Annotated in this window: 55 protein-coding genes and 1 pseudogene (1 of these 56 only partly in view); 34 read left to right on the forward strand and 22 right to left on the reverse strand. The window is 64.0% G+C overall.

Features of this window, described 5'->3' with window-relative positions; genetic code table 11:
• Positions 1–43: 43 nt before the first annotated feature.
• A complete protein-coding gene (locus ACQ4OD_RS14940; RefSeq protein WP_198755869.1) occupies positions 44–1,264 on the reverse strand; it encodes a CaiB/BaiF CoA transferase family protein in 1,221 nt (406 codons plus the stop codon).
• Positions 1,265–1,279: 15 nt separating this feature from the next.
• Positions 1,280–2,461 (reverse strand): acyl-CoA dehydrogenase, encoded by a 1,182-nt coding sequence (locus ACQ4OD_RS14945; RefSeq protein WP_023630017.1) that lies wholly within the window; start codon positions 2,459–2,461, stop codon positions 1,280–1,282.
• 163 nt (positions 2,462–2,624) lie between these two features.
• On the opposite strand from ACQ4OD_RS14945, the gene ACQ4OD_RS14950 reads away from it, so the two are divergent.
• The 5 genes from ACQ4OD_RS14950 (at position 2,625) to ACQ4OD_RS14970 (ending at position 8,534) form a co-directional block, all read left to right on the forward strand.
• Complete coding sequence (locus tag ACQ4OD_RS14950; RefSeq protein WP_430944515.1) at positions 2,625–3,524, forward strand: LysR family transcriptional regulator; 900 nt, start codon at positions 2,625–2,627, stop codon at positions 3,522–3,524.
• A 438-nt stretch (positions 3,525–3,962) separates the two neighbouring features.
• Positions 3,963–5,084, forward strand: a complete 1,122-nt coding sequence (locus tag ACQ4OD_RS14955) for a Re/Si-specific NAD(P)(+) transhydrogenase subunit alpha (protein ID WP_277502443.1) — start codon at positions 3,963–3,965, stop codon at positions 5,082–5,084.
• A gap of 11 nt (positions 5,085–5,095) precedes the next feature.
• Positions 5,096–5,410, forward strand: coding sequence for an NAD(P) transhydrogenase subunit alpha (locus ACQ4OD_RS14960; RefSeq protein ID WP_139674901.1), 315 nt, complete (start codon positions 5,096–5,098; stop codon positions 5,408–5,410).
• Positions 5,411–5,412: 2 nt separating this feature from the next.
• Complete coding sequence (locus ACQ4OD_RS14965) at positions 5,413–6,849, forward strand: NAD(P)(+) transhydrogenase (Re/Si-specific) subunit beta (protein ID WP_023631271.1); 1,437 nt, start codon at positions 5,413–5,415, stop codon at positions 6,847–6,849.
• A 191-nt stretch (positions 6,850–7,040) separates the two neighbouring features.
• Complete coding sequence (locus ACQ4OD_RS14970; RefSeq protein WP_110696747.1) at positions 7,041–8,534, forward strand: acetyl-CoA hydrolase/transferase family protein; 1,494 nt, start codon at positions 7,041–7,043, stop codon at positions 8,532–8,534.
• Between the two features lie 101 nt (positions 8,535–8,635).
• On the opposite strand, the gene ACQ4OD_RS14975 is transcribed toward ACQ4OD_RS14970, so the two are convergent.
• Positions 8,636–10,303 carry a putative bifunctional diguanylate cyclase/phosphodiesterase gene (locus ACQ4OD_RS14975; protein WP_430944516.1) on the reverse strand — a complete coding sequence of 556 codons (1,668 nt, stop codon included), beginning with the start codon at positions 10,301–10,303 and terminating at the stop codon, positions 8,636–8,638.
• 256 nt (positions 10,304–10,559) lie between these two features.
• Here ACQ4OD_RS14975 and rep point away from each other — a divergent pair, with 256 nt between their 5' ends.
• Both rep and xpt read left to right on the forward strand, forming a co-directional pair.
• Positions 10,560–12,569, forward strand: coding sequence for a DNA helicase Rep (gene rep, locus ACQ4OD_RS14980; RefSeq protein WP_198755114.1), 2,010 nt, complete (start codon positions 10,560–10,562; stop codon positions 12,567–12,569).
• 64 nt (positions 12,570–12,633) lie between these two features.
• Positions 12,634–13,206: a xanthine phosphoribosyltransferase gene (gene xpt, locus ACQ4OD_RS14985; protein WP_028689919.1), complete on the forward strand. Its 573-nt coding sequence runs from the start codon at positions 12,634–12,636 to the stop codon at positions 13,204–13,206.
• Between the two features lie 125 nt (positions 13,207–13,331).
• On the opposite strand, the gene ACQ4OD_RS14990 is transcribed toward xpt, so the two are convergent.
• From ACQ4OD_RS14990 to dadA, 5 genes are all read right to left on the reverse strand, one after another.
• A complete protein-coding gene (locus ACQ4OD_RS14990) occupies positions 13,332–15,188 on the reverse strand; it encodes an acetyl-CoA hydrolase/transferase C-terminal domain-containing protein (protein WP_139674896.1) in 1,857 nt (618 codons plus the stop codon).
• Positions 15,189–15,333: 145 nt separating this feature from the next.
• Positions 15,334–15,738, reverse strand: a complete 405-nt coding sequence (locus ACQ4OD_RS14995) for a c-type cytochrome (RefSeq protein ID WP_110697524.1) — start codon at positions 15,736–15,738, stop codon at positions 15,334–15,336.
• A gap of 154 nt (positions 15,739–15,892) precedes the next feature.
• Positions 15,893–16,441, reverse strand: coding sequence for a cupin domain-containing protein (locus tag ACQ4OD_RS15000; protein ID WP_023629132.1), 549 nt, complete (start codon positions 16,439–16,441; stop codon positions 15,893–15,895).
• Between the two features lie 108 nt (positions 16,442–16,549).
• Entirely contained in the window at positions 16,550–17,623 is a 1,074-nt protein-coding gene (gene alr, locus ACQ4OD_RS15005) for an alanine racemase (RefSeq protein ID WP_430944527.1), read from the reverse strand.
• Positions 17,624–17,828: 205 nt separating this feature from the next.
• On the reverse strand, positions 17,829–19,130 hold the full coding sequence (gene dadA / locus ACQ4OD_RS15010; RefSeq protein WP_139674893.1) for a D-amino acid dehydrogenase: 1,302 nt from the start codon (positions 19,128–19,130) through the stop codon (positions 17,829–17,831).
• A 156-nt stretch (positions 19,131–19,286) separates the two neighbouring features.
• On the opposite strand from dadA, the gene dadR reads away from it, so the two are divergent.
• The gene (gene dadR, locus ACQ4OD_RS15015; protein WP_003258963.1) at positions 19,287–19,775 is read left to right on the forward strand and encodes a transcriptional regulator DadR; all 489 of its coding nucleotides are present in this window, start codon (positions 19,287–19,289) and stop codon (positions 19,773–19,775) included.
• Positions 19,776–19,779: 4 nt separating this feature from the next.
• On the opposite strand, the gene ACQ4OD_RS15020 is transcribed toward dadR, so the two are convergent.
• Positions 19,780–20,133: a YkgJ family cysteine cluster protein gene (locus ACQ4OD_RS15020; RefSeq protein WP_110696757.1), complete on the reverse strand. Its 354-nt coding sequence runs from the start codon at positions 20,131–20,133 to the stop codon at positions 19,780–19,782.
• Between the two features lie 144 nt (positions 20,134–20,277).
• Here ACQ4OD_RS15020 and ACQ4OD_RS15025 point away from each other — a divergent pair, with 144 nt between their 5' ends.
• Positions 20,278–21,570 carry an NAD(P)/FAD-dependent oxidoreductase gene (locus ACQ4OD_RS15025; RefSeq protein ID WP_430944517.1) on the forward strand — a complete coding sequence of 431 codons (1,293 nt, stop codon included), beginning with the start codon at positions 20,278–20,280 and terminating at the stop codon, positions 21,568–21,570.
• On the opposite strand, the gene ACQ4OD_RS15030 is transcribed toward ACQ4OD_RS15025, so the two are convergent.
• A complete protein-coding gene (locus ACQ4OD_RS15030) occupies positions 21,567–21,797 on the reverse strand; it encodes a DUF1127 domain-containing protein (protein WP_046857575.1) in 231 nt (76 codons plus the stop codon). The two genes, ACQ4OD_RS15025 and ACQ4OD_RS15030, sit on opposite strands and share 4 nt — an antisense overlap.
• A gap of 176 nt (positions 21,798–21,973) precedes the next feature.
• On the opposite strand from ACQ4OD_RS15030, the gene ACQ4OD_RS15035 reads away from it, so the two are divergent.
• The gene (locus ACQ4OD_RS15035) at positions 21,974–23,404 is read left to right on the forward strand and encodes a PLP-dependent aminotransferase family protein (protein WP_430944518.1); all 1,431 of its coding nucleotides are present in this window, start codon (positions 21,974–21,976) and stop codon (positions 23,402–23,404) included.
• 60 nt (positions 23,405–23,464) lie between these two features.
• The gene (locus ACQ4OD_RS15040; protein WP_430944519.1) at positions 23,465–25,015 is read left to right on the forward strand and encodes a phospholipase D family protein; all 1,551 of its coding nucleotides are present in this window, start codon (positions 23,465–23,467) and stop codon (positions 25,013–25,015) included.
• A gap of 34 nt (positions 25,016–25,049) precedes the next feature.
• On the opposite strand, the gene ACQ4OD_RS15045 is transcribed toward ACQ4OD_RS15040, so the two are convergent.
• On the reverse strand, positions 25,050–26,189 hold the full coding sequence (locus ACQ4OD_RS15045; RefSeq protein WP_102684797.1) for an MFS transporter: 1,140 nt from the start codon (positions 26,187–26,189) through the stop codon (positions 25,050–25,052).
• 133 nt (positions 26,190–26,322) lie between these two features.
• Positions 26,323–27,816, reverse strand: a complete 1,494-nt coding sequence (locus tag ACQ4OD_RS15050; RefSeq protein WP_139674880.1) for an aldehyde dehydrogenase — start codon at positions 27,814–27,816, stop codon at positions 26,323–26,325.
• Between the two features lie 195 nt (positions 27,817–28,011).
• On the opposite strand from ACQ4OD_RS15050, the gene ACQ4OD_RS15055 reads away from it, so the two are divergent.
• Positions 28,012–28,371, forward strand: a complete 360-nt coding sequence (locus ACQ4OD_RS15055) for a cupin domain-containing protein (protein WP_046857580.1) — start codon at positions 28,012–28,014, stop codon at positions 28,369–28,371.
• 106 nt (positions 28,372–28,477) lie between these two features.
• On the opposite strand, the gene rpmG is transcribed toward ACQ4OD_RS15055, so the two are convergent.
• Positions 28,478–28,633: a 50S ribosomal protein L33 gene (gene rpmG / locus ACQ4OD_RS15060; protein WP_003253507.1), complete on the reverse strand. Its 156-nt coding sequence runs from the start codon at positions 28,631–28,633 to the stop codon at positions 28,478–28,480.
• Positions 28,634–28,644: 11 nt separating this feature from the next.
• On the reverse strand, positions 28,645–28,881 hold the full coding sequence (rpmB, locus tag ACQ4OD_RS15065) for a 50S ribosomal protein L28 (protein WP_023629974.1): 237 nt from the start codon (positions 28,879–28,881) through the stop codon (positions 28,645–28,647).
• A gap of 372 nt (positions 28,882–29,253) precedes the next feature.
• On the opposite strand from rpmB, the gene ACQ4OD_RS15070 reads away from it, so the two are divergent.
• A complete protein-coding gene (locus ACQ4OD_RS15070; RefSeq protein ID WP_430944520.1) occupies positions 29,254–30,843 on the forward strand; it encodes an ABC transporter substrate-binding protein in 1,590 nt (529 codons plus the stop codon).
• Positions 30,844–30,900: 57 nt separating this feature from the next.
• On the opposite strand, the gene radC is transcribed toward ACQ4OD_RS15070, so the two are convergent.
• Positions 30,901–31,581: a RadC family protein gene (gene radC, locus ACQ4OD_RS15075; RefSeq protein WP_198755108.1), complete on the reverse strand. Its 681-nt coding sequence runs from the start codon at positions 31,579–31,581 to the stop codon at positions 30,901–30,903.
• Between the two features lie 127 nt (positions 31,582–31,708).
• Between radC and coaBC the strand changes: the two genes are divergently transcribed.
• The 8 genes and pseudogenes from coaBC (at position 31,709) to ACQ4OD_RS15115 (ending at position 38,112) form a co-directional block, all read left to right on the forward strand.
• Positions 31,709–32,920, forward strand: a complete 1,212-nt coding sequence (gene coaBC / locus ACQ4OD_RS15080; protein ID WP_102684801.1) for a bifunctional phosphopantothenoylcysteine decarboxylase/phosphopantothenate--cysteine ligase CoaBC — start codon at positions 31,709–31,711, stop codon at positions 32,918–32,920.
• 5 nt (positions 32,921–32,925) lie between these two features.
• The gene (dut, locus tag ACQ4OD_RS15085) at positions 32,926–33,381 is read left to right on the forward strand and encodes a dUTP diphosphatase (RefSeq protein ID WP_102684802.1); all 456 of its coding nucleotides are present in this window, start codon (positions 32,926–32,928) and stop codon (positions 33,379–33,381) included.
• Positions 33,382–33,516: 135 nt separating this feature from the next.
• Positions 33,517–34,890 (forward strand): annotated as a pseudogene (locus ACQ4OD_RS15090) (phosphomannomutase/phosphoglucomutase); the annotation flags it as partial.
• Positions 34,891–34,920: 30 nt separating this feature from the next.
• Positions 34,921–35,826 carry an acetylglutamate kinase gene (gene argB, locus ACQ4OD_RS15095; protein ID WP_023629901.1) on the forward strand — a complete coding sequence of 302 codons (906 nt, stop codon included), beginning with the start codon at positions 34,921–34,923 and terminating at the stop codon, positions 35,824–35,826.
• A gap of 206 nt (positions 35,827–36,032) precedes the next feature.
• Positions 36,033–36,713: a CsgG/HfaB family protein gene (locus ACQ4OD_RS15100; RefSeq protein WP_102684804.1), complete on the forward strand. Its 681-nt coding sequence runs from the start codon at positions 36,033–36,035 to the stop codon at positions 36,711–36,713.
• 30 nt (positions 36,714–36,743) lie between these two features.
• Positions 36,744–37,112 carry a DUF4810 domain-containing protein gene (locus tag ACQ4OD_RS15105; RefSeq protein ID WP_102684805.1) on the forward strand — a complete coding sequence of 123 codons (369 nt, stop codon included), beginning with the start codon at positions 36,744–36,746 and terminating at the stop codon, positions 37,110–37,112.
• Complete coding sequence (locus tag ACQ4OD_RS15110) at positions 37,109–37,768, forward strand: DUF799 domain-containing protein (protein ID WP_028689941.1); 660 nt, start codon at positions 37,109–37,111, stop codon at positions 37,766–37,768. Before ACQ4OD_RS15105 ends, ACQ4OD_RS15110 begins: the two co-directional genes overlap by 4 nt.
• A gap of 137 nt (positions 37,769–37,905) precedes the next feature.
• Positions 37,906–38,112 (forward strand): hypothetical protein, encoded by a 207-nt coding sequence (locus ACQ4OD_RS15115; RefSeq protein ID WP_139674874.1) that lies wholly within the window; start codon positions 37,906–37,908, stop codon positions 38,110–38,112.
• Positions 38,113–38,168: 56 nt separating this feature from the next.
• On the opposite strand, the gene pyrE is transcribed toward ACQ4OD_RS15115, so the two are convergent.
• On the reverse strand, positions 38,169–38,810 hold the full coding sequence (pyrE, locus tag ACQ4OD_RS15120; RefSeq protein ID WP_102684575.1) for an orotate phosphoribosyltransferase: 642 nt from the start codon (positions 38,808–38,810) through the stop codon (positions 38,169–38,171).
• A gap of 80 nt (positions 38,811–38,890) precedes the next feature.
• On the opposite strand from pyrE, the gene ACQ4OD_RS15125 reads away from it, so the two are divergent.
• Complete coding sequence (locus ACQ4OD_RS15125) at positions 38,891–39,670, forward strand: exodeoxyribonuclease III (protein ID WP_023629898.1); 780 nt, start codon at positions 38,891–38,893, stop codon at positions 39,668–39,670.
• Between the two features lie 47 nt (positions 39,671–39,717).
• Here ACQ4OD_RS15125 and ACQ4OD_RS15130 read toward each other — a convergent pair whose 3' ends face one another.
• On the reverse strand, positions 39,718–40,086 hold the full coding sequence (locus ACQ4OD_RS15130) for a DUF4870 domain-containing protein (protein WP_139674867.1): 369 nt from the start codon (positions 40,084–40,086) through the stop codon (positions 39,718–39,720).
• 24 nt (positions 40,087–40,110) lie between these two features.
• Complete coding sequence (gene rph / locus ACQ4OD_RS15135) at positions 40,111–40,833, reverse strand: ribonuclease PH (protein WP_046857587.1); 723 nt, start codon at positions 40,831–40,833, stop codon at positions 40,111–40,113.
• A gap of 225 nt (positions 40,834–41,058) precedes the next feature.
• Here rph and ACQ4OD_RS15140 point away from each other — a divergent pair, with 225 nt between their 5' ends.
• The gene (locus tag ACQ4OD_RS15140; RefSeq protein ID WP_102684577.1) at positions 41,059–41,922 is read left to right on the forward strand and encodes a YicC/YloC family endoribonuclease; all 864 of its coding nucleotides are present in this window, start codon (positions 41,059–41,061) and stop codon (positions 41,920–41,922) included.
• A gap of 13 nt (positions 41,923–41,935) precedes the next feature.
• Positions 41,936–42,592, forward strand: a complete 657-nt coding sequence (gene gmk / locus ACQ4OD_RS15145) for a guanylate kinase (protein ID WP_139674862.1) — start codon at positions 41,936–41,938, stop codon at positions 42,590–42,592.
• Between the two features lie 131 nt (positions 42,593–42,723).
• On the opposite strand, the gene ACQ4OD_RS15150 is transcribed toward gmk, so the two are convergent.
• The 3 genes from ACQ4OD_RS15150 to ACQ4OD_RS15160 form a co-directional block, all read right to left on the reverse strand.
• Positions 42,724–44,265, reverse strand: coding sequence for an APC family permease (locus tag ACQ4OD_RS15150; protein WP_023631275.1), 1,542 nt, complete (start codon positions 44,263–44,265; stop codon positions 42,724–42,726).
• Positions 44,266–44,377: 112 nt separating this feature from the next.
• Positions 44,378–45,151, reverse strand: coding sequence for a gamma-glutamyl-gamma-aminobutyrate hydrolase family protein (locus ACQ4OD_RS15155; RefSeq protein ID WP_430944521.1), 774 nt, complete (start codon positions 45,149–45,151; stop codon positions 44,378–44,380).
• A 4-nt stretch (positions 45,152–45,155) separates the two neighbouring features.
• On the reverse strand, positions 45,156–46,538 hold the full coding sequence (locus tag ACQ4OD_RS15160) for a glutamine synthetase family protein (RefSeq protein ID WP_102684581.1): 1,383 nt from the start codon (positions 46,536–46,538) through the stop codon (positions 45,156–45,158).
• A gap of 207 nt (positions 46,539–46,745) precedes the next feature.
• Here ACQ4OD_RS15160 and ACQ4OD_RS15165 point away from each other — a divergent pair, with 207 nt between their 5' ends.
• From ACQ4OD_RS15165 to ACQ4OD_RS15185, 5 genes are all read left to right on the forward strand, one after another.
• Entirely contained in the window at positions 46,746–47,621 is an 876-nt protein-coding gene (locus ACQ4OD_RS15165; RefSeq protein WP_102684582.1) for a LysR family transcriptional regulator, read from the forward strand.
• Positions 47,622–47,901: 280 nt separating this feature from the next.
• Positions 47,902–48,165: a DNA-directed RNA polymerase subunit omega gene (rpoZ, locus tag ACQ4OD_RS15170; protein ID WP_008091595.1), complete on the forward strand. Its 264-nt coding sequence runs from the start codon at positions 47,902–47,904 to the stop codon at positions 48,163–48,165.
• A gap of 59 nt (positions 48,166–48,224) precedes the next feature.
• Positions 48,225–50,333 (forward strand): bifunctional GTP diphosphokinase/guanosine-3',5'-bis pyrophosphate 3'-pyrophosphohydrolase, encoded by a 2,109-nt coding sequence (gene spoT, locus ACQ4OD_RS15175; protein WP_102684583.1) that lies wholly within the window; start codon positions 48,225–48,227, stop codon positions 50,331–50,333.
• A gap of 23 nt (positions 50,334–50,356) precedes the next feature.
• Positions 50,357–50,737 carry a RidA family protein gene (locus ACQ4OD_RS15180; protein WP_028689951.1) on the forward strand — a complete coding sequence of 127 codons (381 nt, stop codon included), beginning with the start codon at positions 50,357–50,359 and terminating at the stop codon, positions 50,735–50,737.
• A 54-nt stretch (positions 50,738–50,791) separates the two neighbouring features.
• The gene (locus ACQ4OD_RS15185; RefSeq protein WP_139674859.1) at positions 50,792–51,517 is read left to right on the forward strand and encodes a hypothetical protein; all 726 of its coding nucleotides are present in this window, start codon (positions 50,792–50,794) and stop codon (positions 51,515–51,517) included.
• Positions 51,518–51,563: 46 nt separating this feature from the next.
• Here the strand turns inward: ACQ4OD_RS15185 and ACQ4OD_RS15190 are convergent, their stop codons facing one another.
• A complete protein-coding gene (locus ACQ4OD_RS15190) occupies positions 51,564–52,421 on the reverse strand; it encodes an SDR family oxidoreductase (protein WP_430944522.1) in 858 nt (285 codons plus the stop codon).
• A 191-nt stretch (positions 52,422–52,612) separates the two neighbouring features.
• On the opposite strand from ACQ4OD_RS15190, the gene exbB reads away from it, so the two are divergent.
• From exbB to recG, 5 genes are all read left to right on the forward strand, one after another.
• Positions 52,613–53,599 (forward strand): tonB-system energizer ExbB, encoded by a 987-nt coding sequence (exbB, locus tag ACQ4OD_RS15195; RefSeq protein WP_046857595.1) that lies wholly within the window; start codon positions 52,613–52,615, stop codon positions 53,597–53,599.
• Positions 53,600–53,602: 3 nt separating this feature from the next.
• Positions 53,603–54,031, forward strand: a complete 429-nt coding sequence (gene exbD, locus ACQ4OD_RS15200) for a TonB system transport protein ExbD (protein ID WP_023632733.1) — start codon at positions 53,603–53,605, stop codon at positions 54,029–54,031.
• Complete coding sequence (locus ACQ4OD_RS15205) at positions 54,028–54,762, forward strand: energy transducer TonB (protein ID WP_046857596.1); 735 nt, start codon at positions 54,028–54,030, stop codon at positions 54,760–54,762. Before exbD ends, ACQ4OD_RS15205 begins: the two co-directional genes overlap by 4 nt.
• A 94-nt stretch (positions 54,763–54,856) precedes the next feature.
• Positions 54,857–55,783: a hydrogen peroxide-inducible genes activator gene (locus ACQ4OD_RS15210; protein WP_102684588.1), complete on the forward strand. Its 927-nt coding sequence runs from the start codon at positions 54,857–54,859 to the stop codon at positions 55,781–55,783.
• A 4-nt stretch (positions 55,784–55,787) separates the two neighbouring features.
• Positions 55,788–56,298: the start of an ATP-dependent DNA helicase RecG gene (recG, locus tag ACQ4OD_RS15215; RefSeq protein WP_430944523.1), read on the forward strand. The gene runs 1,568 nt beyond the window's last position; only the first 511 of its 2,079 coding nucleotides appear in the window; its start codon is at positions 55,788–55,790; its stop codon lies beyond the right edge, outside the window.

The raw sequence follows: 56,298 nt of genomic DNA on the forward strand, positions 1-56,298 counted from the left end.
GCGGCCTGCCGTCCCCCCCGCTTCTTTCTATCTATAGCGCGTGTTACAGCACACCTGCGCCCCGAAGCCCCTGCACCGCTTCCCCACTCAGCCCCAGCACATCCATCAGCACCGCCTCGGTGTGCTCCCCCAACAATGGAGGCGCATGGCGATACTCCACCGGCGTCTCCGACAACCGGATCGGGCTGGCCACCTGCGGCACGCTGCCCGCCAGCGGATGTGGAACATTCACCGCCAGCCCACGCGCCAATACCTGCGGGTCCTGGAACATCTGCGCCAGGTCATTGATAGGCCCGCATGGCACACCCGCCGTCTCCAGCTCAGTGACCCATTCAGCCGTGGTCTTGAACACCGTCGCCTGACGAATCAGCGGAATCAGCTCAGCCCGGTTGGCCACCCGTTGCTTGTTGGTGGCAAAGCGCGGGTCATCCGCCCAATGAGCCTGCCCCGCTACTTCAGCGAACTTGCGGAACTGACCATCGTTACCCACTGTAAGGATGAAATTGCCATCCGCCGTCGGGAAGTCCTGGTAGGGCACGATGTTGGGGTGCGCATTGCCCAACCGCCGTGGCGGATTGCCAGTGGTGAGGTAGTTCATCGCCTGATTGGCCAGGCAGGCCACCTGTACATCCAGCAACGCCATATCGATATGCTGACCTATCCCCGCCTGATCACGATGCGCCAAGGCCGCAAGAATCGCCACGGTGGAATACAGCCCGGTCAGGATGTCAGTGAGTGCCACCCCCACCTTCACCGGCCCCGCGCCCTCCTCCCCCTCCGGACGCCCGGTCAGGCTCATCAGGCCGCCCAGCCCCTGGATCATGAAGTCATAGCCAGCACGCTTGGCATATGGCCCGGTCTGGCCGAAGCCGGTGATCGAGCAATAGATAAGCTTCGGGTTGATGGCCTTCAGACTTTGGTAATCCAACCCGTAGGCTGCCAGCCCGCCCACCTTGAAGTTCTCGATGACGATATCCGACTTCGCCGCCAGCTCGCGCACCAGGCGCTGGCCTTCGGGCTGAGTGAAGTCGATGGTCACCGAGCGCTTGTTACGGTTGGCCGATAAGTAGTAGGCCGCCTCGCTGGTATTCTCGCCCTGGGCATCGCGCAGGAAAGGCGGCCCCCAGGAGCGGGTGTCGTCACCCGCGCCGGGGCGCTCTACCTTGATTACATCCGCCCCAAGGTCGGCAAGGATCTGGCCGGACCAGGGGCCGGCCAATACCCGGGAAAGATCCAGCACCCGTAGATGGGAAAGCGCGCCCATGGCCTGGCTCCTCTATTAATAGAACGCCTGGATGCCGGTCTGCGCGCGCCCAAGGATCAGCGCGTGCACGTCGTGAGTACCTTCATAGGTGTTGACCACCTCGAGGTTGACCAGGTGGCGGGCGACGCCGAACTCGTCGGAAATGCCATTGCCACCCAACATGTCCCGCGCCAGGCGAGCGATGTCCAGGGCCTTACCGCAAGAGTTGCGCTTCATGATTGAGGTGATCTCGACCGCCGCGGTCCCTTCGTCCTTCATCCGGCCCAGGCGCAGGCAGCCTTGCAGAGCCAGGGTAATCTCGGTTTGCATGTCAGCCAGCTTCTTCTGGATCAACTGGTTGGCAGCCAGCGGGCGGCCAAACTGCTGACGATCCAGGGTGTATTGGCGAGCGGTGTGCCAGCAGGCCTCGGCGGCACCCAGCGCACCCCAGGAGATGCCGTAGCGGGCCGAGTTCAGGCAGGTGAACGGGCCTTTGAGGCCGCGCACATCGGGGAAGATGTTCTCTTCCGGCACAAACACGTTGTCCATGACGATCTCGCCGGTGATCGAAGCACGCAGGCCGACTTTGCCATGGATTGCCGGAGCACTGAGGCCGTCCCAGCCTTTCTCCAGCACGAAGCCACGGATATCGCCGGCATCGTCCTTGGCCCAGACCACGAACACATCGGCGATCGGGCTGTTGGTGATCCACATCTTGCTGCCGCTCAGACGATAACCACCGTCGACCTTGCGGGCGCGGGTGATCATCGAGCCCGGATCGGAACCATGGTTGGGCTCGGTCAGGCCGAAGCAGCCGATCCATTCGCCACTGGCCAGCTTCGGCAGGTACTTCTGCTTCTGTGCCTCGGTACCGAACTCATTGATCGGCACCATGACCAGCGACGACTGCACGCTCATCATCGAGCGGTAGCCGGAGTCGATACGCTCCACCTCGCGGGCGATCAGGCCGTAGCAGACGTAGTTCAGGCCACTGCCGCCGTACTGCTCGGGAATGGTCGCGCCGAGCAGGCCGACTTCACCCATCTCACGGAAAATCGCCGGATCCGTCTGTTCATGACGGAACGCCTCCAGCACACGGGGCGCCAGCTTGTCCTGGGCGAACTGATAGGCGCTGTCACGGACCATGCGCTCTTCTTCAGTGAGCTGCTGATCCAGCAGCAGCGGGTCGATCCAGTTGAAGCTTGCCTTGCCAGCCATGTGCGGATTCCTCGAAAGATGGGAACGAATTGTTGTGCTGGATTGATCCTAGGCCTGTTTGGCGTGAGGGACAAACGAGGATTGCGCACCGTTTAGTGATATTTTCTCACTTCGTAATCATCCAAATGCCCTGCTCAACGCCTGACATGTGAGGTTCACGTACATGCGCCGAAAGATTCCCAGCACCACCGCCCTGGTCTGCTTCGAGGCGGCCGCACGTCACGAGAGCTTCACCAAGGCCGCACAGGAACTGGCCCTGACCCAGGGCGCCGTCTGTCGGCAGATCGGCAGCCTGGAGGCCTTCCTCAATGTCGAGCTGTTCCGTCGCTCGCGCCGGGGCGTGAAACTGACCGAAGCCGGGCTCTCCTACAGTCGCCAGGTAACCGCACAGCTGGATGCGGTGGAGCGCGACACGCTTTCGGTGATGCGCCAGCAAGGCGCCAATGTGATCGAACTGGCGGTAGTGCCGACCTTCGGCACCCAGTGGCTGCTGCCGCGGCTGAAAGACTTCCAGCAGCGTCACCCGGAGGTCACGGTCAACCTGACCAACCGCACCCGCCCCTTCCTGTTCGCCGACACGCCCTTCGATGCCGCCATCTACTTCGGCGACGCCGACTGGTCGGGCACCCAATCCCACCGACTGATGGGCGAGAACCCCTTGCCGGTGTGCAGCCCTTCCCTGCTGGAAGGGCAAGCCAGCCTCGACGCCCAGCGCATTGCCGACTTGCCACTGCTGCAGCAGACCACCCGCCCTTATGCCTGGCGACAATGGTTCGACGGCTTGGGGATGAGCGTCGAACGCGACATGACCGGCCCGCGCTACGAGCTGTTTTCGATGCTCGCCCAGGCCGCCATGCATGACATGGGTATTGCGCTGATTCCACCGTTCCTGATCCAGCGCGAGCTGCAGGAGGGCCGACTGATGGTCGCTAACAGGCATGCCCTGACCAGTGACAAGGCCTACCATCTGATGATCCCCGAGCGGAAGGTCGAGTCCGCCTCGCTACGGGCGTTCCGCGACTGGCTGGTGGCGCAGGCGCAACGATACACCGCCACGAAATAGGGTGAAGCGGGTAAAACTGACCCCGTAGTCAATTATTTTTAACACCTACAGATATATGGATTTGTCGCAAATTCGTAATCTGTGCCGTTCACCCTGAAAAACATAGCAACCCTAGTTACTGCGCGGGTTTGCAGCTGATTTTGCGACATTCAGCAAACTGAGAACGAAAATAGCGGAATTTTTTTCAAATTTTCTCCTAAGCTCCGCATAGCGCGTACTTGACGGGTTGAGGGCAAATCGTTGCGACATACGGTCACAGGGTGACTTGTAGTTTTGACTTCGTTTCGCTTCAGAACCGGTTGAAGGCCCTCGGGTTCGTCTGCAAAATGCCTCCCCCGCCCCGGATCCGGCGGGGTCGTGCTCTACGACCACCCAGCCGCACCACCCGAAGTGCGCTGGTTCCTATAAAGACAAAAGGTCACCGCAGGAGACAAAGTCGTGCACATTGGTGTTCCTCTCGAGACGCAGACGGGTGAGACAAGGGTCGCCGCAACCCCGGAAACCATCAAGAAACTGGTTGGCCAGGGCCATCAGGTCACCGTGCAACGGGGGGCAGGGCTAAAGGCCAGCATTCCGGACAGTGCCTATGAGGCCGTTGGCGCCAACTTGGGCGAAGCCGCCGACGCCTTCGGCGCGCAACTGGTGCTCAAGGTGGTCGCGCCCAGTGACCAGGAGTTGGCGCTGATCAACAGCGGCAGCCTGCTGGCAGGCATGCTCAACCCGTTCAACAACGAACTGATCGCCAAGATGGCCGAGCGCGGCATCACCGCCTTCGCCCTGGAAGCCGCACCGCGCACCTCACGCGCGCAGAGCCTCGACGTGCTGTCGTCCCAGGCCAACATCGCCGGCTACAAGGCCGTGCTGCTGGCCGCCCACCACTACCCACGCTTCATGCCCATGCTGATGACCGCCGCGGGCACCGTAAAGGCCGCCCGCGTGCTGATCCTCGGTGCCGGCGTGGCCGGCCTGCAGGCCATCGCCACGGCCAAGCGCCTGGGCGCGGTGATCGAGGCGTCCGACGTGCGTCCGGCGGTAAAGGAGCAGATCGAGTCACTTGGCGCCAAGTTCATCGACGTGCCCTACGAGACCGACGAGGAACGCGAGTGTGCCGAAGGCGTGGGCGGCTACGCCCGGCCAATGCCGGCCAGCTGGATGCAGCGCCAGGCCCAGGCCGTGCACGAGCGAGCCAAGCAGGCGGACATCGTCATCACCACCGCGCTGATTCCCGGACGCAAAGCGCCGACCCTGCTCAGCGCCGAGACTGTGGCGCAGATGAAACCCGGTTCGGTGGTCATCGACCTGGCCGCAGCCCAAGGCGGCAACTGCCCGCTGACCGTGGCCGACCAGGTGGTGATGGAGAACGGCGTGACCCTCGTCGGCCCGACCAACCTGCCGGCCCAGGTCGGTGCCGACGCCTCGGCGCTGTACGCGCGCAACCTGCTCGACTTCATGAAGCTGCTGTTCGACAAGGACGGCAACCTGGTCATCAACCTCGAAGACGACATCGTCGCCGCGTGCCTGATGTGCCGCGACGGCCAGGTCGTGCGCAAGAACGGCTGAGGAGCACGACAATGGAAGACATGCTGATTTCCCACGGCATCTACAACCTGATCATTTTCGTGCTGGCCATCTACGTGGGCTACCACGTGGTGTGGAACGTCACCCCGGCCCTGCACACACCGCTGATGGCAGTCACCAACGCCATTTCCGCGATCGTCATCGTCGGCGCCATGCTGGCCGCAGCGCTGACCGTGACCCCGGCCGGCAAGATCATGGGCACCCTGGCCGTGGCGCTGGCCGCGGTCAACGTGTTCGGTGGCTTCCTGGTCACCCGCCGCATGCTGGAAATGTTCAAGAAGAAAACCAAGAACGAGGCGCAGAAGTAAGCATGAGCATGAATCTGGTAACGCTTCTGTACCTGGTCGCCTCGGTCTGCTTCATCCAGGCGCTCAAGGGCCTCTCGCACCCGACCACTTCGCGGCGCGGCAACCTGTTCGGCATGATCGGCATGGGCATCGCGATCCTCACCACGGTGGGCCTCATCTATAAGCTTGGGGCTGAGCTTGCGACAGCGGGTATCGGCTACGTGATCGTCGGCCTGCTGGTCGGTGGTACCGCGGGTTCGATCATGGCCAAGCGCGTGGAGATGACCAAGATGCCCGAACTGGTCGCGTTCATGCACAGCATGATCGGCCTGGCCGCGGTATTCATTGCCATCGCCGCCGTGCTCGAACCACAGTCGCTGGGCATCGTCGCCGCCATCAGCGACCCGATCCCCACCGGCAACCGCCTCGAGCTGTTCCTTGGCGCGGCCATCGGCGCCGTCACCTTCTCAGGTTCCGTGATCGCCTTCGGCAAGCTGTCGGGCAAGTACAAGTTCCGCTTGTTCCAGGGCGCACCGGTACAGTTCGCCGGCCAGCACAAGTTGAACCTGATCCTGGGCCTGGCGACCATCGCCCTGGGGCTGCTGTTCACCTTCACCGGCCACTACAGCGCCTTCACCCTGATGCTGGCCCTGGCCTTCGTCATGGGCGTGCTGATCATCATCCCGATCGGCGGCGCCGACATGCCGGTGGTGGTGTCGATGCTCAACAGCTATTCGGGCTGGGCAGCAGCCGGTATCGGCTTCTCGCTGAACAACTCGATGCTGATCATCGCCGGCTCCCTGGTCGGTTCCAGCGGCGCGATCCTCTCGTACATCATGTGCAAGGCGATGAACCGTTCGTTCTTCAATGTGATCCTCGGTGGCTTCGGTGCCGACGTCGATGCCGGTGCCGCAACGGGTTCGAAAGAGCAACGCCCGGTGAAATCCGGTTCGGCCGACGACGCCACGTTCCTGCTGAGCAACGCCGACAGCGTGATCATCGTCCCAGGCTATGGCCTGGCGGTGGCCCGCGCCCAGCACGCGCTCAAGGAGCTGACCGAGAAGCTGACCCACAACGGCGTGACCGTGAAGTACGCGATCCACCCGGTGGCGGGGCGCATGCCCGGGCACATGAACGTGCTGCTGGCCGAGGCCGAGGTACCGTACGACCAGGTGTTCGAGATGGAAGACATCAATGCCGAGTTCGGCCAGGCCGACGTGGTGCTGGTGCTGGGCGCCAACGATGTGGTCAACCCGGCGGCGAAGAATGATCCGAAGTCGCCGATCGCCGGCATGCCGATCCTCGAGGCCTTCAAGGCCAAGACCATCATCGTCAACAAGCGCTCCATGGCCAGCGGCTATGCCGGCCTGGACAACGAATTGTTCTACCTGGACAAGACCATGATGGTGTTCGGTGACGCGAAGAAGGTCATCGAGGACATGGTCAAGGCTGTGGAGTAGGTCCAACGACCATCGCGACCGCTTGTACAAGACAAACCCCGGGAAGCCATTTCCGGGGTTTGTCGCATTTGCCTGATCCAGATCAACGGCTCTATTTCCGGGCCGCTCATACGACCATGGTCGCGGGACGGCACCGGGCGAAATCTCTAGACTGCGCTTCCAGTAGCTTCAGTAGCCTGAGATAACAATCCATGTACCGTGATCGTATCCGCTTGTCCTCCCTGCACAGCAAGGTAATGAGTGCGGCTGACGCCGCTGGCCTGATCGAGGACGGCATGACCGTCGGCATGAGCGGCTTCACCCGCGCCGGCGAAGCCAAGGCCGTGCCCCACGCACTGGCCGAGCGCGCCAAGCAGTCGCCGCTGAAGATCAGCCTGATGACCGGCGCCAGCCTGGGCAACGACCTGGACAAGCAACTGACCGAAGCCGGCGTACTCGCCCGGCGGATGCCGTTCCAGGTCGACAGCACCCTGCGCAAGGCCATCAACGACGGCAAGGTGATGTTCATCGACCAGCACCTGTCGGAAACCGTCGAGCAGTTGCGCAACAAGCAACTGACCCTGCCGGACATCGCGGTCATCGAAGCGGTGGCGATCACCGAGCAAGGCCATATCGTGCCGACCACCTCGGTGGGCAACTCGGCCAGCTTCGCGATCTTCGCCAAGCAGGTCATCGTCGAGATCAACCTGTCGCACAACGCCAACCTTGAAGGCCTGCACGACATCTACATCCCGACCTACCGTCCGACCCGCACGCCGATCCCGCTGGTGAAGGTAGACGACCGCATCGGCAGCACCGCGATCCCGATCGACCCGGCGAAGATCGTCGGCATCGTCATCAGTGACCAGCCGGACTCGCCGTCCACCGTGTTGCCGCCCGATCATGAGACCCAAGGCATCGCCGACCACCTGATCGCCTTCCTCAAGGGCGAGGTGGATGCCGGCCGCATGAGCAACAACCTCGGGCCGCTGCAGGCCGGTATCGGCAGCATCGCCAACGCGGTGATGTGCGGCCTGATCGAGTCGCCGTTCGAAAACCTGACCATGTACTCCGAAGTACTGCAGGACTCGACCTTCGACCTGATCGACGCCGGCAAGCTGAGCTTTGCCTCGGGCAGCTCGATCACCCTGTCGAGCCGCCGCAATGCCGATGTGTTCGGCAATCTGGAGCGCTACAAGGACAAGCTGGTGCTGCGTCCGCAGGAGATCTCCAACCACCCTGAAGTGGTACGTCGCTTAGGGATCATCGGCATCAACACGGCGCTCGAGTTCGACATCTACGGCAACGTCAACTCGACCCACGTCTGCGGCACCAGGATGATGAACGGCATCGGCGGCTCGGGCGACTTCGCCCGCAACGCCCACCTGGCGATCTTCGTCACCAAGTCGATTGCCAAGGGTGGTGCGATTTCCAGCGTGGTGCCAATGGTCAGCCACGTCGATCACACCGAGCATGACGTGGACATCCTGGTGACCGAGGTGGGCCTGGCCGACCTGCGCGGCCTGGCGCCGCGCGAGCGCGCCCGGGTGATCATCGACAACTGCGTGCACCCGGACTACCGCGCCGCGCTCAACGACTACTTCGAGCGCGCTTGCCAGCGTGGCGGGCATACCCCGCATATACTGCGCGAGGCGCTGAGCTGGCACGAGAACCTGGAAGAAACCGGGCGCATGCTGGCGGGTTGATCCAAAGGCAACAGGGCGCCGCTGACGCGGCGCATCGCCGGCAAGCCGGCTCCACAAGAACGGCGCAACACCTGTGGGAGCCGGCTTGCCGGCGACTGGGCCTAAAGGGTCTGCACCAAACCCGGGGTGGGCACCTGCAACAGGTACTCGATCAACGCCTCCACCGGCAACGGCCGACTGACCAGGAAGCCCTGCACCTGGTCGCAACCGAACGCCCGCAGCAGCGCCAGTTGCTCCTCGCTCTCCACCCCTTCTGCCACCACCTCCAGGTTGAGGTTGTGCGCCAGGTTGATCATCGCGTGTACCAGCTTGGCATTCTCTTCGCGTTGCTCCATGCCGCCGACGAAGCTGCGATCGACCTTCAACAAGGTGATCGGCAAGCTGTTCAGGTGCACGAACGATGAAAAGCCGGTGCCGAAGTCATCCAGCGAGAAGCGCACACCCAGCCGCCCGAGGGCATCCATGGTCTGGCGGACCAACTCGTTGCGGCGCATGACCGCCGTTTCGGTCAGCTCGAACTCCAGCCAGCGCGCATCGACCCCGTGCTCGACGATCAGCCGGCTCAGGGTTGCCAGCAACTGACTGTCCTGGAACTGGCGAAAGCTCAGGTTCACCGCCATGTGCAGCGGCGCCAGACCGCGTTCGCGCAGGGCCTGCATGTCACTCAGGGCCCGCGAGATCACCCAGTAACCCAGTGGCACGATCAACCCGCTCTGCTCGGCCAACGGCACGAACTCGCTGGGCGCCAGCAGGCCGCGCTCGGGATGGTTCCAGCGCACCAGCGCCTCGAGCCCGACGATACGCCCGTCGACAAGGTTCAGCCGCGGCTGGTAGTGCAGTTCCAGCTCGTCGCGGCGCAGGGCGCGGCGCAACTCGCTTTCCAGGTCGGCGAGGCTGCGGGCGTTGCGATTGATACGCTCATTGAATACGTGGAAGGTGCAGCCCTGGCTGCCCTTGGCCTGGCGCATGGCGATATGGGCGTGCCACATCAGCGGGTCGGCGCCCGCCTGGGCGCGGGCATGGGCGATTCCCAGGCTGCAGCCGAGCAGCAGGCTCTCGCCGTCGACCCAGTAGGGCTCGGTGAGCGCCTCGGTGATGCGCTCGGCCATCCACTCGGCGCGGTTGGGGTCACGCCGGGTGTCGATCAACAACGCGAACTCGTCGCTGCCCAGGCGCGCCAGTTGGTCGCTCGCCTCCAGCTGGTGCTTCAAGCGGGCGACCACCTGCAGGATCAAACGATCGCCGCCCTGGTGACCGAGGGCGTCGTTGACATGGCGGAAGTTGTCCAGGTCGAGATGACCAAGGGCCAGGCCGCGGCCTTCGTTCTCGGCCAGCCGCGCGGTCAGCAGGGCCTGGAAGCCCTGGCGGTTGGCGATGCCGGTCAGCGGGTCTTGTTCGGCCAGGCGCTGCAGGGTAGCCACCAATACACCGCGCTCACGCACGTGACGCAGGGAGCGACGCAGCGTGTCGGTAGTCAGTTGCGCCAGCACCAGCCAGTCGCTGGCGCCCAGCGGCGCGCTGGCCGGTTCCTGCTCGAGCAGCAGGATCGTCGGCAGCTCGCAACGCCCCGGCGCGGGCTGCAGCTCGGGCGTGGCCAGCACCACGGCCTGACGGTCGTTGGCGAACAGGCTGTCCACCGCCGCCCAGTTCGGCGCGGTCAGCAGCACGACGCTGCCACCCATAGGTTGCAAGCACTCGCGCAGGTGCACGGCCCACTCCGGCTCATCAGCCAACAGCAGCAAACGCAGGGGTTCGACAGGCGTGGACAAGCGGGCTCCTTAGATGTGGGCGGTGGAACGGCGAGCGCGGGCAATCCTACCCGATTAACTGGAAATGATTTTCACTTTTAGTCATTGCCCGTCCCTGGCCACCATCCCGACGCAATCTGACGTGCATCCTGCGCGAAAGTAGCAGATGCGGCAAATCCGATTCGCGCCCTGCATCACAACGGCAGACGGTCGCGCATTAACCACCCCATGCCTGCTAGAATGCGCGGCTATTTTCTGGTTACCCCCGGTTTCTAGCATGTCCCGACTCAATCCCCGGCAACAGGAAGCCCGCGACTACGTCGGCGGCCCTCTTTTGGTGCTCGCCGGTGCAGGCTCCGGCAAGACCAGCGTGATCACGCGCAAGATTGCCCACCTCATCCAGAACTGCGGCATCCGCGCCCAGTACATCGTCGCCATGACCTTCACCAACAAGGCCGCGCGCGAGATGAAGGAGCGAGTCGCCACCCTGCTGCGTCCGGGGGAAGGCCGGGGCCTGACCGTGTGTACCTTCCACAACCTGGGCCTGAACATCATCCGCAAGGAGCATGAACGCCTGGGCTACAAGCCGGGGTTCTCGATCTTCGACGAGTCCGACATCAAGGCGTTGCTGTCGGACATCATGCAGAAGGAATACTCCGGCGACGACGGCATCGACGAGATCAAGAACATGATCGGTGCCTGGAAAAACGACCTGATTCTGCCGCCCGAAGCCCTGGAAAAGGCGCGCAACCCGCGCGAGCAGACCGCGGCCATCGTCTACACCCATTACCAGCGCACGCTCAAGGCGTTCAACGCGGTGGACTTCGACGACCTGATCCTGCAGCCGGTCAAGCTGTTCCAGGAACACCCCGACGTGCTCGAACGCTGGCAGAACCGCGTGCGCTACCTGCTGGTGGACGAGTACCAGGACACCAACGCCAGCCAGTACCTGCTGGTGAAGATGCTGATCGGCATGCGCAACCAGTTCACCGTGGTCGGCGACGACGACCAGTCGATCTACGCCTGGCGTGGCGCGCGCCCGGAAAACCTGATGCTGCTCAAGGAGGACTACCCCTCCCTGAAGATCGTCATGCTCGAGCAGAACTACCGCTCCACCAGCCGCATCCTGCGCTGTGCCAACGTGCTGATCGCCAACAACCCGCATGCCTTCGAAAAGCAGCTGTGGAGCGAGATGGGCGTGGGCGATGAGATCCGCGTGATCCGCTGCAAGAACGAGGAAGCCGAGGCCGAGCGCGTGGCCATGGAAATCCTCACCCTGCACCTGCGCACCAACCGCCCGTACAGCGACTTCGCCATCCTCTACCGCGGCAACTACCAGGCCAAGCTGATCGAATTGAAGCTGCAGCACCACCAGGTGCCGTACCGACTGTCCGGCGGCAACAGCTTCTTCGGCCGCCAGGAGGTCAAGGACCTGATGGCCTACCTGCGCCTGCTGGTGAACCCCGACGACGACAATGCCTACCTGCGCGTCATCAACGTGCCGCGCCGCGAGATCGGCTCGACCACGCTGGAAAAGCTCGGCAACTATTCCACCGAGCGCGGCATCTCGATGTACGCCGCCAGCGAGGAGATGGGCCTGGGCGAGCACCTCGACGCCCGCTACACCGAGCGCCTGCAGCGCTTCAAGCACTGGCTCGACGGGGTACGCCACAAAGTCGCCCTGGACGACCCGATCGCCGCGCTGCACGAGATGATCCGCGACATCGACTACGAGAACTGGATCCGCCAGCAGACCGCTAGCGACAAGGCTGCCGAGTTCCGTATCAGCAACGTCTGGTTCCTGGTCGAAGCGCTGAAGAACACCCTCGAAAAGGACGAAGAGGGTGACATGACCATTGAGGACGCCATCGGCAAGCTGGTGCTGCGCGACATGCTCGAGCGCCAGCAGGAAGAGGAAGAAAACGCCGAGGGCGTGCAGATGATGACCCTGCACGCCTCCAAGGGCCTGGAATTCCCTTACGTGTTCATCATGGGCATGGAGGAGGAGATCCTCCCCCACCGCTCGAGCATCGAGGCCGACACCATCGAGGAAGAACGCCGCCTGGCCTACGTGGGCATCACCCGCGCGCGCCAGACCCTGGCCTTCACCTTCGCCGCAAAGCGCAAGCAGTACGGCGAAATCATCGACTGCACACCGAGCCGGTTCCTGGATGAACTGCCTCCGGACGACCTGGCCTGGGAAGGCCTGGACGATGCGCCCGTGGAAGTGAAAGCCGCGCGCGGCAACAACGCCCTGGCCGATATCCGGGCAATGCTCAAACGCTGATCAACCATTATTCTTAAACTTTGCCGCTATTTGCGGCCACCTTTGCTACATCGAGGAAAAAAAAGTGGAAGCACTGCATCAGAAGATTCGCGAAGAAGGCATCGTGCTTTCCGACCAGGTACTCAAAGTCGATGCGTTTCTCAACCACCAGATCGACCCGGCGCTGATGCAGCTGATCGGTGACGAGTTCGCTCGCCTGTTCGCCGATTCGGGCGTGACCAAGATCGTCACCATCGAAGCTTCGGGCATCGCCCCGGCGGTGATGACCGGCCTGAAGCTCGGCGTGCCGGTGATCTTCGCCCGCAAGCACCAGTCGCTGACCCTGACCGAGAACCTGCTGACTGCCTCGGTGTACTCCTTCACCAAGCAAACCGAGAACACCGTGGCCATCTCGCCGCGCCACCTCAACAGCAGCGACCGCGTGCTGGTGATCGACGACTTCCTGGCCAACGGCAAGGCGTCCCAGGCGCTGATCTCGATCATCAAGCAGGCCGGCGCCACCGTGGCCGGCCTGGGCATCGTCATCGAGAAGTCGTTCCAGGGCGGCCGCGCCGAGCTGGACAGCCAGGGCTACCGCGTCGAGTCGCTGGCCCGGGTGAAGTCGCTGGAAGGTGGCGTGGTCACCTTCATCGAGTAAGCCTGTACCGACCTCATCGCCGGCAAGCCGGCTCCCACAGGTACCGCACAAGGTCAAAGCCCTGCGGTACTCCTGTGGGAGCTGGCTTGCCGGCGATTGGGCTGCAAAGCAGCCCCGGCAATCTTTCAGGTCGCCGCCAAGCCCGCCAGCAGCAGCCGCTGGTACAACTCCTCCTTCAGCCCCTGTGGCTCCCCCAGCCCCATGCGCGCCAACTGCGCTGCATAGGCCTCGGGCGCCGGCGCATCCAGCGCCGCCTTGCCCAGTTCCAGCACCTCGCTCAGCTTGAACTTGCTCTTGAGCCAATTCAGCGCCCGCAACAAGTCACGCTCCTCGGCTGTGAAATCGCTGCCCAGCGGATATTCCGGGAACAATCGCGCATGCCGCGCGCGGGTTGCCTCCAGGCGCTCGGGAGTGTTGTCGGTATAGCGCGCATCCAGCACAAAATCCTTCGCCAGCTTGCCCGCCGCCTTGGCTTGCTCCATCAGCTCGCGCTGAAAACGAGAGTCACTGATCGCCAGCAACCGCGCAATCACCTCGCTGTCGGTCTGCCCGCGCAGGTCGGCGATGCCGTATTCGGTGATTACGATGTCTCGCAAGTGCCGAGGTATGGTGCAGTGACCGTAGGTCCAGTAAAGGTTGGAGGTCACCTCGCCACCGGCCTCGCGCCAACTGCGCAGCAACAGGATCGAGCGACCGCCCTCCAGCGCATGGCCCTGGGCCACGAAGTTGTACTGCCCGCCCACGCCGCTGAGCACCCGGCCATCTTCGAGCTGGTCGGCGACACCGGCACCCAGCAAGGTCATGCCGAATACCGTATTGATGAAGCGCGCATCCCGGCGCTGACGGCGCTTGCGTTCTTCCTGGCCGTACAGCTCGTTGATGTAGCTGATGGCGGTCATGGCGAAGCGTGCGCGCTGCTCCAGCGGCATCTCGCGCAGGCGCTGGTAGAACGCCCGTGGGCCAAGGAAGAAGCCGCCATGAATCAGCACGCCGTGCTCGTCGGCCGGGCGGCGCACCACCCCGGCTTCAGCCAGGGCAAGCAACCCGTTGACGAACATTTCGCTGCAGCCATACAGCCCCTGGGCGAAGGTATCCAGCCCCCCTTCCCGCTCGATAAGCGCCTGCCATGGACTGATATCCAGCTCATCGAGTAGCGCACGATAGCCTTCGTTATCACCCTGGCGCGCCAGCAGCGCCGCCGCCACCGCATCGCCCATGGCTCCGATGCCGATCTGCAGGGTGCCGCCGTCGCGCACCAGAGTGCTGGCATGCAGGCCGATGCAATGGTCCTGGGTATTCACCGGCATGTTCGGCGTCGAGAACAGCCGGCGTCGCTCAGGCTGATCTATCAGCAGGTCGAACTGTTCCAGGCCCAGCTCGGAGTCCCCGGGCATGTACGGCAGTTGGTCATGGGCCTGACCAAGCAGCAGGATGGTCTCGCCCTCAGCGCGGCGTCGGGCGATCATCGGCAACAGGTCGAGGGTGATGTCGGGGTTGCAGGCCAGGCTCAGGTGATCGGGCCGCTCGGGCGTGCAAGCCACCAGTTGTGCGATCAGGTTCAAACCCTTGGCGTTGATGTCGCGGGCGGCGTGGCTGTAGTTGCTGCTGACGTAGGCCTGCTGGGCCGTGTCGCTGTGCAGCAGGCTGCCGGGCTGCATGAAGAACTGCTCGACGCGGATGTTCGGCGGGAGCCGGTCGGCACGCAGGTCGGCCAGATAGGTGAGCTCTTCGTAGTCGGCGAACACACGCTCGACGAAGGGCTCGAGGAAACGACGCTGCAGACCGTCGCCCAGCGCGGGCCGGCCCAGGGACAGGGCGGTGTAGATCGTCAGCCGACGCTCGGGAAGATCGCGAACCCGCGCGTACAGCGCGTTGACGAAGGCGTTGGGTTTGCCCAGGCCAAGCGGCAGGCCCATGTGGATATGGCTGGGCAGTCGGGCCAGGGCCTGTTCGACAGCCTGGTCGATGGAGCAGCGATACATCTGGGCCTCCTGAGTCATCCGTGGGTTCAGGGATTGGACACAAGTCGCAGCGGGTTGGTTGCCTGCACCGCCCCCGCAATAGGGCTACCGGCCCAAAAACAAAAGCCCGCCATCAGAGGCGGGCTTTATACAAGTCAGGTCCGGCTCACAGCCCGGACATCTTCTTGATCGCACCCTTCAAGTCTTCATCCGAGCAATCGGCGCAGGTACCCTTCGGTGGCATGGCGTTGATCCCGGTGATGGCCTTGGCCAGGATGCCATCAAGACCGCCCTGGTGGTCGGCACGCTCTTTCCACGCGGCGGTGTCGCCAATCTTCGGCGCGTTCAGCAGGCCGGTGCCATGGCAGGCATTGCAATGCTTGGCGATGATCTCGTCCGGCGTCTTGGCACCGCCGCCACCGGCACTGGCGGCCACTTCCATGCCCTTGCATTCCTGGCCCTGGACGCACACCTGGCCGACCGGCTCGAGACGCTTGGCGATGTCGTCGTTGGTTGCAGCGGTTGCGCTCATTGCCCAAAGGGCGAATACGGCTGCTGGTACGGCCAGCATCTTCTTGATTTGGTTCACGCGAACACCCTCATGGTGGCTAATCACGCCCGCGGCCACGGAATTGCGAGCGTTGAAAAGTATAGCGGGAACCTGGAAGGCGTGAAACGACCACACTCAGGGAAAGGGTATTGACCCTTCAATGCACTGCGCTGGATCAAAAGTTCGACGGGGTGGCCGCGCTGATCAGCCGGGCCGGCTCCTCGAACGGGTTGCGGAAGCGGTGCGGGCGGGTGCTTTCGAAGTAGTAGCTGTCACCGGCCTCGAGGATGAAGATCTCGGTGCCGACCACCAGTTCCAGGCGACCTTCGAGAAGAATGCCGGTCTCTTCGCCATCATGGGTGAGCATTTCCGCCCCCGTGTCGGCGCCCGGCGGGTAGACCTCGGTCAGAAACGCGATGGCGCGATTGGGGTGCGACTTGCCGACCAATTTCATGGTCACCGCGCCATCGGAGATGTCGATCAGCTCGTGCGCCTTGTAGACGATCTGGGTTGGGCTTTCGGGCGCGAGTTCCACCGAGAAGAACTCGACCATGGACATGGGGATACCGCTGAGCACTTTGCGCAGGGAGCTGATCGACGGGCTCACGCTGTTCTTCTCGATCATCGAGATGGTGCTGTTGGTCACCCCCGCGCGCTTGGCGAGTTCGCGCTGGGACAGGCCCTTGAGCTTGCGGATGGCTTGCAGTCGTTCACCGACGTCCAAAGCTTGCGCCTCCAGAAACGGTCGAGGTTGGGGGAGTGTGAACGATATGATGGCAATGCCGTTCAGTATTTACAACACACAGCCCCGCAGCCTGTCCGCTTCAGCGCCTTATTCGCCGATATAGTCCAGCGGCACGCGCTTGAGATTGCAGAAGATCTGGTACGGAATGGTCCCGGCCTGCATGGCCACGTCGCTGGCCAGCACTTGCTTGCCCCACAACTCGACCGGGCTGCCGATAGTGGCCTCGGGCACCTCTGTGAGGTCGACGCAGAGCATGTCCATCGACACGCGGCCAATCAGCTGGGTGCGCTTGCCGGCCACCACCACTGGCGTGCCAGTAGGTGCCTGGCGCGGGTAGCCGTCGGCATAACCCATGGCGACCACGCCGACCCGCGTCGGCCGAGGGCTGACGAACTTGGCGCCATAGCCCACAGGCTCGCCGGCGGGCAGCTCGCGCACGCTGATGATGCGTGATTGCAGGGTCATCACTGGCTGCAGACGAGCAGCCTCGGCCTGCTCCACTTCGAACGGCGTGGCGCCGTAGAGCATGATGCCCGGGCGCACCCAGTCGCTCTTGATGCTCGGCCAGCCCAGCACGGCCGGCGAGTTGCGCAGGCTGCACTCGGCGGCCAGCCCCTGGCGGGCGGCCTCGAACACGGCGACCTGCTGTGCGGTAGCGGCGGCGTCGAGCTCGTCGGCGCGGGCGAAGTGGCTCATCAGTACGATGCGCGAGACCTTGCCGCTGGCCAGCAGGCGCTGGTAGGCGTCGGCGTAGTCCTTGGGGTGCACGCCGACACGGTGCATGCCGGTGTCCATCTTCAACCAGACGGTCAGCGGCTTGTGCACCGAGGTCTTCTCGATCGCTTCCAACTGCCATGGCGAATGCACCACGCACCACAGATCATGTTCGGCGATCAGCGCCAGCTCGCTGGCCTCGAAGAAACCTTCGAGCAACAGTACCGGTGCCTTGATGCCCGCCGCGCGCAGCTCCAGGGCCTCCTCGATGCAGGCTACGGCAAAACCGTCGGCCTCGGTTTCGAGCGCCAGTGCGCAACGCACCGCGCCATGGCCATAGGCATCGGCCTTGACCACGGCCAGGGCCTTGGCGCCGGTCAGCTCACGGGCCAGGCGGTAGTTGTGTCGAAGGGCTTGGAGGTCGATCAGGGCACGGGCGGGACGCATGGCGGCAGCCTTCTGGCAGTTCTGGTTATCGATAAAGCCCCGGCGCGGCAAGTGGGGGTAGGTACCCACCGCGCCGGGGTGAGGGAACAGGTCAATCGTTTTCACTTCACATCGCGAGGCAAGCTCGCTCCCACCGCAACGCTACAGTGTTCGTGGGAGCGACGGTGCGCCGATGCGACTTGCCTCGCGATGAAGCGGGCAGCCCTTACTGGTGCGCAGGTGCCGGCTGGCCGTGCTTGGCGATCTCACGGCTGTTGCCATAACGCGAGATGTCCAGGCCTTCGGCACTGATCTGCGGCTTCTTGCGCGCAATCAGGTCGGCCAGCAGGCGACCGGAACCGCAGGCCATGGTCCAGCCCAGGGTGCCGTGACCGGTGTTGAGGAACAGGTTACGGAACTTGGTCGCCCCGACGATCGGGGTGCCATCCGGAGTGGCCGGGCGCAGGCCGGTCCAGAAGCTCGCCTGGCTCAGGTCGCCGCCGCGAGGATAAAGGTCGTTGACGATCATCTCCAGCGTTTCGCGTCGACGCGGGTTAAGCGAAAGGTCAAAACCGGCGATCTCGGCCATGCCGCCGACACGGATGCGGTTGTCGAAACGGGTGATGGCGACCTTGTAGGTCTCGTCCAGGATGGTCGAAGTCGGCGCCATGTCACCATTGGTGATCGGCACGGTCAACGAGTAGCCCTTGAGCGGGTAGACCGGTGCCTTGATGCCCAGCGGCTTGAGCAGCTGCGGCGAGTAGCTGCCCAGGGCGAGCACGTAGCGGTCGGCGGTTTCCAGCTTGCCGTCGATCCAGACGCCGTTGATGCGGTCACCGGCGAAGTCCAGGCGCTGGATGTCCTGGCCGAAGCGGAACTCGACACCCAGCTTGATGGCCATCTCGGCGAGCTTGGTGGTGAACATCTGGCAGTCGCCAGTCTGGTCGTTGGGCAGGCGCAGGGCGCCAGCGAGGATACCCTTCACGCTCTCCAGGGCCGGTTCGACCCGGGCAATGCCGTCACGGTCGAGCAGCTCGTACGGTACGCCGGACTGCTCCAGCACTGCGATGTCCTTGGCCGCGGCGTCCAGCTGCGCCTGGGTGCGGAACAGCTGGGTGGTTCCCAGGCTGCGGCTTTCGTAGGCGATGCCGGTTTCGGCGCGCAGCTCGTCGAGGCAATCGCGGCTGTACTCGGACAGGCGCACCATGCGCTCCTTGTTCACCGCATAACGGCTGGCGGTGCAGTTGCGCAGCATCTGGGCCATCCACAGGTACTGGTCGACGTCTCCGGTCAGCTTGATGGCCAGGGGCGCGTGGCGTTCCAGCAGCCACTTGATGGCTTTCAGCGGCACGCCCGGTGCGGCCCAGGGCGAGGCATAGCCGGGCGAGATCTGGCCTGCGTTGGCGAAGCTGGTTTCCATGGCCACCGCCGGCTGGCGATCGACCACCGTCACCTCGAAACCTTGCCGGGCCAGATAGTAGGCACTGGCGGTACCGATCACACCGCTACCAAGTACCAGAACTCGCATTGTTGTATCCCTCGCACGCGGCTTGCCGCAGTCTTTTGTTGAAATGGCATGGATGCGCGCAGTATAAGAATCTCCGACCAGTGCTATTCACTATATAAGCAGCTATATTTGGCGAGAATTCTCGGCAAAATTGCCTTTCACGGAGGGGCATCCCCTATGAGAACCCAGCACCAGAGCAAGCGTGAACTGGACAAGATCGACCGCAACATCCTGCGGATCCTGCAGAATGACGGGCGTATCTCCTTCACCGAACTGGGCGAGAAGGTCGGGCTGTCCACCACCCCCTGCACCGAACGGGTGCGGCGCCTGGAACGCGAGGGGATCATCATGGGCTACAACGCCCGGCTCAACCCGCAGCACCTGAAGGGCAGCTTGCTGGTGTTCGTCGAGATCAGCCTGGACTACAAGTCCGGCGACACCTTCGAGGAGTTCCGCCGCGCCGTGCTCAAGCTGCCCCATGTACTGGAATGCCACCTGGTATCCGGGGATTTCGACTACCTGGTGAAGGCGCGAATCTCGGAGATGGCGTCGTATCGCAAGCTGCTCGGCGACATCCTGCTCAAGCTGCCCCATGTGCGCGAGTCGAAGAGCTACATCGTGATGGAAGAAGTGAAAGAGAGCCTGTGCCTGCCGATTCCGGACTGAAGCCTTACACCAGCACCTGGCGGGTACTGGCGATATAGGTGTGAACCAGCTGCTCGGCCGCCGGGTCGATCGGCTGCTCCGGGCCCCGCCCCCTGGGGCAGGCCAGCCGCGGCGTGGTGCCGAACAGGCGGCAGATCATCGGGCGCTCTTCATATACGGTGCAGCCGTTCGGGCCCAGGTGCACACAGTCCAGGCGCTCCAGCGCGGCTTCCTGCTCGGCCTGGGTCTTGCGCGGCAGGCGGGCCATTTCCTCGGCCGAGGTGGTGACCGGGCCGCAGCAGTCATGGCAGCCGGGCTCGCACTCGAACGAGGGGATGAGCTCGCGCAGGAAATGGATCTTGTGGCGGTTGCAGGACATAAACGGCGCATCTGGGACATGAGTGCTGGATTATAAGGCAATCGCAGGAATCATCGTGGGAGCGGCGGTGCGCCGATGCGACTTGCCCCGCGATTGGCCGGTTGCCTATCCTCGCCTTTTCGCCTTGCACCCAGGAAACGACACATGGTCCACAGCGCGCAACACGCCGCCTCCTACTACGCCGCCAGCAGCGCGCCACACCCCGACTACCCGTTCCTGCAAGGCGAGCACAGCGCCGACGTATGCATTGTCGGCGGTGGCTACTCGGGCCTGAACACCGCCATCGAATTGGCCGAACGCGGCTTGTCGGTGATCCTCCTGGAAGCACGCAAGCTCGGCTGGGGCGCCAGCGGCCGCAACGGTGGCCAGCTCATCCGGGGCGTCGGCCACGGCCTGGAGCAGTTTCTCCCGGTGATCGGTGAAGAAGGCCTACGCAGCATGAAGCTGATGGGCCTGGAAGCCGTGGAAATCGTACGCGAGCGCGTCGAGCGCCATGGCATCGACTGCGACCTGACCTGGGGCTACTGCGACCTGGCCAACAAGCCCGCCGAACTGGAAGGCTTCGCCGAGGACGCCGAGGAACTGCGCAGCCTGGGCTATCGTCACGAACTGCGCCTGGTGCAGCCCGGCGACATGCACTCGGTAGTAGGTTCTGATCGCTATGTCGGCGGCCTGATCGACATGGGTTCGGGTCACCTGCATCCACTCAACCTAGCGCTGGGCGAAGCCGCCGTGGCCAGGCGCCTGGGTGTCGGCTTGTACGAGCAGTCGGAAGTGACCCGCATCGACTACGGCCCGGAAGTGAAGGTGCATACCGCCCAAGGCAGAGTGCGCGCCAAGACGCTGGTGCTGTGCTGCAACGCCTACCACAACGACCTCAACCGCGAACTGGGCGGCAAGGTGCTGCCCGCCGGCAGCTACATCATCGCCACCGAGCCCTTGGGTGAGGAGCGCGCCCGCCAGTTGCTGCCGCAGAACATGGCGGTATGCGACCAGCGCGTGGCGCTGGATTACTATCGCCTCTCTGCCGACAAACGCCTGCTGTTCGGCGGCGCCTGCCACTATTCCGGGCGCGACCCGCAGGACATCGCCGCCTACATGCGCCCGAAAATGCTCAAGGTGTTCCCGCAACTGGCCGATGTGCGCATTGATTACCAATGGGGCGGCATGATCGGCATCGGTGCCAACCGCCTGCCGCAGATCGGCCGCTTGGCCAGCCAGCCCAACGTCTACTACGCCCAGGCTTATTCGGGCCACGGGCTCAACGCCACCCACCTCGCCGGACGCCTGCTCGGCGAGGCCATCAGTGGCCAGCAGAGCGGGCGCTTCGATCTGTTCGCCAAGGTCCCGCATACCACCTTCCCCGGCGGCAAACTGCTGCGTTCGCCGCTGCTGGCACTGGGGATGCTCTGGTATCGACTCAAAGAGCTGGTCTAGTCACGCCAGAAGGGCTTGCTCGCCTCATGCCGAGCCTGCTCCCAGCTGATGCCAATATCGCGCAGTTGGTAATCCTCCAGCTGCAACAGGGCCCTGCGGGTGCGCCAGCGATGCAGCATCAGGCTCCAACGACCCATGCCTTGAGGCGCGCTGAAGACCCGGGGACGCTGCTCCGACTCCAGTTCGCTGGCCAACAGTTGCAAGCGCACATCGCTCATGCCACCCATCACCACGTCCTCCGTTCAGTACCTGACGTGGAGACAGCATGCGGGTACACCCCATGCCAATACAGATCCAAAATCGACTTATTATTCCCATACAGAATTGGCGCAAATAGGGCTGCATGCGGTATTTTTCGCCTATCTGTACCGGTCCTTGGTCATCAGCTGAGCAGGAGTATGCAGTGACCCTCTATTTCAACCTCGCCGAACTGCTCGGTTCACGCATTGAGCAGGGCCTGTATCGCCCCGGCCAGCGCCTGCCGTCAGTGCGCGCCCTGAGCGTGGAGCACGGCGTCAGCCTGAGCACCGTGCAGCAGGCTTACCGCCTTCTGGAGGACAACGGCCTGGTCTCGCCGCGCCCCAAGTCCGGCTACTTCGTCGCCGAGGACCGCCAGCTACCAGCCCTGCCAGCCATCAGCCGCCCAGCCCAGCGTCCTGTGGATATCTCCCAGTGGGAGCAAGTGCTGGAGCTGGTGCGCGCCACCCCGCGCCCGGACGTGATCCAGCTCGGCCGTGGCATGCCCGACGTCGACAGTCCCACGCTCAAGCCACTGTTGCGCAGCCTGGCGCAGATCAGCCGGCGCATGGACATGCCCGGCCTGTACTATGACAACATCCACGGCAACGCCCTGCTGCGCGAGCAGATCGCCCGGCTGATGCTCGACTCCGGCTGCCGCCTGGGCCCGGCCGACCTGGTGGTGACCACCGGCTGCCACGAGGCGCTGTCGTGCAGTATTCGCGCGGTATGCGAACCCGGTGACATCGTCGCGGTCGATTCACCCAGCTTCCACGGCGCCATGCAGACGCTCAAAGGCCTGGGCATGAAGGCCCTGGAAATCCCCACCGACCCCATCACCGGCATCAGCCTGGAAGCCCTCGAACTGGCCCTCGAACAATGGCCGATCAAGCTCATCCAGATCACCCCCAACTGCAACAACCCCATGGGCTACATCATGCCCGAGACGCGCAAGAAGGCGCTGCTCACCCTGGCCCAGCGCTACGACGTGGCGATCCTCGAGGACGACGTGTATGGCGACCTGGCATACACCTACCCGCGCCCGCGCACCATCAAGTCGTTCGACGACGATGGCCGCGTGCTGCTCTGCAGCTCGTTTTCCAAGACCCTGGCGCCAGGCCTGCGGATTGGCTGGGTTGCTCCGGGGCGCTACCTGGAACGGGTGCTGCACATGAAGTACATCAGCACCGGCAGTACCGCTTGCCAGCCGCAACTGGCGATCGCCGACTTCATCGCCGAAGGTCACTACCAGCCGCACCTGCGGCGCATGCGCAGCCAGTACCAGCGCGGCCGCGACCAGATGTGCGACTGGGTGACCCGCTTCTTCCCGACAGGCACCCGGGCCAGCCGCCCACAAGGTGGCTTCATGCTGTGGGTTGAGCTGCCGGAAAGTTTCGATACGCTGCGCCTGAACCGCGCTTTACTGGAGCAAGGCGTGCAGATCGCGGTGGGCAGCATATTCTCGGCCTCGGGCAAGTACCGTAACTGCCTGCGCATGAACTTCGCCGCCCGGCCTACGGAGCAGATCGAAGCCGCCGTGCGCAAAGTCGGTGAAACCGCCCTTCGTCTACTGGATGCCGAACACCCTGGCGGGTAACTTTGCGCCGCCTGCCACGGTCCAACTTCATAAGCCCTTGCCGCACAGGACGATCCACCCTTGAGACTCCAGCATGCCCTGCCCCTGCTGCTGGTGCTGCTGCTCGGCCTGTCGGGCTGCGCCAGTGTCGGTACACCACGTGAAGTCAGCCAGGCGCTACCGGCGGCCGACTCGGCCTTCGGCCGCTCGGTGCAGCGCCAGGCCGCGCCCTACGAGGGACGCTCGGGCTTTCGCCTGCTGCCCAACAGCAACGAGGCATTCCGCGCCCGCGCGGAGCTGATCCGCAACGCCCAGGCAAGCATCGACCTGCAGTACTACATCGTCCACGATGGTCTCAGCACCCGCGCCCTGGTCCATGAACTGCTGCGTGCCGCCGACCGCGGCGTACGGGTACGCATCCTGCTCGACGACACCACTAGCGATGGTCTCGACAACCTCATGGGCACCCTCGCCGCCCATCCGAACATTCACATCCGAGTGTTCAACCCGCTGCACCTGGGACGCAGTACCGGGGCGACCCGGGCCGTCGGCCGGCTGTTCAACCTGTCACGCCAGCATCGGCGCATGCACAACAAGCTGTTCCTGGTGGACAACAGCATGGCCATAGTCGGCGGCCGCAACCTGGGCGACGAGTACTTCGACGCCGAACCCAACCTCAACTTCACCGACATCGACCTGCTGGGTGTGGGGCCTGTGGCCGAACAACTCGGACACAGCTTCGACCAGTACTGGAACAGCGCCTTGAGCCGCCCGATCGGCGACTTCCTCTGGCGCCAACCCGACGCCGACGACCTGTTCAGCAGCCGTCAGCGCCTGGAGGTGTCCCTGGCCGAAGCACGGACCAAGCGCAAGGCCCTGTACGACCGCTTGATGGCCTATCAGTCGCAGCCGCGCCTGGATGTGTGGCGCAATGAGCTGATCTGGGCCCACAGCCAGGCTTTGTGGGACGCGCCGAACAAAGTCCTGGCAGACGGCGAGCCGGACCCGCAACTGCTGATGACCCAGCAACTGGCCCCCGACCTGAACCGCGTGCACAAGGAATTGATCCTGGTGTCCGCCTACTTCGTACCCGGCGAGCCTGGCCTGCTGTACCTGACCAGTCGCGCCGACGCCGGCACCTCGGTCAAGCTCCTGACCAACTCGCTGGAAGCGACCGACGTGCCAGCGGTCCATGGCGGCTATGCGCCTTATCGCCGGGCCTTGGTGGAGCATGGCGTGCAGCTGTACGAGTTGCGCCGCCAGCCCGGCGATCCACGACCACGGCTGGGTTTCCACGGCAGCTCCGATTCGAGCCTGCACAGCAAGGCGATGGTGTTCGACCGAAGCAAGACCTTCATCGGCTCGTTCAACTTCGACCCGCGTTCCGTGCTGTGGAACACCGAAGTGGGCGTGATGGTGGACAGCCCTGAGCTGGCCGAGTACACCCGCGAACTGGCGCTACAAGGCATGGCTCCAGCGCTGAGTTACCAGGTGAAGCTGGTGGACGGGAGGATGGTCTGGGCGACCGAGGACAACGGCCAGCGGCACATGTTGGTGACCGAGCCCGGGGGGATATGGCGACGCTTCAATGCCTGGATCAGCAAGGCGGTCGGGTTGGAGAAGATGTTGTAGAACGCATCGCGGGCAAGCCCGCGATTGCAATCGGTCAGGCAGAAGCCGGCTCGAAGGCATCTCGCCGCCGCGTCAGCAGCACCAACCCCGCCGCGCCCACTGCCATCAGCAACGGCAGCGCATGCCCGCTGATCCACTGGCTTCCCGCCCCGGCCAGCAAAGGTCCGAGCAGGCAACCGATACCCCACAGCTGCGCCACATGAGCATTGGCCCGCACCAGTTCGTCATCCCGGTAGCGCTCGCCGATCAGCACCAGCGACAAGGTGAACAACCCACCCGCACTGGCACCGAACAGCACCCACAGCGGCCAGATCACAGGTGTGTGCAACAGCAGGGGAATCGCCAGGCTGGACACCATCAAGGTCAGTGCACAACCGCTGAACAACGTGCGCCGCGACATGCGGTCGGCCAAGGCGCCAATCGGCAATTGCAACACCGCATCACCCACCACCACGGTGCTGACCATGAACAACGCCACCTCCGTGGTGAACCCTTGCTGCAGGCAGTACACCGGCAGCAACGTCAGGATCATCGCCTCGAATGCCGCGAACAGCGCGATGGCCCAGGCGATCACCGGCAGACGCCGACAGAAGCCGAACAGGTCGGCGAAGGTGACGCTGCACGCCTCGGTGGTCGGTGCACCGCCGCGCCCCAGCAGGATCAGCGGCGCGACCAGCAATAACCCGGTCGCGGCCCAGAAACCGAAATCGTCGTCCGAACCCAGAAAACCCAGCACCAGCGGCCCGGCCAACTGGCTCAGCGCATAGCTGCTGCCATACAGCGCCACCAACCGGCCACGCCACTGTTCGACCACCAACTGGTTGATCCAGCTCTCACCAAGGATGAACACCACCGTCAGCGACATACCGATCATCAAACGCAGCACCAGCCACAGGGCATAGCTGGGCAGCACCGCCACCAGGCCGATCGACAGCGCCCCACCCCACAGGCACAGGCGCATGGCCATGGGCACGCCGACCCAGCCGGCAAGACGGCTGGCCAGGCTGGCACCGACCAATACTCCGAGGGCCGGCATCGCCGCCATCACACCGATGGCGAACCCACCGTAGCCCCAGCCCTCCAGGCGCAGGGAGACCAGCGGCATGCTCACGCCGAGCGCAAGCCCGACACTGAGCACCGACGCGAGGACGGCAAAGTAGGTTCCCCAACGCATCACAGCCTCCTTTCAGCGCAAATCGTGTATGACAGAGACGACAAAGCCGGGACGGCGTGAACCGGCCCGGCTGTCTGCGGCTCATCGCGGGGCAAGCCCGCTCCCACGAGTACCGCGATGAGACGTTACTGGATCACAGCTTGATCCAGGTCGCCTTCAGCTCGGTGTACTTCTCCAGCGCGTGCAGCGACTTGTCACGGCCGTTGCCCGACTGCTTGAAGCCACCGAACGGCGCGGTCATGTCGCCACCGTCGTACTGGTTGACCCAGACACTGCCGGCGCGCACGGCGCGAGCAGTCTTGTGTGCCTTGGAGATGTCCGAGGTCCAGATGCCTGCCGCCAGGCCGTATGGCGTGTCGTTGGCGATGGCCACGGCCTCTTCGGCGGTATCGAAGGTGATCACCGACAGTACCGGGCCGAAGATCTCTTCCTTGGCGATCTTCATGGCGTTGGTCACGCCGTCGAAGATGGTCGGCTCGACGTAGGTGCCGCCGCTCTCCTCGAGGGTACGCTTGCCACCGGCCAGCAGCTTGGCGCCATCCTGATGGCCGGCCTCGATGTAGGACAGCACGGTGTTCATCTGCTGGGTGTCGACCAGTGCGCCGACGGTGGTCGCCGGGTCCAGCGGGTTGCCCGGTTTCCAGGCCTTGAGGGCCTCGACCACCATGGGCAGGAACTTGTCCTTGATCGAGCGCTCGACCAACAGGCGGGAACCTGCGGTGCAGACTTCGCCCTGGTTGAAGGCGATGGCGCTGGCGGCAGCCTCGGCGGCGGCCTGCAGGTCAGGGGCGTCGGCGAAGACGATGTTCGGGCTCTTGCCACCGGCTTCCAGCCAGACACGCTTCATGTTCGACTCACCGGCATAGACCATCAGCTGCTTGGCGATCTTGGTCGAGCCGGTGAACACCAGGGTGTCGACGTCCATGTGCAGGGCCAGGGCCTTGCCCACGGTGTGGCCGTAGCCTGGCAGCACGTTCAGCACGCCAGCCGGAATACCGGCCTCGATGGCCAGCTGGGCGATGCGGATCGCGGTCAGCGGCGACTTTTCGGACGGTTTGAGCACGATGGAGTTACCGGTGGCCAAGGCAGGGCCCAGCTTCCAGCATGCCATCAGCAGCGGGAAGTTCCACGGTACGATGGCACCGACCACACCCACTGGCTCGCGGGTCACCAGGCCGAGCTGGTCGTGCGGGGTCGGCGCGACTTCGTCGTAGACTTTGTCGATGGCTTCGGCGGTCCAGTGGATGGCGTTGGCCGCCCCCGGGATATCGATGCTGGAGGAGTCACCGATCGGCTTGCCCATGTCGAGGGTTTCGAGCAGGGCCAGTTCCTCGACGTTCTTGCGCAGCAAGTCGGCGAAGCGGATCAGCTTGGCCTTGCGCTTGGCGGGGGCCAGGCGAGACCAGGCGCCGGATTCGAACACGGCGCGGGCGTTGTCGACAGCGCGGTTGGCGTCGGCCAGGTCGCAGCTGGCGACCTTGGCCAGGAAGCGTCCGTCCACCGGGCTCAGGCAGTCGAAGGTTTCACCGGATGCGGCATCGGTGTATTCGCCGTTGATGAAGGCGCGACCTTCGATCTTCAGTTGCTGGGCACGCTGTTCCCAGTCCGCACGAGTCAGGGTGGTCATAGGAAACTCCTCTCTTGTTAAGGTGCAACGCCGCACTGAGGACTCACGGGCGCTGTCAGAAATTCTGGCCGGGTGACGACGCACACGGGCACCTGCCACCCTAAACCAGGGCGGGGAAACTATCAATATATTTGACACCAACGGCTCAAATGCCTACTGATGTTCATTTTATTAAACAACAACAGGGTAACCACCATGAGTATCACCAGCATCGTCGACTTTGCTCAGGTTCTGACCGAAGCCGAACGCTACCGCCCGGCGGCGGAGAAAATCCTCAAGGGCGAGCCTGACCAGGCTGTCTACAACCACTACGCCAGCCCGTGCGGGCAATTCGCCGCGGGCGTCTGGGAGGGCGAGGTGGGCCAGTGGACGGTGAACTACACCGAGCACGAGTACTGCGAGATCGTCCAGGGTGTGTCGGTGCTGCGCGACCAGGACGGTGGCGCCAAGACCTTGCGTGCCGGCGATCGCTTTGTGATCCCCGCAGGCTTCAAGGGCACCTGGGAAGTGCTGGAGCCGTGCCGCAAGATCTATGTGATGTTCGAGCAGAAATGAACCCGATCGCGGGACCCGGCTTCATGCAGGCCCCGCGATGACTTTGCTGGAGACATAAAAAAACCCGCCACCTTGCGGTTGCGGGTTTTTTCAGGTTGCCGATCAATTACTTGATCTTGGCTTCCTTGTACACCACGTGCTTGCGGACGACCGGATCGTACTTCTTGATCTCGATCTTGTCCGGAGTGGTGCGCTTGTTCTTGTCGGTGGTGTAGAAGTGGCCGGTACCGGCACTCGAAACCAGACGGATCAATTCACGCATGATGTTCTCCTTTAAACCTTGGCGCCAGCGCGACGGATGTCGACCAGAACGGCATCAATGCCGCGCTTGTCGATGATACGCATGCCTTTGGCGGAAACGCGCAGACGCACGAAGCGCTTCTCGGACTCAACCCAGAAACGGTGGTGCTGCAGGTTCGGCAGGAAACGACGACGGGTTTTGTTGTTTGCGTGGGAAATATTGTTCCCAGTTACCGGACCCTTACCGGTAACTTGACAGACTCTCGACATGCCTCAGCCCTCTAAAACCACATGCCCAACCCGGCATGGGTTGGCCGCTTAATCTCTCAGTCAATGGCGCCAAGGCGCCGTGTTCCCGGGGGTCTTATCGGCCGGGTGCGCTTACGCGACAGACCGAGCCCCTAGAAAAGAGCGCTGCTTTATACCAGAAAGACTCCGCCACAACAACAGAATATGAGAGTTCCGGTCGGGCCGAGCGCGCCTGGGCAGCATAACGACTGGGGCGGCAAGCTGTCGACCGCCCGTCGCCGAATTAATGCGAAAGGGTGTGGTCATTTGCCCATGCCCGCACTAGGGTAGGACATTTCCTCAATTTTCCAGACTGCACCGGCAGATGGGCCACCGACCAGCCAAGGAGTCACCATGCGTGCCGCCGCCCTTTCCCTCCTGTTCACCACCCTGTGCGCCGCGGGCTTTGCCCAGGCCGCAGCACTGTCGGTGTGCACCGAAGCCAGCCCCGAAGGCTTCGACGTGGTGCAGTACAACTCGCTGACCACCACCAACGCCTCGGCCGACGTGCTGATGAACCGCCTGGTCGAGTTCGACGCCGCCGAGGGCAAGGTGGTGCCGAGCCTGGCGCAAAGCTGGACGGTGTCGCCTGACGGCCTGGTCTACGACTTCAAGCTGCGCCCGGACGTGAAGTTTCACACCACCGCTTACTTCAAGCCGACCCGCGAACTGGACGCCGACGACGTGCTGTTCAGCTTACAACGCATGCTCTACCCGGCCCACGCCTGGCACAAGACCGCCCCGGGCGGCTACCCGCATGCCCAATCTCTGCAACTGGGCAGCCTGATCAAGGCCATCGACGCACCCGAGCCGCACACCGTGCGCTTCACCCTGACCCACGCCGACGCCACTTTCCTGGCCACCCTGAGCATGGGCTTTGCCTCGATCTACTCCGCCGAGTATGCCGACAAGCTGCTCAAGGCCGGCACCCCCGAGAAACTCAACAACCAGCCAGTGGGCACCGGCCCGTTCGTCTTCCAGCGTTTCCAGAAAGACGCCGTGGTGCGCTACCGCGCCAATCCTGACTATTTCGCCGGCAAGCCGTCGATCGACCCGCTGATCTACGCCATCACCCCGGACGCCAACGTCCGCCTGCAAAAGATCAGGCGCGGCGAATGCCAGGTGGCCCTGTCGCCCAAGCCGCTGGACATCGCCGAGGCCGGCAAGGACGGCAACCTCAAGGTCGCCACCACCCCGGCATTCATGACCGCCTTCGTCGCCATCAACAGCCAGCACCCGCCACTGGACAAGCCTGAAGTGCGCCAGGCCATCAACCTGGCCTTCGACAAACCGGCCTACCTCAAGGCCGTGTTCGAAGACACCGCCACCGCCGCCACCGGCCCCTATCCGCCCAATACCTGGAGCTATGCCAAGGACCTGCCCGGCTACACCATGGACCACAGGAAAGCCAAGGCACTGCTGGCCAAGGCCGGCCTGGCCGAGGGATTCGAGACCAACATCTGGACCCGCCCGTCGGGTAGCCTGCTCAACCCCAACCCCAGCCTGGGCGCACAGATGCTGCAGGCCGACCTTGCGAAAATCGGCATCAAGGCCGAGATCCGCACCATCGAGTGGGGCGAGCTGATCCGCCGCGCCAAGGCCGGCGAGCACGACCTGCTGTTCATGGGCTGGGCGGGTGACAATGGCGACCCGGACAACTTCCTCAGCCCGCAGTTTGCCTGCGCTGCGGTGAAGTCCGGGACCAACTTCGCCCGGTTCTGCGACAGCCGCCTGGACCAGCTGATCAACGCCGGACGCACCACCAACGACCAGAGCGTGCGCAGCCGGCTGTACCAGCAGGCTCAGACGCTGATTCAGCAACAGGCGCTGTGGCTGCCGCTGGCTCACCCGACGGCGGCCGCGCTGCTGCGCCAGGACGTACAGGGTTACCAGGTGAGCCCGTTCGGGCGGCAGGATTTCAGCAAGGTCTCAGTCAACCGCTGACGCCCAATCGCGAGGCAAGCCCACAGTCATTGTGAAAGCGAGCTTGCCCCGCGCTGCCTAACCGACCAGCCATCCATGCTCGACCATCGACAACGGCTCGCCATCACCCACGATGACGTGGTCCATAACCCGCACATCGATCAGCGCCAGCGAGCGCTTGAGCATCAGCGTCAAGTGCACGTCATCCTGGCTCGGCTCGCAAATGCCCGACGGATGGTTATGGCAGAGGATCAGGGCCGCCGCGTTGTGCAGCAATGAGCGCCGAACGACCTCGCGAGGGTAGATACTCGCGCGGTCGATGGTGCCACGGAACAGTATCTCGAACGCCAACGGACGATGCTTGGTGTCCAGGAACAGGCAGCCGAACACCTCGCTGGACTCGTGCCGCAGCATGGACTTGAGATAGCGCCTCACCGAGGTCGGGCTCTCCAGGACCGACGCACGCTCGATGTGTTCATCCAGGTAGCGCCTGCCTATTTCCAGCAATGCCTGCAACTGCGCATACCGCACCGGCCCCAGGCCAGGCTCGCGCAGCACCATGGCCCGATCCGCCTCGAGGAACTGCCGGAGCCCGCCGAACTTCGCCAGCAGCCCACGCGCCAGGTCGAGCACATTGCGTCCGGCAACCCCAGACCCCAGCAGTACCGCCAGCAATTCCGCATCCGACAGGATCGCCGCCCCGCGCTGCAACAACTTCTCCCTCGGCCGTTCTTCAGCCGGCCACTCCCTGATGTTCATTTCCCCTCCTCGCCTGCCACTACGGCCCCTTTGGGCGCTGTGTTAATCTAGTTCGCTTCGAAAATGCGACGATCTGCCGCAGGCAGCTGTCGTCGCCACCCGCTTTCACTGGAATAAGGCAAGGCCTATGCAGCGGTTGTATCGCAAGCGCATCGTTCTCGGCGTGGGTGGCGGCATCGCCGCCTACAAGAGCGCCGAGCTGATTCGCCGACTCCTGGAACACGGCGCGCAGGTGCGCGTGGTCATGACCCGTGGTGGCGCCGAGTTCATCACCCCGCTCACGCTGCAGGCGCTGTCCGGCCACCCGGTCCATCTGGATCTGCTCGACCCCGCGGCCGAAGCGGCCATGGGCCATATCGAGCTGGCCAAATGGGCCGACCTGGTGCTGATCGCCCCGGCCACTGCCGACCTGATGGCGCGCATGGCCCAGGGCATGGCCGACGACCTGCTGACCACCCTGGTACTGGCTACCGACGCCACCGTCGCCGTCGCCCCGGCGATGAACCAGGCCATGTGGCGCGACCCGGCGACCCAGGCCAACCTCGAGCTGCTGAAAAGCCGCGGCATCCAGGTATTCGGCCCGGCCTCCGGCAGCCAGGCCTGTGGCGACGTGGGCCTGGGCCGCATGCTCGAAGCCACCGACCTGGCCTGGTGCGCCGCCGAAAGCTTCAAGCGCCAGGCCCTGACCGGCAAGCACGTGCTGATCACCGCCGGCCCTACGCAAGAGAACATCGACCCGGTGCGTTACATCACCAACCATAGTTCAGGGAAGATGGGCTTCGCCCTGGCCGAGGCTGCCGCCGAAGCCGGGGCCCGGGTGACCCTCGTCACCGGACCTGTGCACCTGCAGACCCCCGACCGGGTCAGCCGCATCGACGTGGTGAGCGCGCGGGACATGCTCGCGGCCTGCGAAGCAGCCATGCCTTGCGACCTGTTCATCGCCTCGGCTGCGGTCGCGGACTACCGCCCTGAGGTCGTCGCCTCACAGAAACTTAAGAAAGATCCCACTACCGGCGACGGCATGCTGCTGCAGATGGTGCGCAATCCCGATATCCTTGCGACCATTGCCGGCCGCGCCGATCGCCCGTTCAGCGTCGGTTTCGCCGCCGAGACCGAGCACCTGCTCGACTACGCCACGCGCAAGCTCAAGGACAAGAACCTCGACCTGATCGTCGCCAATGATGTGGCCAACCCCAGCATCGGCTTCAACAGCGAGGAAAACGCCCTGACCGTGATAGACCGGCAGCAGCATCAAACCCTCTTCGCGCAGACCAGCAAAGGCAAGATTGCCCGTCAGCTGGTCGCCTTCATCGCCGAACGGCTCAACCAGGTTCAATAAGTTACATGCACGCTCTTCAAGCCAAGATCCTCGACCCTCGCCTGGGCACCGAATTCCCCCTGCCGCAGTACGCCACTCCAGGCTCGGCAGGCCTCGACCTGCGCGCCCTGCTCAAAGAAGACACCGTCCTCGAGCCAGGCCAGACCCTGCTGATCCCCACCGGCCTGTCGGTGTACATCGGCGACCCGGGCCTGGCGGCCATGATCCTGCCGCGCTCAGGCCTGGGCCATAAGCACGGCATCGTACTGGGCAACCTGGTCGGCCTGATCGACTCCGACTACCAGGGCGAGCTGATGGTGTCCTGCTGGAACCGCGGCAGCACGCCGTTCACCATCACCGTCGGCGAGCGCATCGCGCAGCTGATCCTGGTGCCGGTGGTGCAGGCGCACTTCGATATCGTCGAGCAGTTCGACGAAACCCAGCGTGGCGCCGGCGGCTTCGGCCATTCGGGCACCCGCTGAGCCGACGACAGACCGTTCGGGCCATGGATGGCGAACTCTGCGGCGAAACCAACGTCCAAGCGTTCAGTTTGTGCCTGCCCAGAAGCCTTTGAATACTTGGAGTCCCCAGAGATGAACGACATGGCCCAGCTGGTCCCCGCACTGCCCGACAGTATCTTCCGCGCCTATGACATCCGCGGCGTGGTCGGCAAGACCCTGCATGCCGAGACCGCCTACTGGATCGGCCGCGCCATTGGCGCCCAGACCCTCGCCCAGGGCGAGCCACAGATCTCGGTCGGCCGCGATGGCCGCCTGTCCGGCCCGATGCTGGTCGAGCAACTGATCAAGGGCCTGGTCGAGGCCGGTTGCCAGGTCAGCGACGTCGGCCTGGTGCCGACCCCGGCGTTGTACTACGCCGCCAATGTGCTGGCCGGCAAGTCGGGCGTGATGCTCACCGGCAGCCACAACCCCTCGGACTACAACGGTTTCAAGATCGTCATCGCCGGCGATACCCTGGCCAATGAACAGATCCAGGCCCTGCTGACCCGCCTGAAGACCAATGACCTGACCCGTGGCGATGGCCGCGTGGAAAAGGTCGAGATCCTTGAACGCTACTTCCAGCAGATCGTCGCCGATGTGAAACTGGCCAAGCGCCTGAAGGTGGTTGTCGACTGCGGCAACGGCGCGGCCGGCGTGGTCGCTCCGCAACTGATCGAAGCGTTGAACTGTGAGGTGATCCCACTGTTCTGCGAAGTCGACGGCAACTTCCCCAACCACCACCCGGATCCGGGCAAGCCCGAGAACCTGGAGGACCTGATCGCCAAGGTGAAAGAGACCGGCGCCGATATCGGCCTGGCCTTCGATGGCGACGGTGACCGCGTGGGTGTGGTGACCAACACCGGCAGCATCGTCTACCCCGACCGCCTGCTGATGCTGTTCGCCCAGGACGTGCTGTCGCGCAACCCGGGCGCCGAGATCATCTTCGACGTCAAATGCACGCGCCGCCTGACCCCGCTGATCGAACAGCACGGTGGCCGCGCGCTGATGTGGAAGACCGGCCACTCGCTGATCAAGAAGAAGATGAAACAGACCGGCTCGCTGCTGGCCGGCGAGATGAGCGGGCACATCTTCATCAAGGAGCGCTGGTACGGTTTCGACGACGGCATCTACAGCGCCGCGCGCCTGCTGGAGATCCTCAGCAAGGCCGGGCAGGACGCCGAAAGCCTGTTCGCCGCGTTCCCCAATGATATTTCCACGCCGGAAATCAACATTGATGTGACCGACGAGGGTAAATTCAGCATCATTGATGCACTGCAACGCGACGCCGATTGGGGCGAAGCCAGCCTGACCACCATCGACGGTGTGCGGGTCGACTACCCCAACGGCTGGGGCCTGGTTCGCGCCTCCAACACCACACCGGTGCTGGTGCTGCGCTTCGAGGCCGACAGCGCCGCAGAACTCGACCGAATCAAGGCTGTATTCCGCACGCAGCTGCTGCGGGTCCAACCAGGCCTGCAACTGCCGTTCTGACGACTATCCGTTCCTTACCTGGAGCCCTGCATGACCCTCGATCGCGATGCCGCTTCCCATGTAGCCGAGGTTTTGTCCGAAGCACTGCCTTACATCCGCCGCTTCGTCGGCAAGACCCTGGTGATCAAGTACGGCGGCAACGCGATGGAGAGCGAGGAGCTCAAGACCGGCTTCGCCCGTGACATCGTGCTGATGAAGGCCGTGGGCATCAACCCGGTGGTGGTGCACGGTGGCGGCCCGCAGATCGGCGACCTGCTCAAGCGCCTGTCGATAGACAGCCACTTCATCGATGGCATGCGCGTGACCGACGCGGCGACCATGGACGTGGTGGAGATGGTCCTGGGCGGCCAGGTGAACAAGGACATCGTCAACCTGATCAACCGCCACGGCGGCAGCGCCATCGGCCTGACCGGCAAGGATGCTGAGCTGATCCGCGCCAAGAAACTCACCGTCACCCGCCAGACGCCGGAGATGACCACCCCGGAAATCATCGACATCGGCCATGTCGGCGAGGTCGTCAGCGTCAACACCGACTTGCTGAACATGCTGGTCAAGGGTGACTTCATCCCGGTGATCGCGCCGATCGGCGTGGGCGCCAACGGCGAGTCGTACAACATCAACGCCGACCTCGTGGCCGGCAAGGTGGCCGAGGCGCTGAAGGCCGAGAAGCTGATGCTGCTGACCAACATCGCCGGCCTGATGGACAAGCAGGGCGAGGTCCTCACGGGGCTGAGCACCGAGCAGGTCAACGAACTGATCGCCGATGGCACCATCTACGGCGGCATGCTGCCGAAGATCAAGTGCGCACTGGATGCCGTCCAGGGTGGCGTGAACAGCTCGCACATCATCGACGGTCGCGTGCCGAATGCCGTGCTGCTGGAGATCTTCACCGACAGCGGCGTGGGCACGTTGATCAGCAACCGCAAACCACGCTGATCCAGCTGTAATCCTATCGCGGGGCAGGCCCGCTCCCAGCTGGGAGCAGGCCTGCCCCGCGATGCGTCCATCCCCGCCCACTCAAAAAGATGGCTTATAGCCATTACCCTTGATGTTTGACTATCAAGAATCCCGGTAGACTGCCGAAACAACGTGACAGCATGCTTGCTCGTTACGAATAGTTTCTATTTACCTGGAGAACACGCGTGAAATACGCATCACAAGGACTCGTGCTGGCAGCCGCCCTGGCTGTCGGGTCCATCGCCGGCTGTGCCACCGAAACCTCCACCGCTGTTGCCGTGCAACAGGTCGAAAGCGTCAGTCGTCCCTACAGCGGCGTGCGCACGCCGATCGCCGTGGGCAAGTTCGACAACCGCTCCAGCTACATGCGCGGCATCTTCTCCGACGGCGTCGACCGCCTCGGCGGCCAGGCCAAGACCATCCTGATCACCCACCTGCAGCAGACCAACCGTTTCAACGTGCTGGACCGCGACAACATGGGCGAGATCCAGCAGGAAGCGGCCATCAAGGGCCAGGCCCAGCGCCTGAAGGGCGCCGACTTCGTGGTGACCGGCGACGTCACCGAGTTCGGCCGCAAGGAAGTCGGCGATCACCAGCTGTTCGGCATCCTCGGCCGCGGCAAGACCCAGATCGCCTACGCCAAGGTCGCCCTGAACATCGTCAACATCAGCACATCCGAAGTGGTCTATTCGAGCCAAGGCGCCGGTGAATACGCCCTGTCCAACCGTGAAGTCATCGGCTTCGGCGGCACCGCCAGCTACGACTCGACCCTCAACGGCAAAGTGCTCGACCTGGCCATGCGCGAAGCTGTCAACAAGCTGGTGGGCGCAGTCGAAAGCGGCCAGTGGAAACCACAGGCGCAATAACAAGCACAACACGACAAGGAAGACCGTTCGATGAGCATCACCTACCCGGCCTGGCGCACTGTCGCCGGGCTGCTGCTGGGCAGCGTCCTGCTGGCCGGCTGCAATTCGCCCAAGACCCTGTACCAGTGGGAAAGCTACCAGCCCCAGGTATACGGCTACCTCAAAGGTGACGCCAAGGAAGAACAGGTCACCGCCCTGGAGCGCGACCTGGAGAAGATCAAGGCCAAGAACGGCGCAGTGCCACCGGGCTACCACGCGCAGCTGGGCCTGCTGTACTCCAGCCTGGGCAAGGATGACCAGATGATCCAGCAGTTCCGTACCGAAAAAGCGCTGTTCCCTGAGTCGGCGGCCTACATGGACTTCCTGATGAGCAACGCCAGCAAGGGAGCCCAGCAATGATCAAGCGCCTGACCCAACTGATCGTCGGCGCCTGCGTGCTGGCCCTGTTCGCCGGCTGCGCCGAGCGCAAGAGCATCGACTATTCGGCCTACAAGCAGAGCCGACCGAAGTCGATCCTGATCCTGCCGCCGCTGAACGAGTCGCCCGACGTCAAGGCCACCTACAGCATGCTGTCCCAGGTCACCTATCCGCTGGCCGAGGCCGGCTACTACGTGATGCCGGTGGCGCTGGTGGACGAGACGTTCCGCCAGAACGGCCTGACCACGCCGGCCGATATCCACCAGTTGCCCACAGCCAAGCTGAACGAGATCTTCGGCGCCGACGCCGGCCTGTACGTGACCGTCAGCGACTACGGCACCCGCTACATGGTGCTGAGCAGCGCGACCATTGTCACTGCCAGCGCCAAACTGGTCGACCTGAAGACCGGTGCCACCTTGTGGACCGGCAGTGCCACGGCCTCCAGCGAGGAAGGCAAGCAGAACCAGGGTGGCCTGATCGGCATGCTGGTGGCGGCGGCCATCAACCAGATCATCAGCAGCGTACAGGATGATGCCGGCTACCCGATCGCCGGGATGACCAGCGCACGCCTGCTGACGCCCTACCCGAATGGCGGGATCCTCTACGGGCCACGTTCGCCGAAGTACGGCACAGACTGACACGACGCGCAGGCGGCCCAAGGGCCGCCTTTCTTTTCCAGTTCGGAAAAATCCTACCGCCAGCACGGACAGGCACTACAACACGCATCTCTGCCAGCCGACTAGCATTCCAACTCCACCCCATCGGAGATACAGCGATGCAGAAAGAACTGGTCAAATATGGCAGCGATGTTTCCGCAGGCAGCTACGAATGCGCCGACTGCGGACGCAAGTACTCCAACCAGGGCAAGACCTCGATGCCTCCCTGCCCTGACTTCACCCCCGGCACCCACCCCAAGCGTGGCTGGAAGATCCTCACCGGCGTCGGTGATGCCGTGCAGGACCCTTACCCGAACCGCAGCTGAACCGCAGGCACGAAAAAGGCGACCCGAAGGTCGCCTTTTTCGTGCCTGCGGGCCGGTCAGATACCGTATTGCGCGCGGTAGGCCTCGACCGCCGGCAGGTGCTGCTTGAGCTGCGGATCGTCGGCCAGGAACTCCAGCACCTGGGTCAGCGAGACGATGCTGACCACCGGGATACCGAAGTCGCGTTCGACTTCCTGGATCGCCGACAGCGCGCCATTGCCCCGCTCTTCGCGGTTCAGTGCGATCAGCACACCGGCGGCCTTGGCCTGCTGGGCGTTGATGATCTGCATGACCTCGCGGATCGCGGTGCCGGCAGTGATCACGTCGTCGATGATCAGCACGTCACCGGCCAGCGGGGCACCGACCAGGCTGCCGCCCTCGCCGTGGTCCTTGGCCTCTTTGCGGTTGAAGCACCACGGCACGTCGAGCTGGTGCTGCTCGGCCAGGGCCACGGCAGTGGCCGCCGCCAGGGGAATGCCCTTGTAGGCCGGGCCGAACAGCACGTCGAAGGGGATCTTGCTGTCGACGATGGCCGCCGCGTAGCAACGCCCCAGCTGCGCCAGGGCGGACCCGGTATTGAACAGGCCAGCATTGAAGAAGTACGGGCTGGTACGCCCCGATTTCAGGGTGAACTCACCGAAGCGCAGAACGCCGCGATCGATGGCAAAACGGATGAAGTCGCGCTGATACGGCTGCATGAAAGGTCCCGGACACCACGGATTTAGCTAAATGTGTTGAGCTCGGGTATCATACACGCACGAGATTTTTGGGGCCATTTATGCGGATCATCAGTGTGAACGTAAATGGCATTCAGGCTGCGGCCGAGCGTGGATTGCTCAGCTGGTTGCAAGCCCAGAATGCCGACGTCATCTGCCTTCAGGATACCCGCGCCTCGGCCTTTGAACTCGACGACCCAGCTTTCCAGCTCGATGGCTATTTCCTTTACGCCTGCGACGCGGAGGTGCCCACCCAAGGTGGCGTGGCACTTTACTCGCGCATGCAGCCCAAGGCAGTCATCACCGGCCTGGGCTTCGAGACAGCCGACCGCTACGGGCGTTATCTGCAAGCAGATTTCGACAAAGTCAGTATTGCCAGCCTGTTGCTGCCTTCGGGCATGAACGGGGACGAAGACTTGAACCAGAAGTTCAAGTTGATGGACGACTTCGCCAAGTACCTGGACAAGCAACGCCGCAAGCGTCGCGAGTACATCTACTGCGGCTCGTTCTACGTGGCGCAGCAGAAGCTCGACATCAAGAACTGGCGTGACAGCCAACAGTCGCCGGGCTTCCTGCCGCCCGAACGCGCCTGGATGGACGCCATCGTCGGCGACATGGGTTATGTCGATGCCCTGCGCGAAGTCAGCCGTGAAGGCGACCAGTACAGCTGGTGGCCGGACAACGAACAGGCTGAGATGCTCAACCTGGGTTACCGGTTCGACTACCAGATCCTCACCCCAGGCCTGCGCCGTTTCGTGCGCAACGCCCGCCTGCCGCGCCAGCCGCGCTTTTCCCAGCATGCGCCGCTGATCGTGGACTATGACTGGACGCTGACCATCTGAGGATGGCACGCACAAAAAAGCCGACCATCAGGTCGGCTTTTTTGTTTCTATCTGATAGGCCGCCAGATGAAGGGATAGCGATACGGCTGCCCTTCATTGGCCTTGACCGCTGCCAGGATGATCAGGATCAGCACCGTCACCATCAGCACGGCGAACAGCAGGATGCCGATGAACACGAACATCAGCAGGAAGCAGACGAAGCCGGCGATGGTCACGCTGATCTGGAAGTTCAGCGCCTCCTTGCCCTGGGCATCGATAAAAGGGTCCTGCTCGCGCTTGAGGTGCCACAGCACCAGCGGGCCCAGCAAATGCCCCAGAGGCAGCACCAGCCCCAACAATGCCGAGAGGTGGCAGAACATTGCCCATTGCCTGATATCGGCGCTGGGCGGGGTGATCGGTAGATCCGAATCGTTCATGTCCCGCACCTCCCTGGCGTCTGCTCAGTCGGCCAGCGCCGCTTTCTGCAGTTCGAAGATCTCGTCCATGCCCTTCTGCGCCAGCGCCAGCATGGCGTTGAAGTCGGCAGGCTGGAACGGCGCGCCCTCGGCGGTGCCCTGTACCTCGATGAAACCACCGGCGCTGGTCATGACCACGTTCAGGTCGGTCTCGGCGGCGGAGTCCTCGAGGTAGTCGAGGTCGAGCACGGCCTCGCCCTGGTACATGCCCACCGATACCGCGGCAATCATGTGCTTGAGCGGGTTGCCACCCTTGAGGCCGCCACGTTTCTTGATCACCGCCAGGGCGTCGCACAGGGCAACCATGGCGCCGGTGATCGAGGCAGTGCGGGTGCCGCCGTCGGCCTGGATCACGTCGCAGTCGACGTACAGGGTGATGTCGCCGAGCTTGCTCATGTCCAGCGCAGCGCGCAGGGAGCGGCCGATAAGGCGCTGGATCTCTAGGGTGCGGCCGCCTTGCTTGCCACGGCTGGCCTCGCGCTGGTTACGCTCGCCGGTGGAGCGCGGCAGCATGCCGTACTCGGCGGTCAGCCAACCTTGGCCCTGGCCTTTGAGGAAGCGGGGAACACCGTTCTCGACGCTGACCGTGCAGATGACCTTGGTGTCACCGAACTCGACCAGAACCGATCCTTCGGCGTGCTTGGTGTAGTTGCGGGTAATGCGGATCGAGCGGAGCTGATCGGCGGCGCGACCACTTGGACGTTTCATCTGGAATACCTGTACGGGGACATTTGAATCTGCCGAGCATTATAGAGCCCGACGCCCGGCGAAGGCACGCCTGTCGTCGCGCTTGCGCAGCCTGTCGTGTTTTCCGACAGGTTTCGGGGCGACCGTTAGCATGGCTGGATTGGGCGCCCACGCCGCACTGCGCTACAATCCTGCGCCTTGCAGCCGACAGGCTCTCCGTCCACCTGAATACGCGAGGTACTCCCCATGGTGCATAGCATGACCGCTTTTGCTCGTGTCGAGCGCGCTGGCAGCCAAGGCACCCTGGTCTGGGAGCTGCGCTCGGTCAACCACCGCTATCTCGAACCCCACCTGCGCCTGCCCGAGGCCCTGCGCGACCTCGAAGGCGCCGTACGCGAAGGCCTGCGCCAAGGCCTCTCGCGCGGCAAGGTCGAGTGCACCCTGCGTCTGAGCGAGGACAGCACCGGCAAGCCACTGCAGGTCGATCGCGAACGTGCCGCGCAACTGGTCGCCGCCGCCGAAACCGTCGCCAGCCTGATCAAGCAACCGGCACCGCTCAACCCGCTGGAAGTACTGGCCTGGCCGGGCGTGCTGGTGGCCGACGCCACCGATCCGCAAGCGCTCAATGCCGAAGCCATCGCACTGTTCGACGAAGCCCTGACCGAACTCAAGGCCGGCCGCCAACGCGAAGGCGCCGAACTGGCCCGGCTGATCAACGAGCGCCTGGACAGCATGGCCGGAGAAGTCGCCACCCTGCGCGCCCTGGTGCCGCAGATGCTCGCCGCACAGCGGCAGAAGGTCCTCGACCGCTTCAGCGACATGCAGGCCGAGCTCGACCCACAACGCCTGGAACAGGAGATGGTCCTGCTGGCGCAGAAAAGCGACGTCGCCGAAGAGCTGGACCGCCTCAGCACTCACGTCACCGAAGTACGCCGGGTACTCAAGTCGGGCGGCGCCGCCGGCCGGCGCCTGGACTTCCTGATGCAGGAGCTCAACCGCGAAGCCAACACCCTTGGCTCCAAGGCATTCGACCCACGCAGCACGCAGGCGGCAGTCAACCTGAAGGTGCTGATCGAACAGATGCGTGAACAAGTACAGAACATCGAGTAAGGCCACCCCTACCATGAACCACAGCAGCGGCACCCTCTACATCGTCTCGGCCCCGTCCGGCGCCGGCAAGACCAGCCTGGTCACTGAGCTGATCAGGCAAGACCCGCGTGTGAGCGTCTCGGTATCGCATACCACGCGCAAGATGCGCCCAGGCGAAAAGCATGGAACGAACTATCACTTCGTCAGCCATGACGAGTTCAAGACACTCATCGCCAAGAATGACTTCCTTGAGCATGCCGAGGTGTTCGGCAATTTCTACGGTACTTCCCGCAGCGCGATGCAGCAGACGCTGAACAAGGGAAAAGACCTGATACTGGAAATCGACTGGCAAGGAGCCCGTCAGGTACGCAAGCTAATGCCAAAAGCGCGCTCGATCTTCATCCTGCCACCGAGCCAGCAGGCCCTGCGCCAACGCTTGGACGGTCGCGGCCAGGACAGCGAAGAAATCATCGCCGGACGCATGAAGGAAGCGGTCAGCGAGATGGAGCATTACAACGAGTACGAGTACGTCATCATCAACGACAAGTTTGATGATGCACTCGAAGACCTCAAGGCGGTGTTCCGCTCGAACCGCGAAGATGGTGCGGATGCCGTGCAGCATGCCGAAAAGCTGAAGCTGGATAACCAGCAGCGAGTACACCGAGCACTACTCAAAGAGCTGATCGGCTGAAGATAGCCTGGGTCTCTATGAGGCCCATTCGCCGCGGTTCGTCGCCACGACAAGCCGGCTCCCACAAGGGTATGCAATCTCCTGTGGGAGCCGGCTTGCCGGCGATGGGCTGCAAAGCAGCCCCTTTTTCCTTACTCCTGCAGCTGCAACGTCGCCTGCTGACGCAGGGTAGCCCCCAGGAAGTACGCCGGCGCACGCAGCCGCGACAGCAGCATCAGCACGATGCCCAGCGCCGAAATGATCGCCGCGATCACGAATACCAGCCCCAGCCCACCCACATGCGAGCCGCTGCCAAAGTCTGGCGAGGCGCTGTCGATCGCCGTGCGCAGGAAGATCACCGACAGGATCAGGCCACCCACCAGCGGGCACACGCCGCGCATGAAGAAGTGGCGCACGCTGTCGAACAGGCTGCGGCGGAAGTACCACACGCAGGCGAAGGCGGTCAGTGAGTAATAGAAGCAGATCATCATGCCCAAGGCGGTGATGGTGTCGGCCAGCACGTTCTCGCTGAGGGTACGCATGGTCACGTAGAACAGACCTGCGGCAATACCGGCACAGATGGTCGCGTAGCGCGGCGTCTGCGAACGCGGGCAAACAGTGGCGAAGCGTTGCGGCACTGCGCCGTAGTAACCCATGGCAAGCAGGGTGCGCGCCGGCGAGACGAAAGTCGATTGCAGCGAGGCGGCGGTGCTGGCCAGCACCGCGATCGACATCAGGATCGCCAGCGGTCCCATCACCGGCCCGGCCAGGTGGGCGAACACGTTCTCCTGGATGCGCGGATTGTTCAGGCCCAGGCCGTGCTCACTGATCCCGGCAAACTGCAGGGTGGCGATGGCGGTGAGCAGGTACAGGCCGAGAATCAGCAGCACGGTCCAGGTTGCCGCCTTGCCCGGTACTTCATCGCTGCCGATCGACTCTTCGCTGACGGTCAGGCACACGTCCCAGCCCCAGAAAATGAAAATCGACAACGACAGGCCGGCGGCAAAGGCCGAGAACGACTCGACACCGAACGGGTTGAACCAGGCCAGGTCGAACGCCAGCGGCGGCGGCGCAGTGGTCTCGCCGAACGCTGCGAAGGCGAAGCCGATCAGCACCAGCAACTGCAAGGCCACCAAGCCGTACTGCACCGTCATGGTGGTGGCCATGCCGCGACAGCAGATCCACACCGCCAGGGCGATGAACACGCAACAGGTGGTGACGTTGATCAACAGGTTGTCCGCCAACGCGGCCAGCTCCTGGTTGCCGGTGATCTGGGCCAGGAACAGGTAGAAGAAGTCCACCGCCACGCCTGCCAGATTGGACAGCACGATGGTGGTGGCGACCACCAGCCCCCAGCCGCCGATCCAGCCGATCATCGGGCCGAAGGCCCGGGCCGACCAGGTGAAGGACGTGCCGCTGTCGGGCTCCGCCGAGTTCAGCTCGCGGTAGCCCAGGGCGACCAGCAGCATCGGCAGGAAGCCGACGATGAACACCGCCGGCAGGTGGGCGCCGACTTCACGCACGGTCGGGCCGAGCGCGCCAGTCAGGGTGTAGACCGGCGCAATGGTGGAAATGCCCAGCACGACGCTGGCCAGCAGACCGAGGCGGCCCTTGGCCAGGCCCTTGCTGCGCTGGGTGTTGCCCGAGTCGGCCGCCACGTCGGGGGGGCGGCCGGCTTCTGTGTAATCGCTCATGAGTATTTGCCGTAACTATTGGAATTGTTTTCACAGGCCCGCCGTAGCGGGCCCGCTTCCACTCATTGAAAGCTCACTGCCGGGGTGGGTCATCCGAGACTACCGGGTGACGTCAGAGGATCTTCTGGCGCACACCCTCCCGTGCAGCATGGGCAATGCAGGCCTCGCGGAACGCCTCGAACAGGCGCAGCGAAACCGGGTTTTCGGCGAAACGCCATTCAGGGTGCCACTGCACGCCGAGTACAAAGCCCGGCGCATCAGGCATCGACACCGCTTCGATCAGGCCATCCGGGGCCCGTGCCTCGACGCGCAGGCCCGGGGCCAGGCGGTCGATGCCCTGGCTGTGCAGCGAGTTGACCTCGAACCGCGCAGCCAGGCCCAGGCGCTCGAGCACCCCACCCGGCTGTATGCCGACGGGGTGACGAGGGCCGTATTGCACCTCCAGGGGTGCGTCCTCAGGTTCGCGGTGGTCCAGGTAGCCGGGCAATTCCTGCACCCGTTGGTGCAGGCTGCCACCGAGGGCCACGTTCAGTTCCTGGAAGCCACGGCAGATGCAGAACACCGGCACACCCGCGGCAATGGCCGCCTGCAGCAGCGGCAAGGTCAGGCGGTCACGTGCAAGATCGTGCTGGGTGCCTTCCGCGCTGGGCGCGCCATTGTAATGATGCGGCTCGACATTTGAAGGCGAACCGGTAAAAAGAATGCCATCGAGCCTGGCCAGCAGCGTCTGCGTGTCGCTGCCGCCGTCACGGGCCGGCAGGATCAGCGGCAGCCCGGCAAAGCCCGCGGCCTCGACATACTTGTCGCCCACCGTGTGCGACGAGTTCTTCCCCACCTGCTGGCGGCAGGCGCTGACACCGATCAAGGGGACCGCAATTGCGCTCATGGGCTTACACCGTGTGCAGGTACCAGTTGTACTCGAGGTCGGAGATCGACACTTCGAACTCGGCCAGCTCGCTTTCCTTGCAGGCCACGAAGATGTCGATGTAGTCCGGGCTGATGTATTGGTTGAGGACTTCGCTGTCATCCAGCGCGCGCAGGGCATCACGCAGGTTGTTCGGCAGGCTCTGCTCCAGCTGCTCGTACGAGTTGCCTTCGATCGGCGCGTCCGGCTCGACCTTGTTGGTCAGGCCGTGGTGGATGCCGGCGAGGATCGCCGCGAGCATCAGGTACGGGTTGGCATCGGCGCCGGCCACGCGGTGCTCGATGCGCACGTTCTCGCTGCTGTCGGTCGGCACGCGGACAGCCACCGTGCGGTTGTCCAGGCCCCAGCTCGGCGCGTTGGGCACATAGAACTGTGCACCGAAGCGACGGTACGAGTTGATGTTCGGGCAGAGGAATGCCATCGATGCCGGCATGGTTTCCAGCACGCCACCAATGGCGTGGCGCAGGGCGTCGCTTTGCAGCGGGTCGGCATTGGCGAAGATGTTCTTGCCGGTTTTCTTGTCCAGCAACGAAATGTGTACGTGCAGGCCATTGCCCGCCTGGCCCGGATAGGGCTTGGCCATGAAGGTGGAGTCCATCTCATGGTCGTAGGCGACGTTCTTGATCAGGCGCTTGAGCAGGATCGCGTAGTCACAGGCCTTCAGCGGGTCGGCGACGTGGTGCAGGTTCACCTCGAACTGCGCCGGGGCGCTTTCCTTGACGATGGCGTCGGCCGGCAAGCCCTGCTCCTTGGCAGCTTCGAGCATGTCCTGCAGGCAGTCGGCGTATTCGTCGAGATCGTCGATCAGGTACACCTGGGTCGACTGCGGGCGCTTGCCTGAAATCGGCGAGCGCGGCGGCTGCGGGCGACCGTTGAGGTTGTCCTGGTCGATCAGGTAGAACTCCAGCTCGAACGCGGCGCAGATATCCAGGCCCAGGTCGTCGAACTTGCTCACCACCTGGCGCAGCACTTCCCGCGGGTCGGCGAAAAACGGCGCGCCGTCCAGCTCATGCATGGTCATCAGCAACTGGGCGGTCGGGCGTTTCTGCCAGGGTTCGTCGCACAGCGTGCCGGCAATCGGGAAACAGATGCGGTCGGCGTCACCGATGTCCAGGCCCAGCCCGGTGCTTTCGACGGTCGAGCCGTTGATATCCAGGGCAAACAACGACGCCGGCAGGTTGATGCCCTTCTCGTACACCTTGTGCAGGCTGGCGCGCTCGATGCGCTTCCCGCGCACCACGCCGTTCATGTCGGAGATCAGCAGGTCGACGTACTGGGTATCCGGATGGGCATCCAGGAATTCATTCATCTCGCGGGAAGAACTGGCGCACGGGGAGACCGACGTCATGGCTGTACATCCTTTGATTCGGAGCGGCGATGTGGGAACTGCGGATGACGCCTTGTAGGGCGACGATGGTGCTGCTGTTGTTCTTTTCACTGGCCCATCGTTGGGGGCTGGTTGCCGACCGGCTGCATTGATTCCCGGGGGCCGTTCCACTATAAAATGGCCAAAACGCAACAGACATTGGCATTTAGGCAAGCAGAGCGTGCACCGATGCAATATCAGATCAACCATGCGGACCTTTCCCTGGTCCTGGCACTGGAGCGCGGCCGCTCGCTGGCCAAGGCAGCCGAACTGCTCAAGGTCGACGTTTCGACGGTGTTCCGCTCGATCCGCCGGCTGGAGTCGGCGCTGGGCACCGCCTTGTTCGTCAAGAGCCGTAAAGGCTACCTGCCCACCGACACCGCCCAGGCCCTGGCCGAGCAGGCCGAGCGCGCCGAACAGGCACTGGATGCGGCGCGCATCGCCCTGACCAGCGGCGAACAGGTGGTCAGCGGCACCGTGCGCCTGACCTGCACCGAGGCCGTGCTGCACAGCCTGCTGCTGCCGGCGCTGGCCGAGTTCATGCCCAACTATCCTGCGTTGTCGCTGGAGATGGGCACCTCCAACACCTTCGCCAACCTCAGCCGTCGCGATGCCGACATCGCCTTGCGCCTGACCAACACGCCGCCTGAGCATCTTGTCGGGCGCTGCCTGGGCTCGACCTCCTACGTGGTCTGCGGCCAGCCGGCGCTGCGCGAGCGGCTGCAGGAGGCGCCCCTGAGTGTGCCCTGGATCGCCCCCGACGATTCCATGCAGGACCACGCCACCGTGGTCTGGCGCAACCAGCAGCATCCCGGCCTGATCCCGCGCTACCAGTGCAGCGGCATGTCGACCATCGCCCAACTGGTGACCACCGGCCTGGGCGTGGCGGCGCTGCCCGACTACATGGTCCACGACCTGCCCGGCGTCGAGGCGCTGAGCGGCCCGCTGCCCGGCTGCGACACCCAGTTGTGGCTGCTGACGCGGCCCGATTGCCGTGCCCTGCGCTCGGTGCAGACGTTGTTCGAAGAGCTGACCCCGCGCCTGCGCGACGCAATGTTGCGTTAACGCGCCAAGGACGGTTGTGCCGGCGATGGACAGCACGCTATTGTCGGGCATCGGCGGTTGGCTGCAGTTGCCTGGATCGGCCCTATCGCGGGGCAAGCCCGCTCCCACGTTGCCCGATTCGGGAACACATGCGTGGGAGCGGGCTTGCCCCGCGATACAGGCGCCACAGGTACACCCGACAAAACAGTCCTTCCCTATTGGCTGGTGATTTTTTAAACTATCGAGTCCGCCTGCCCATTCTGGGCTGCACGCCTAACCGCATTTGCTACTGAGGAAGACCATGGCCCGCGTAACTGTTGAAGACTGCCTGGAACACGTGGATAACCGCTTTGAGCTGGTCATGCTCTCGACCAAGCGCGCCCGCCAGCTGGCTACCGGCGGCAAAGAGCCACGCGTTGCGTGGGAAAACGACAAGCCTACCGTCGTCGCCCTGCGTGAAATCGCCGAAGGCATCGTCACGCCAGAGTTCATCGCCGCCGAAGAGATCGTCACCGAGGATCCGGTATTCGCCGCGTTCGAGGACGAGAACAACGAGGCCGTCTGATTGATGCCCAGTCGACACCGTGCGGCGCAAGGCCCTCTTCTACTGCAAGAGGTGAAACCATGCCGGGTATAGAAGCCCTCGCCGAACGGCTGTCGACCTATCTGGGCCCCGAACAGGTCAACTTGGTTCGTCGGGCCTACTTCTACGCCGAACAGGCCCACGATGGCCAGCGCCGCCGCAGCGGCGAGCCCTACGTGACCCATCCGCTGGCGGTCGCCAGCATCCTCGCCGACATGCACATGGACCATCAGAGCCTGATGGCGGCCATGCTGCACGACGTGATCGAAGACACCGGCATCGCCAAGGAAGCCTTGAGCCAGCAATTCGGCGAGACCGTCGCCGAACTGGTCGACGGGGTCAGCAAGCTGACCCAGATGAACTTCGAGACCAAGGCCGAGGCGCAGGCCGAGAACTTCCAGAAGATGGCCATGGCCATGGCCCGCGATATCCGCGTGATCCTGGTCAAGCTGGCCGACCGCCTGCACAACATGCGCACCCTGGAAGTGCTCTCCGGCGAGAAACGCCGGCGCATCGCCAAGGAAACCCTCGAAATCTACGCCCCTATCGCCAACCGGCTGGGGATGCACACCGTGCGCGTGGAGTTCGAGGACCTCGGCTTCAAGGCCATGCACCCGATGCGCTCGTCGCTGATCCACCGGGCGGTGAAGGCCGCGCGCGGCAACCGCAAGGAAATCGTCGCCAAGATCGAGACCTCGCTGGCCAACTGCCTGGCCGCCGACGGTATCGAAGGCGAGGTCAGCGGCCGGCAGAAACACCTCTATGGTATCTACAAGAAGATGCGCGGCAAGCGCCGCGCCTTCACCGAGATCATGGACGTGTACGCCTTCCGCATCATCGTCGACAAGGTCGACACCTGCTACCGCGTGCTCGGCGCCGTGCACAACCTGTACAAGCCACTGCCGGGTCGCTTCAAGGACTACATCGCGATCCCCAAGGCCAACGGCTACCAGTCGTTGCACACCACGCTGTTCGGCATGCACGGGGTGCCCATCGAAATCCAGATCCGCACCCGCGAAATGGAAGAGATGGCCAACAATGGCATCGCCGCGCATTGGCTGTACAAGTCCAACGAGGAAGAGCAGCCAAAAGGCAGCCATGCCCGCGCCCGCCAATGGGTCAAAGGCATCCTCGAGCTGCAGCAGCGCGCCGGCAACTCGCTGGAATTCATCGAGAGCGTGAAGATCGACCTGTTCCCGGACGAGGTCTACGTCTTCACCCCCAAAGGCCGGATCATGGAGCTGCCCAAAGGCTCCACCGCGGTCGACTTCGCCTACGCGGTGCACACCGACGTCGGCAACAGCTGCATCGCCTGCCGCATCAATCGCCGCCTGGCGCCGCTGTCCGAGCCGTTGCAGAGCGGCTCCACCGTCGAGATCGTCAGCGCACCGGGCGCCCGGCCGAATCCGGCCTGGCTCAACTTCGTGGTCACCGGCAAGGCGCGCACGCACATCCGCCACGCTCTCAAACAGCAGCGCCGCTCCGAGTCCATCAGCCTTGGCGAGCGCCTGCTGAACAAGGTACTGACCGGCTTCGACAGCAGCCTGGAAAAGATTCCCCAGGAGCGTATCCAGTCGATCCTCACCGAGTATCGCCTGGAGCTGGTCGAGGACCTGCTCGAAGACATCGGCCTGGGCAACCGCATGGCCTACGTGGTCGCCCGACGCCTGTTGTCCGCCGAAGGCGAGCAGCTTCCGGCCCCGGAAGGCCCGCTGGCGATCCGCGGTACCGAGGGCCTGGTGCTCAGCTACGCCAAATGCTGCACGCCGATCCCGGGCGACCCGATCGTCGGCCACCTGTCGGCGGGCAAGGGCATGGTCGTGCACCTGGAAGACTGCCGTAACATCAGTGAAGTCCGCCATAACCCGGAGAAGTGCCTGCAGCTCTCCTGGGCCAAGGACATCACCGGCGAGTTCAACGTCGAGCTGCGCGTCGAGCTGGAACACCAGCGCGGCCTGATCGCCCTGCTGGCCAGCAGCGTCAATGCCGCCGACGGCAACATCGAGAAAATCAGCATGGACGAACGCGACGGCCGTATCAGCGTGGTCCAACTGGTGGTCAGCGTGCACGACCGCGTGCACCTGGCCCGTGTGATCAAGAAGCTGCGCACCTTGACCGGCGTGGTCCGCATCACCCGGATGCGTGCGTAGTCCGCCAACCGCAAGGAGTCATCATGAGCAAGACCGTCATCACCAGCGATAAAGCCCCTGCCGCCATCGGCACCTACTCGCAAGCGATCAAGGCTGGCAACACCGTGTACATGTCGGGTCAGATCCCGCTCGACCCGAAGACCATGGAGCTGGTCGAAGGCTTCGAAGCCCAGACCGTCCAGGTGTTCGAGAACCTGAAGTCGGTGGCTGAAGCTGCTGGCGGTTCGTTCAAGGACATCGTCAAGCTGAACATCTTCCTCACCGACCTGAGCCACTTCGCCAAGGTCAACGAGATCATGGGCCGTTACTTCGAACAGCCTTACCCGGCCCGCGCCGCCATCGGCGTGGCCGCGCTGCCGAAGGGTGCCCAGGTCGAGATGGACGCCATCCTGGTCCTCGAGTAATACCCCGGTGACGGGCCAAGGCCCGTCACCCCCTCCTGCCTCAAGGTTTTCACCATGCGCCACGCATTGCCTCTCACGCTGGCAGCCCTGCTCCTGGGCGGCTGCGCCAGCCACAAGCCTGAAGATTTCAACGGCACCTGGATCAACCAGGCCGCCATCGATGCCGCCAGCAAAGGCACCAGCCTGCGCCAGGCCCTGGATGCCAAGGGCCCGGTGTTCGAGTGGAAGATCGACGTCAAGAACCAGCAGGCCAGCTTCAGCAATGGCTTCGAGGCCGCCGACGGGCGCCTGAGCGCCAACGAGAAGGACTGGCAGGTCACCTTCGAAGGCGACCTGACCGAACAGCTCAAGCTCGATGGTGACGAACTCGTGGCGATCGACCCCTCCGGCCATGAGCAGACCTTCGTGCGCAGCAAGGCGTCAGAAGGCGCTGCACTGGGCGGCAGCTTCGAGAAGGCGCTGTACCAGCAATACCTGGGCGGCGACTGGAAGATCGTCGAGGGCCAGGGCAAGGGCGCGGTGGTGCGCTTCAGCGATACCGGCAACGTCACCGGCCTGCCCGGCCCGGACCGCTTTGCCCTGTGCCTGGCGGGTGACTGCGCGACCATGGGCGATGGCAACGACAGCCTGTGGCTGGAGCGCAACCAGCGTGGCGCCCCGTGGATCTTCAAGCGCGATGGCGACACCCTGGAGATCTTCCAGGCAGTCAACCGCGCCCAGCCGGATGAGATGCCGCAACTGACTGCCGGCGCCCGGCAGTGGGTGCTGGAAAAGGATTAGCCATCAGCGCGGCGACCCGACTGGCCCCGCGATGGGGCCGGCTCTCTCAACCACGCCCTTGGAGAATGGCCGCATAGCCTTCTTTATAGCTCGGATACTGCGGCACCCATCCTAGCGCCCGCGCCCGCGCATTGCTGCAACGCTTGCTGCCGGTACGCCGCACCCGCTGCTGGTCCGACCACTCGGTGACCCCCAGGTACTCGCGCAGCCAGCCCACCACGTCAGCCAGCGCTGCCGGGTCGTCATCGACACCGATATAGCAGTCGTCCAGCACCACGCCCCGGGCATCGGCCTGCAGCAGGTGCGCCAGCAAACCAGCGGCATCCTCGGCGTGAATCCGGTTGCCGTACAATGGCGGCTCCTCGGCCACTCGGTAGCCTTGGCGTACCTGACTCAGCAACCACTCACGTCCCGGCCCATAGATGCCGGTCAGGCGCACGATGCTGGCGGGGATGCCACTGCCCAGCGCCAGGCGCTCCGCCGCGAGCATCACCTTGCCCGAATACCCCTCGGGCGCGGTGGCTGCGGTCTCGTCGATCCATTCGCCATCCTGTTGTGCATAGACACTGCTGCTGGAAACGAACAGCAGGCGACGCGGCCGCTGACCCTTGCTCTCAAGCCAGCCAAGCACATGGCGCAAACCGTCGATATAGGCGGCCTGGTAGCCCGCTTCGTCATGCTGGCTGGCCGCCACGCAGTACACCAGGTAGTCCGGCGCGCGCGCGGGCCACGCTTCTGGCAGGCGCGGGTTCGCCAGATCGGCGGCAACGGGCCGCACCCCTTCGGGCAGGTCCCGCACCGACCGGCGCAGGCCATCGACCTGCCACCCATGGGCGAGCAACTGGCGGGCCAGACGGCCTCCCACATCGCCGCAGCCGACGATCAACGCACTCAGGTCCGACATCATGAAACTCCAAATCCAAAGGTTCACGCTAACCGGATTTAGCGATCAGCGGCTAGACAAAGGTTAAAAAAAGCGCTCTCCATTCTTTTGTTAACAAGAATTACTTGCAATAATGGCGGCCCTGTCTGTTCTCGGCCTGCTTCGAGGCCTTGAAGAACTCAACCCATTTCTCTTCATCAGGTCCGGCCAGCATGACACGTACTCAACCTTCCGCTTCGCCAACCCCGTCGCGCGCCTGGCGCGCCATTGCCGCGCTGATGTTCAGCCTGGTACTGGCCCCCGTGGCCATGGCCGATGAGCCCGCCGCCACTGCTGCCGCACCGGCAGCCGCCAGCGCCCCGGCCGCGCCAGCCGCCGAAGGCCAGGCACCGGTAGCCGCGCCAACCGACGCGCCTGCCGACGCCAACGCCCCAGTGGATGGCCAGGCACCGGCCGACGAGAACGTGCAGGCGATGGTCGAAGACACCTCGCTGGGCATGGCCCACGACCTGTCCCCATGGGGCATGTACAAGAACGCCGACGTGGTGGTGAAGGCCGTGATGATCGGCCTGGCCATCGCCTCGATCATCACCTGGACCATCTGGATCGCCAAAGGCTTCGAGCTGATGGGCGCCAAGCGCCGCCTGCGTGGCGAGATCGCCGCCCTGAAACGCTCGGTGAGCCTGAAAGAGGCCAGCGAGGTGTCGAACAAGGAAGGCACCCTGGCCCACACCCTGGTGCATGACGCCCTCGAAGAGATGCGCCTGTCGGCCAACGCTCGCGAGAAAGAAGGCATCAAGGAGCGCGTCAGCTTCCGCCTCGAGCGTCTGGTGGCCGCCAGCGGTCGCACCATGAGCAGCGGTACCGGCGTGCTGGCCACCATCGGCTCCACTGCCCCGTTCGTCGGTCTGTTCGGTACCGTGTGGGGCATCATGAACAGCTTCATCGGCATCGCCAAGACCCAGACCACCAACCTCGCCGTGGTCGCCCCAGGCATCGCCGAAGCCCTGCTGGCTACCGCGCTGGGCCTGGTCGCCGCGATCCCGGCCGTGGTCATCTACAACGTCTTCGCCCGCTCCATCGCCGGCTACAAGGCACAGGTGTCCGACGCCTCCGCCCAAGTCCTGCTGCTGGTCAGCCGCGATCTGGACCACCAGGGTGGCGAACGCGCCGCCCCGCACATGGTGAAAGTGGGGTAAGCCATGGGCCTGCATCTCAACGAAGGTGGCGACGACCTCGCCGAGAACCACGAAATCAACGTCACGCCGTTCATCGACGTGATGCTGGTGCTGCTGATCATCTTCATGGTTGCCGCGCCCCTGGCCACGGTCGATATCAAGGTCGACCTGCCCGCCTCGACCGCCAAGCCCGCGCCGCGGCCCGAGAAGCCGGTGTTCGTCAGCGTCAAGGCCGACAAGAAGCTCTACCTGGGCGACGACGAGGTGGCCCAGCGCGACCAGCTTGGCGCGATGCTCGACGCCAAGACCAAGGGCGACAAGGAAACCACCATCTTCTTCCAGGCTGACAAGGGCGTCGATTACGGCGACCTGATGGAAGTGATGAACACCATGCGTGCCGCTGGCTACCTCAAGGTCGGCCTGGTCGGACTCGAGACGGCAGCCAAGAAATGACGAAAACGCGCTCAAACATGGCGCGCTACGGTGGCAGCCTGGCGATCGTGCTGGGTGTGCACGCGGTCGCTGTGCTGCTGACGCTCAACTGGTCGGTGCCCCAGGCCCTCGAGTTGCCGCCGGCAGCGATGATGGTCGAGCTGGCACCGCTGCCAGAGCCTGCGCCACCGCCACCGCCCAAGGCCGCCCCGAAACCGCCGACGCCGATCGAGGAGCCGCCGCTGCCCAAGCTGGCAGAGGCGCCAAAGCCGAAGATCGCCATCCCCAAGCCGCCCAAGCCGAAGGCCAAGCCACAGCCGCCCAAGCCCGAGAAGAAGCTTGAGCCGCCGAAAGACGAGCCACCGGCCAAGGACGACGTCGCGGATACGCCGCCGAGCAACACGCCACCGCAGAAGTCGGCGGCGCCGCAGCCCAGCATCGCGTCCAACAGTAATGCCCTGCCGAGCTGGCAGAGCGACCTGCTGCGCCACCTGGCCAAGTACAAGAAGTACCCCGAGGACGCTCGCCGCCGTGGATTGCAGGGCATCAACCGCCTGCGTTTCGTGGTCGACGCCGAAGGCAAGGTAGTGTCGTACACGCTGGCCGGTGGTTCGGGCAGCGCGGCGCTGGACCGGGCCACGCTGGAGATGATCCGCCGTGCCGGTACGGTACCCAAGCCTCCGGCGGAGTTGCTGAACAATGGCACGATCGAAGTGGTTGCGCCGTTCGTGTACTCGCTGGACCGACGCTGACGTTTTTGTTTCTGTCACAAAACGGCAAGTCTGATAACGTGCGTCTATCGATTGCAGCCGCTATGCTGGGGCCGCAACTTCATGGACGCACGTTATGACCCTCACCGAACTTCGCTACATCGTTACCCTCGCGCAGGAGCAGCACTTCGGCCACGCGGCCGAGCGTTGCCACGTCAGCCAACCGACCCTGTCGGTGGGCGTGAAGAAGCTCGAGGACGAACTCGGCGTGCTGATCTTCGAGCGCAGCAAGAGCGCAGTGCGCCTCACGCCGGTCGGCGAGAGCATCGTCGCCCAGGCGCAGAAGGTACTGGAGCAGGCTCAGGGCATCCGCGAGCTCGCCCAGGCCGGCAAGAACCAGCTGACCGCCCCGCTCAAGGTCGGCGCCATCTACACCGTCGGCCCCTATCTCTTCCCGCACCTGATCCCGCAACTGCACCGCGTGGCGCCGCAGATGCCGTTGTACATCGAAGAGAACTTCACCCATGTGCTGCGCGAAAAGCTGCGCAACGGCGAACTGGACGCGGTGATCATCGCCCTGCCGTTCAACGAGGCCGACGTGCTGACCCTGCCGCTGTACGACGAACCGTTCTGTGCGCTGATGCCGGCCGACCATCCCTGGACCGCCAAGGACACCATCGACACCGCCATGCTCAACGACAAGAGCCTGCTGCTGCTGGGCGAGGGGCATTGTTTCCGCGACCAGGTGCTCGAAGCCTGCCCGACACTGAACAAGGGCGGCGAAGCCTCCAAGCACACCACGGTCGAGTCCAGCTCACTGGAAACCATCCGCCACATGGTCGCCTCCGGCCTGGGCGTCTCGATCCTGCCGCTGTCGGCCGTACACAGCCATCACTATGCACCGGGCGTCATCGAAGTTCGCCCGCTGACCGCGCCCGCACCGTTCCGCACCGTGGCCATCGCCTGGCGCGCCAGCTTCCCGCGGCCGAAGGCCATCGAGATCCTCGCCGACTCGATCCGCCTCTGCTCGGTGGCCAAGCCGCCCGTGGAACAACCGGCCTGAACCCATGACCGAGCTGTCGAACGTCCCGGTCACCACGCTCAAGGGTGTTGGTGAAGCCATGGCAGAGAAACTCGCCAAGGTCGGTCTGGAGAACCTGCAGGACCTGCTGTTCCACCTGCCGTTGCGCTATCAGGACCGAACCCGCGTAGTCCCCATCGGCCAACTGCGTCCCGGCCAGGACGCGGTGATCGAGGGCGTGGTCAGCGGGGCTGACGTGACCATGGGCAAGCGCCGCAGTCTGGTGGTGCGCCTGGGCGATGGCAGCGGCACGCTAAGCCTGCGCTTCTACCATTTCAGCAATGCGCAGAAGGAGGGCCTCAAGCGTGGCACCCACCTGCGTTGCTATGGCGAAGCACGTCCGGGCGCCTCGGGCCTGGAAATCTACCACCCCGAATACCGTGCGCTGAACGGCGAAGAAGCGCCACCGCCGGTCGAACAGACGCTGACGCCGATCTACCCGACCACCGAAGGCCTCACTCAACAACGCCTGCGTCTGCTCTGCCAGCAGAGCCTGA

Origin of the sequence: Pseudomonas sp. WC1, assembly GCF_050586565.1 — a bacterium.
In the GTDB taxonomy this organism is placed as follows: Bacteria; Pseudomonadota; Gammaproteobacteria; order Pseudomonadales; family Pseudomonadaceae; genus Aquipseudomonas.

Coding starts and splice junctions, on each gene's coding strand:
- ACQ4OD_RS14965 (WP_023631271.1), top strand. CDS start 5,413: ATGAGCATGAATCTGGTAACGCTTCTGTACCTGGTCGCCTCGGTCTGC.
- ACQ4OD_RS15110 (WP_028689941.1), top strand. CDS start 37,109: ATGATCAAGCGCCTGACCCAACTGATCGTCGGCGCCTGCGTGCTGGCC.
- exbD (WP_023632733.1), top strand. CDS start 53,603: ATGGGCCTGCATCTCAACGAAGGTGGCGACGACCTCGCCGAGAACCAC.
- ACQ4OD_RS15205 (WP_046857596.1), top strand. CDS start 54,028: ATGACGAAAACGCGCTCAAACATGGCGCGCTACGGTGGCAGCCTGGCG.
- ACQ4OD_RS14995 (WP_110697524.1), bottom strand. CDS start 15,738: ATGCTGGCCGTACCAGCAGCCGTATTCGCCCTTTGGGCAATGAGCGCA.
- ACQ4OD_RS14950 (WP_430944515.1), top strand. CDS start 2,625: ATGCGCCGAAAGATTCCCAGCACCACCGCCCTGGTCTGCTTCGAGGCG.
- rpmB (WP_023629974.1), bottom strand. CDS start 28,881: ATGTCGAGAGTCTGTCAAGTTACCGGTAAGGGTCCGGTAACTGGGAAC.
- radC (WP_198755108.1), bottom strand. CDS start 31,581: ATGAACATCAGGGAGTGGCCGGCTGAAGAACGGCCGAGGGAGAAGTTG.
- ACQ4OD_RS14960 (WP_139674901.1), top strand. CDS start 5,096: ATGGAAGACATGCTGATTTCCCACGGCATCTACAACCTGATCATTTTC.
- gmk (WP_139674862.1), top strand. CDS start 41,936: ATGAACCACAGCAGCGGCACCCTCTACATCGTCTCGGCCCCGTCCGGC.
- ACQ4OD_RS15155 (WP_430944521.1), bottom strand. CDS start 45,151: ATGAGCGCAATTGCGGTCCCCTTGATCGGTGTCAGCGCCTGCCGCCAG.
- ACQ4OD_RS15180 (WP_028689951.1), top strand. CDS start 50,357: ATGAGCAAGACCGTCATCACCAGCGATAAAGCCCCTGCCGCCATCGGC.
- ACQ4OD_RS15070 (WP_430944520.1), top strand. CDS start 29,254: ATGCGTGCCGCCGCCCTTTCCCTCCTGTTCACCACCCTGTGCGCCGCG.
- ACQ4OD_RS15050 (WP_139674880.1), bottom strand. CDS start 27,816: ATGACCACCCTGACTCGTGCGGACTGGGAACAGCGTGCCCAGCAACTG.
- dut (WP_102684802.1), top strand. CDS start 32,926: ATGCACGCTCTTCAAGCCAAGATCCTCGACCCTCGCCTGGGCACCGAA.
- ACQ4OD_RS15160 (WP_102684581.1), bottom strand. CDS start 46,538: ATGACGTCGGTCTCCCCGTGCGCCAGTTCTTCCCGCGAGATGAATGAA.
- ACQ4OD_RS15130 (WP_139674867.1), bottom strand. CDS start 40,086: ATGAACGATTCGGATCTACCGATCACCCCGCCCAGCGCCGATATCAGG.
- rep (WP_198755114.1), top strand. CDS start 10,560: ATGTCCCGACTCAATCCCCGGCAACAGGAAGCCCGCGACTACGTCGGC.
- ACQ4OD_RS15055 (WP_046857580.1), top strand. CDS start 28,012: ATGAGTATCACCAGCATCGTCGACTTTGCTCAGGTTCTGACCGAAGCC.
- ACQ4OD_RS14940 (WP_198755869.1), bottom strand. CDS start 1,264: ATGGGCGCGCTTTCCCATCTACGGGTGCTGGATCTTTCCCGGGTATTG.
- ACQ4OD_RS15140 (WP_102684577.1), top strand. CDS start 41,059: ATGGTGCATAGCATGACCGCTTTTGCTCGTGTCGAGCGCGCTGGCAGC.
- spoT (WP_102684583.1), top strand. CDS start 48,225: ATGCCGGGTATAGAAGCCCTCGCCGAACGGCTGTCGACCTATCTGGGC.
- ACQ4OD_RS15190 (WP_430944522.1), bottom strand. CDS start 52,421: ATGTCGGACCTGAGTGCGTTGATCGTCGGCTGCGGCGATGTGGGAGGC.
- dadA (WP_139674893.1), bottom strand. CDS start 19,130: ATGCGAGTTCTGGTACTTGGTAGCGGTGTGATCGGTACCGCCAGTGCC.
- ACQ4OD_RS15030 (WP_046857575.1), bottom strand. CDS start 21,797: ATGGGTGGCATGAGCGATGTGCGCTTGCAACTGTTGGCCAGCGAACTG.
- ACQ4OD_RS14970 (WP_110696747.1), top strand. CDS start 7,041: ATGTACCGTGATCGTATCCGCTTGTCCTCCCTGCACAGCAAGGTAATG.
- ACQ4OD_RS15210 (WP_102684588.1), top strand. CDS start 54,857: ATGACCCTCACCGAACTTCGCTACATCGTTACCCTCGCGCAGGAGCAG.
- ACQ4OD_RS15125 (WP_023629898.1), top strand. CDS start 38,891: ATGCGGATCATCAGTGTGAACGTAAATGGCATTCAGGCTGCGGCCGAG.
- rpoZ (WP_008091595.1), top strand. CDS start 47,902: ATGGCCCGCGTAACTGTTGAAGACTGCCTGGAACACGTGGATAACCGC.
- argB (WP_023629901.1), top strand. CDS start 34,921: ATGACCCTCGATCGCGATGCCGCTTCCCATGTAGCCGAGGTTTTGTCC.
- ACQ4OD_RS15115 (WP_139674874.1), top strand. CDS start 37,906: ATGCAGAAAGAACTGGTCAAATATGGCAGCGATGTTTCCGCAGGCAGC.
- alr (WP_430944527.1), bottom strand. CDS start 17,623: ATGCGTCCCGCCCGTGCCCTGATCGACCTCCAAGCCCTTCGACACAAC.
- ACQ4OD_RS15150 (WP_023631275.1), bottom strand. CDS start 44,265: ATGAGCGATTACACAGAAGCCGGCCGCCCCCCCGACGTGGCGGCCGAC.
- pyrE (WP_102684575.1), bottom strand. CDS start 38,810: ATGCAGCCGTATCAGCGCGACTTCATCCGTTTTGCCATCGATCGCGGC.
- exbB (WP_046857595.1), top strand. CDS start 52,613: ATGACACGTACTCAACCTTCCGCTTCGCCAACCCCGTCGCGCGCCTGG.
- ACQ4OD_RS15020 (WP_110696757.1), bottom strand. CDS start 20,133: ATGTCCTGCAACCGCCACAAGATCCATTTCCTGCGCGAGCTCATCCCC.
- ACQ4OD_RS15105 (WP_102684805.1), top strand. CDS start 36,744: ATGAGCATCACCTACCCGGCCTGGCGCACTGTCGCCGGGCTGCTGCTG.
- rpmG (WP_003253507.1), bottom strand. CDS start 28,633: ATGCGTGAATTGATCCGTCTGGTTTCGAGTGCCGGTACCGGCCACTTC.
- ACQ4OD_RS15025 (WP_430944517.1), top strand. CDS start 20,278: ATGGTCCACAGCGCGCAACACGCCGCCTCCTACTACGCCGCCAGCAGC.
- rph (WP_046857587.1), bottom strand. CDS start 40,833: ATGAAACGTCCAAGTGGTCGCGCCGCCGATCAGCTCCGCTCGATCCGC.
- ACQ4OD_RS14945 (WP_023630017.1), bottom strand. CDS start 2,461: ATGGCTGGCAAGGCAAGCTTCAACTGGATCGACCCGCTGCTGCTGGAT.
- coaBC (WP_102684801.1), top strand. CDS start 31,709: ATGCAGCGGTTGTATCGCAAGCGCATCGTTCTCGGCGTGGGTGGCGGC.
- dadR (WP_003258963.1), top strand. CDS start 19,287: ATGAGAACCCAGCACCAGAGCAAGCGTGAACTGGACAAGATCGACCGC.
- ACQ4OD_RS14990 (WP_139674896.1), bottom strand. CDS start 15,188: ATGTATCGCTGCTCCATCGACCAGGCTGTCGAACAGGCCCTGGCCCGA.
- ACQ4OD_RS15185 (WP_139674859.1), top strand. CDS start 50,792: ATGCGCCACGCATTGCCTCTCACGCTGGCAGCCCTGCTCCTGGGCGGC.
- ACQ4OD_RS15045 (WP_102684797.1), bottom strand. CDS start 26,189: ATGCGTTGGGGAACCTACTTTGCCGTCCTCGCGTCGGTGCTCAGTGTC.
- ACQ4OD_RS15165 (WP_102684582.1), top strand. CDS start 46,746: ATGCAATATCAGATCAACCATGCGGACCTTTCCCTGGTCCTGGCACTG.